Below are 52,851 nucleotides of genomic sequence, written 5' to 3' on the forward strand. Positions count from 1 at the left end.
ACAAGCATGCAGATCATCGGACATGTGCATACGGATTTCCCGACCAAGTTTGGTTTGCCCAGACAGAGCGGTCTGATAGAGGAACTGGTCGGGCGCATCGAATTGAAGCCGGAATTTCGCCGTGCTGAAGCCTTCCGCGGCATTGAGGAATTTTCCCATCTTTGGATCCTATGGCAGTTTTCTCTCAGTCAAAAAGAGCATTGGTCGGCGACGGTAAAACCGCCACGTCTGGGAGGAAAAAAGCGTATGGGAGTCTTTGCCACGCGCTCACCCTTTCGCCCCAATCCCATTGGACTGTCCTGTGTCAGGTTATTAGACGTCGACTATGCTTGTGCCAAGGCACCGGTACTTTATGTGGCAGGGGTAGATATGGTGGATGGCACGCCCATTTATGATATCAAGCCTTATCTGCCTTATGCGGATGCAAGGGCAGATGCCAAAGGGGGATTTGCCGATACGGTCTTTTCCCATGCACTAAAGGTGGACTTTCCACAGGAATTGCTGGACAAACTTCCAAAGGAAAAGCAAAAGGCGGCGATCGCCTTTTTAAAGCAGGATCCCAGACCGCCTTATCACAATCGTGCCGATCAGGTCTATAAGATCGCTTTTGACCGCTGGGACATCCACTTTACCGTGGAGGGGGACAGAGCCAGTGTTTGCGCTGTGCATTGCATCCGGGGCGCAGAAAGGTGAAAAAGGAGAAAGAATATAAGATGACACAGTCGAATACAGACAATCGCATAAAATTTGGCTTGGATAAGGCAGTCCTTGGTATACTGCTGACCCTGGCATGGCCAACGATCCTGGAAAATCTCTTGGAGACCATCCTACAATATGTTGATACTGCCATGGTAGGGCATCTGGGGGCGCAGGCAACGGCAACGGTTTCTCTGACCTCTACCTATACATGGCTGATCCAGAGTGTGATCGGTGCTCTTGGCGTGGGATTTCTTTCCTATATTGCAAGGGCAGTGGGAGAAAAAGATCAAAGTAAGATCCGCAAGGCATCCAGACTCGCCATGATCGTGGCACTGCTTGCCGGGGGCATCCTTATGGCGATCACCCTTTGGATGGCACCCCATGTGCCGGTCTGGATGGGGGCAGAAAAGGCGATTCATGCAGATGCCACACGCTATTTTATCTATATCAATCTGCCTATGATCTTTCGTGCGGCGACCATTATACTTGCTTCTGCCATCCGGGCAACGGGCGATACCAAGACACCTATGATCGTCAATGTCTGGGTCAATGTTATCAATATCGGGCTCAACTATGTCTTTATCTATCTTTTGGGACAGGGGGCTGTGGGAGCCGGCATGGCGACCATGGTATCTTATACGATCGGGGGTCTTTTGATGACGGTTGTATTCCTACGCAATCCGAGTCTGGATGTGCTGGGAAAGGGGGGATCCCCGGCGCAGGGGAAAGAAGGTAAGCCGCTTGTAGCAGAAAAAGCGCAAGACATTTTGCCGGTTACGACCCGACAGGTTCTGACAGCTGTCCTTGCCATTAGCCTTCCGGTTGTCCTAACACGCCTGGCATCCTGCCTGGGACATGTGGTCTTTACCAGTTTTGTCTCCTCTATGGATACGATCACCTATGCGGCACATGCCATTGCCATTACGGCGGAGGAGATCTTTTATATTCCGGGCTATGGCATGATGGCGGCGACTTCTACCTTGATCGGCCACGCCATCGGTGAGAAGAATAAAAAGAAAGAAAAGGATGTTAAGATCGTGTCGATCGCTCTGATCTTTGGACTCATGTGCATCACAGGTATTCTGCTCTTTGTCGGCGCCCATGCCATGATGTCTATTTTTACAAAAGATCCGCAGGTGATCGCTATCGGGACGCGTCTGCTTCGGATGGTGGCCTTTACGGAACCGGTCTTTGGCACATCGGCAGTCATGGAAGGTATTTATAATGGTATGGGACGCACCCGCTATCCTCTGGTGGTGGAACTGATCAGTATGTGGGGTGTGCGCGTGGTCGGCACGTATCTTTGCGTGCGTGTCTTTGGACTGGGAATCATGGCTGTCTGGATCATGATGATCTGTAACAACATCTTAAAAGCCATCCTGCTTGCCTTAGGCTTGCTCGCCATGGGGAGAAAAAATGCACAAAAGTAGGCTAAGGGGTTTATTTTGCGAAAATTCCTCCGATATAGAAGATAAGAAACGTTGAAAAGGATTTCGACATTGCATTATTGATCAAGGAGGACAAGATTATGAGTATGAATCCGGTAGGAACGACTACGACCGATAGCGTTTACAACCGCTACGGAAAGACTTCTTCTGCCAAGACTTCCAAAGAGGCTGAAAAGACAAGTGCCACTGAGGAAAAAGAGGCGGTTTATGAGAAGGGAACAACAGAAAAGAAAGCAACTTATTCCATCAACAAGATGAGTTCATCCGATCGTGCAGCACTGGTGCAGCAGTTGAAGCAGGATCAGGAGAACAGGCAGCAGAGTTTGATCTCACTGGTACAGGATATGATGAACGGACAGGCAAAGTCCTACAGTCAGGCAACCGGTGATGATTCTATCTGGAAATTCTTAGCCAGCGGCAACTTTACTGTGGATGCAGCAACCAAGGCACAGGCGCAGGCAGATATCGCGGATGACGGATACTGGGGTGTTTCCCAGACCTCACAGCGCTTGTTTGATTTTGCAAGTGCACTTGCAGGAGATGATGTAGAAAAGATGCAGAAGATGCAGGAAGCCATGCAAAAAGGTTTCAAGCAGGCGACAGCAGCATGGGGCAAATCGCTTCCAAGCATCAGCCAGCAGACTATGGATGCAGCCAACAAATTGTTTGATGATTATTACAAATCCAAAGGCGTAGAAGCCTAGAAATACGAAGCCACAGAAGCCACAGGGACGTTCCTTTTGCCACAAGGAACGTCCCTGTGGCTATATCTAAATCGCTGTGTGTGTAGCAAACTTCTTTTGCAGTTTTTTATGCACATGGAAGAAGGCCGGGATGAGGAATACATCCGCCATGATCCAGGCAAAGGGACTGGCAAAGCAGGCACCCAGAAAGCCAATCGCCGGTACCAGGGAAAAGGCAACAATGCTTCGCGCCAGCATTTCCATAACGCCTGCAAGAATGGCAAAGATGGAAAAGCCCATGCCCTGAATGAGAAAACGTACGATGTTGACCAGAGCCAGCGGAAAATAAAAGCAGGACTGGATCAGCAGGAAAGTCCGTGCATCTGCGATGATGGCTGTCTCATTTGCGGACAGGAACAAAAGCAGGAGATATTTTCCGGCAAAGAGCAGGACAAAAAAGGCGATGATCGCATAGCAAAGACCAAGGATGGTCGCAGATTTTAAGCCTTCTTTGACACGCCCCAGTTCCATGGCACCGACATTTTGTCCGCCGTAAGTTGCCATGGTAGAACCCAAGGCATCAAACGGACATACGATGAACATGGAGATACGGTTGGCTGCGGTGATGGAGGCAACGGCATTGGACCCTAAGTTGTTGACGGCAGCCTGCAAGATGACAGAGCCGATCGCTGTGATAGAATACTGTAAGCCCATAGGTACGCCCATATGACAGAGAGTAGCAACACAGTGTCCGCTCCAAGCCCATTCGCCCGGCTGCATTTTTAAGATCGGGAACTTTGCCTTCATATAGATGAGGCAGGCGATCCCGGAGATAAACTGGGAGATCACGGTGGCATAACCGGCGCCTTCGACACCCATGCCGATCTGTGTGATAAAGATCAGATCCAGTACGATGTTGATCCCGGATGCCAGCAAAAGGAAATAGACCGGAGTCTTGGAGTCACCGAGAGACCGCATGATACCGGAAGTGATATTATATAGGTAAGTAACCGGAATACCCACAAAAATGATAAAGATATAGGAGTATGCCTGATCTATGATATTGGACGGTGTCTGCATGAGTTCCAGGATCTGCCGGCAAAAGACGGAGACGATCAGAGTCATGACAGCAGAAAAAATGAGGCAGAGCCAGACACTGTTGGCAACGTATTTGCGCAGGCTTTCATAATCACCGGCACCAAAACGCTGGGCAACCGGGATGGCAAAGCCACTGCACACGCCCATGCAGAAACCGATGATGAGAAAGTTGATGGCTCCGGTGGAACCGACGGCGGCGAGGGCATCCACACCCAGAAACTTTCCAACGATGATGGTATCTACCAGACTGTAGAACTGCTGAAAGAGCATACCCACCAAAAGAGGCAGGGAGAAACCAAGGATCAGTGACATAGGTTTTCCTGTCGTTAATCTTTTTGTTGTATCTTTTGCCATAATTGCATTCCTTTCCTTATATATCAAAATTCGCTTTAGATATAATAGCACGAAAAATTTTTTTAACAATACTTTCCTAATAAACTTTCTTATTGTATAATGTATTTATCTTCATACACAGGGCAGTTGAGGGGAAAACTGTACACTTGTATAGTAAACGAGGGGGATAAGACGATGGACTATAATGACGTCATTCGTAACAAAAACAGAATATTAGCGATCACACTCTTGATCTGTATTGTGCTTCGCTGTATCGTAAATACATTTTTTACCGGGATCGTACAGGTCATCCCGATGGGGATCGGAGGACTGATCTTTACAGCGCTCCTGTTACTCTTGAACAAAAAGGTACATCCGGTGGTCATGATGTATGCTATGGTGGTACTCATGTCGGCGATCAGTATCATTCTGATGATAGCCTTTCCTTGCACGACCAATTATCTGATGTTTTTCTTGTCGATCTTTTTTGTTGTGATCTATGAGGACATCCGACCGATCATCATGCAGTCGGCGATCAGTGCGGCTGCTATGGTATATTTCTATTTCCGCTATACACAGGAATTGCGAGATTCCTGGTCGACGGATGCCATGGCAATGTGCGTTGTTTATATTGTCAGTGGCATGCTGGTATATATTTCTCTTTGCCGCCTGACCAAAGAACAGTTCCACCAACTGCGCAAGACCCACAAGGCAAGCGAAAAGGAGCGTAAAAAGGCAGAACAACTCCTAGCAGAGATCGGTAAGTCTGTTGGTGTCTTAGATACGACCAGTGGCAAGTTAAATGACAATATTACTATGACCGGCACGATCTCTGATCAGATCGCAGAGGCTACCGAGGACATTGCGCGCAGGACAGTGGCAGAGGTCGGAGATATTGAGCAGATCAAGGGCATGGTACAAAACGGGGTTTCCCAGATCAAGGATATCGCGGACAGCAGTACCCGCATGGCGGGGGCTTCCAACGAGACCAACACCCAGGTACAGACAGGCGGTCAGTTGGTAGGAGACCTGTCTTCCCAGATGCAGGATCTCAACAAGCGCATGGAAACGGTTGCTTCCTCCATCCAGTCCTTATCCGAGGAAAATGCCAAGATTATCGAGATCTTAGCGACCCTGGATCAGATCACATCCCAGACCAATCTTCTGTCTTTGAATGCTTCCATCGAGCTGCCAGAGCCGGAGAGCATGGCAAGGGCTTTGCTGTTGTTGCAACGGAGATCCGTCAGTTATCTGATGACTCCGCCAAGTTCACAGAGCAGATCCATGGCATCTTAAACGGTGTCGAGGAGCAGACCGCACAGGTACAAAAGGAGATCTTAACAGGACAGAAGTCTGTGGAGACCTGTACGCAGAATGCCAATGATGTCAACTACTCATTCCAGGAGATCGCCGAGAATACTTCCCAGGTATTGCACCGTGCCAATGTGATCGAGAAGCAGGCACAGGAACTGGAAAGCCTGATGAACACGACTTTGGAGAATGTCAACAATATCAACGACAATATCGAGTCAACATCCGCAGCCATGGAGGAGATCTCCGCAAGTATCAACAATCTCCACAGTAACATCGGCAATGTGGTAGACGGTTATCATGACATCAATGAGATCACCGAGGCTTTGGTACAGGCATCCGAGCCGGAAGCAGAGGAGGAAGATGACGATTTGCCAAAGAAGAAATTGAAAAAAGTCAAGATTGATTTATCTTAAAATCGTATAGACAGGATAGAAAAAGATACATACTAAGAGGTAGAAAAGAGATAGGAGATACCACTTAGTATGTATTTTTTATTGGAAAAAAAGGATGGCTGCGGTTATATCCATCCTTATACATGGGAGGAGGAAAAAGAGGATCTGATCGATCCTGAGGCCATTCACTCCTGTCTGGTAGAAAAGAAAGATCACGACCTCTTGGTACAGATGCAGGTGCCCTTGCAGGAGGAGAAAAAAGTAGAGGGGAAAAAGCAGACTGTGCCGCTGTTGGGACAGGGACATGCTTTTTCCAAGTTTGCCTTTGTCATATGGGAGGACGGGATCTGTTTTGCGGATTTTGACGGCTATCTACAGGGGATCATGGACCGTCTGCGTAAGGAAAATGGGAAAAAGACACCGGAAGCCATGCTCTACCGGCTGTTTCAGATCCTTGTTGAAAATGATATTCATGTGCTGGATGTCATATACAAACAACTGGCAACTTTGGAAGAAGAGATTCCCAAGGATAATGCCCGCTTTTTTCTGCAAAAAATGTATACTATGAAACACAGCATTTATCAGTTGTTCCGTTACTATCAGCAACTGACGGAACTGGCGGATGATCTGATGGAGTGGGAGGGCGGCTTTTTAGATCCGGGAGAAATGGAGTGCTTTTCACGCTTCATCACAAGGACAAAACGGCTGGCAGATGATATGGAGATCATGCGGGAGTATGCCATGGAGATCTGGGAGATCTACCAGTCGCAGATCTCTATCCGACAGAATGATATTATGAAGATCCTGACAATTGTAACAACTATTTTTTTGCCGCTCAGCCTTTTGGCAGGCTGGTATGGCATGAATTTTGAATATATGCCGGAACTGCACTGGCGTTATGGTTATGTGGGGGTTCTGGTGGCAGCAGTCCTGATCGTGACCTTTTCTATGATCCTCTTTCGTAGAAAACGCTATTGGTAGATTGACTTTGAGGGGCTGACGGTGTTATATTATACAATATATATGTATATTTATAAATTTTAGGCGAAAGCGAAGACGGAAGAAAGGAAGAAAATTATGAAGTTAAAAAGAGGTTTAGCAGCCGTTCTGGTGGCTGCCCTTGCGGTAGGTATGATGACAGGCTGTGGAAGCAAGAGCAGTGACAAGCAGGCTGCAAGTGATAAAAAGGAAACTTTGGTCATGGCGACCAATGCGACTTTCCCACCATATGAATATGTGGACGGACAGGATTATGCAGGAATCGACGTGGAAGTGGCACAGGCGATCGCAGATGAACTTGGCATGGAATTACAGATCCAGGACGTAGAGTTCGGTTCTATCATTTCCGGTGTGCAGAGCGGTAAGTTTGATATCGGTATGGCTGGTATCACTGTTACAGAGGACAGAAAAAAGAGCGTTAATTTCACCAACACTTATGCGACAGCAAAGCAGGTCATCATTGTAAAAGATGGCAGTGCCATCCAGACAGTAGACGATCTGTCTTCCGATACCAAGATCGGTGTGCAGCAGGATACCACAGGTGATATCTACACTACAGATGATTACGGCGAAGATGCGGTGACCCGATACAACAAGGGCGCAGATGCGGTACAGGCACTGCTGACCGGCAAGGTTGACTGCGTTGTCATCGACAGCGAGCCGGCAAAGGAATTTGTTGCGGCAAATGACGGACTCAAGATCTTAGACACAGAGTACGTGGAAGAAGAATATGCTATCTGTGTAGCAAAGGACAATGATGAACTTTTGAATCAGATCAACGATGTACTTGACAAGTTGAAGAGTAATGGTAAAATTGACGAGATCGTAAATAAATATATTTCAGCAGAATAAAAGCCAGAGCAAAAAGGGTCAGACCCAGGTGTCTGACCCTTTTTCAGGCTATGGGTATAGTAGAAAGGAAGAAGACAAATGAGTAATGGATGGAATACTTTTGTGACAGATTTCCGGTTTGTCTTTATACAGGACGACAGATGGAAATCCCTGTTTCAAGGTTTAGGGAATACGCTTGTGATCACATTTTTTGCGGTCATGATCGGTATTGTCTTAGGGGCGATCGTTGCAACCGTGCGCACGACTTATGACAAGAACAACGGAGATATGAAAAAGAGAAATCCGGTCGGATTTTACATATTGAGCATTGCTAATGTCATCTGTAAGTTATATCTGACAGTGATCCGTGGAACGCCGGTGGTTGTGCAGCTTATGATCGCATACTTTATCATATTTGCCACTTCCAACAATTCTACGGCTGTGGCTGTCTTTGCTTTCGGTATCAATTCCGGTGCTTACGTGGCAGAGATCATCCGTGGCGGTATCATGTCGATCGACGAGGGACAGTTCGAGGCAGGACGTTCCCTTGGCTTTAATTACGGACAGACCATGATCTATATCATCATCCCGCAGGTATTCAAGGTGGTACTTCCTACCTTATGTAATGAGTTTATCGTACTTTTGAAAGAGACTTCGGTTGCAGGTTATGTGGGTATCATGGACCTGACCAAGGCGGGCGACATCATCCGCGGCAGAACTTTCTCCGCATTTTTGCCATTGCTGGGCGTGGCAGCGATCTATCTTGTTATGGTCGTTATTTTGACTGCCTTAGTGGGATGTCTGGAAAGGAGTTTGCGTAAGAATGAGCGATAAGAATGTATTGATCCAGGTCACAGACTTAAAAAAACATTATAACAAAGGGGAGATCAAGGCACTCGACGGTGTATCTTTAGAGATTGACCAGGGCGAGGTTGTTGTCATCATAGGTCCCAGCGGAAGCGGAAAATCTACCTTGCTTAGATCCTTAAACCTTTTGGAGGAACCAACCAGCGGACAGATCCTTGTGGATGGCGTGGATATCACCGATCCAAAGGTAGACATCAATGTGCACAGACAGAAGATGGGCATGGTCTTCCAGCATTTTAATCTTTTTCCCAATATGACGGTGCTTCGCAATATGACCATCGCACCGATGAAACTTTTGCACAAGTCAAAGGGTGAGATTGAGGCAAAGGCGATGGAACTGCTTCGTATGGTAGGCTTAGAAGATCGTGCCGATGCCTATCCGAGCCAGTTGTCCGGCGGACAGAAACAGCGTATTGCTATTGTGCGTGCTCTTTGCATGGAACCGGAGATCCTTTTGTTTGACGAGCCGACTTCTGCCTTAGACCCGGAAATGGTCGGAGAAGTCTTGGATGTTATGAAAAATCTGGCAAAGGAAGGCATGACCATGGCGGTCGTTACCCATGAGATGGGATTTGCCAGAGAAGTGGCAAGCCGCGTAGTCTTTATGGATGCGGGAACCATTGTGGAACAGAATACACCGCAGGAGATCTTTGAACATCCGCAGAGTGAACGTTTACAGAACTTCCTGGCAAAGGTTCTCTAAAAATAAAAAAAGTATAAACGAATTCGAAAATTATCGTAAAAGGCACCCGGGTAGTATTGCTTTTGCCATTTAGGTCAAATATAATGGATGAGGTAATACCTACGCGAGTGGAGGATAAAATGAACGAAAACAACAATGGTTCACAGCAGGGTGGACCGAATAACAATAATAACAACAAAAAACGACAGCCGATCATGCTCTTTGTGCTCTTTGCACTGATCGCCATGTTTATCACCAGCCTTCTATATAGCAGTGCAGGCTCCAGTACGACAGAGGCGATCACCTATTCCAAGTTCCTGGATCTGGTAGAGAAGGATCAGGTCAAGTCGGTTGTCTTTGACGGCGATCAGATCAACATCAAACTGGTAGATGGTGCCAAGGTGGGATCAGACTCTCAGACCGCGTCCATCCAGGCACAGTTATATAAGGAGAGTACAGGGCAGGATCTGACGATCACCTATTACACCGCTTATATCTCTGATGCAGACCTCCTTCCTTTATTAAAGGAACATGATGTGGAGATCGACGGAGAGATCTCAGACTCTACGGCAGTGATCATTTACAATGTCCTGAGTTTTGTTATCCCGATCGTACTCTTATGGATACTCATGTCCTTCCTTATGAAGCGCATGGGCGGCGGAGCCATGGGCGTTGGCAAGTCCAATGCCAAGGTCTATGTGGAGAAGTCTACCAGTGTGACCTTCAAGGATGTTGCCGGACAGGATGAGGCAAAGGAATCCTTGCAGGAAGTAGTAGATTTCCTGCACAATCCTCAGAAATATACCTCGATCGGTGCCAAATTGCCAAAGGGCGCACTTTTGGTCGGACCTCCCGGAACCGGTAAGACTTTGCTTGCTAAGGCAGTAGCCGGAGAAGCGGGCGTGCCGTTCTTCTCTCTGGCAGGATCCGATTTCGTGGAAATGTTCGTCGGTGTCGGTGCTTCCCGTGTCCGTGATCTTTTTAAAGAGGCACAGAAGGCTGCACCGTGTATCATCTTTATCGATGAGATCGATGCCATCGGTAAGAGCCGTGATTCCCGCTATGGCGGTGGCAATGACGAGCGTGAGCAGACTCTGAATCAGTTATTAGCAGAAATGGATGGATTTGATACTTCTAAGGGACTTTTGATCTTAGCGGCTACCAACCGTCCGGAAGTTCTGGATAAGGCATTGCTTCGTCCGGGACGTTTTGACCGACGCATCATCGTAGACCGTCCGGATCAAAAAGGACGTCTGGAGACCTTAAAGGTACATGCCAAGGATGTGGATATGGATGAGACGGTAGATCTGGATGCATTGGCACTGGCATCTGCCGGACTGGTAGGATCCGATCTTGCCAATATCATCAATGAGGCTGCCATCATCGCCGTAAAGCATGACCGTAAGTTTGTCAACCAGAGCGACTTGTTTGAGGCATTTGAATTAGTTGCTGTCGGCGGTAAAGAGAAAAAAGACCGTGTCATGAGTGACAAGGAGCGCAAGATCGTTTCTTATCATGAAGTAGGGCATGCGCTTGTTTCCGCTTTGCAGAAGAACACCGAGCCGGTACAAAAGATCACGATCGTACCGCGTACCATGGGTGCTTTGGGCTATACCTTACAGACTCCGGAGGAGGAGAAGTTCTTAGAGACCAAGGATGAACTGCTTGCCAAGATCACGACCTTTATGGGTGGGCGTGCAGCAGAACAACTCGTATTTGAGTCTCCGACCAGTGGTGCTTCCAACGATATTGAGAATGCGACCAGCATTGCCAGAAACATGGTGACACGTTTTGGTATGTCTGATAAGTTTGGCATGATGGGATTGGCAACGGTGGAGAACCAGTATCTGGAAGGCAGAGCCTCCATGACTTGTGGCGAGCGTACCGCGGCAGAGGTGGATCAGGAAGTCCTTCGTATCGTGACCGAGTGTTACGACAAGGCGACCGGTCTTTTGGAAGAAAACCGCGAGATCTTAGATAAGATCTCAGACTATCTCTACGAGCATGAGACCATCACCGGTAAGGAATTTATGAAGATCTTCCGTGACCTGAAGGGACTGGATGACCCGGAGGAAAAGAAAGAGGATACTTCTGCTGAGACAGTAGAAGAGATCGACGACAAAGATTTATTTGTGGAAGAGTAAAGAATATGGATTTTTCGATTGAAGAAGAATTAGCAAAACTCCCGGATTCTCCGGGAGTTTATATTATGCATGATGCCAAAGAAGCCATCATCTATATTGGCAAGGCAAAGTCTCTGCGCCATCGCGTGCACCAGTATTTCCAGCCCAGCCATGATGAGGGTATCAAGAAACAGCGCATGGTGCAGCAGATAGCCTATTTTGAATATATTGTGACGGATTCGGAATTGGAGGCACTGGTCTTAGAGTGCAATCTGATCAAGGAGCATCGCCCAAAGTATAATACTATGCTTCGTGACGATAAGACCTATCCGTATATCAAAGTGACGCTGGGAGAAGCTTACCCCAGAGTCCTTTTTTCGCGTCAACTGAAAAAGGACAAGGCAAAATATTTCGGACCTTTTACCAGCGCGGCGGCTGTCAAGGATACCATTGATCTGGTGCAGAAGATCTACCATCTGCGCACCTGCAACCAAAAGTTCCCGGATAATTTCGGTAAGCGCAGACCTTGTCTGAATTACCATATGAAGCAGTGCCCGGGTGTCTGTACCGGCAAGGTTTCGGAGGAGGAATATCAAAAAAGCGTCCAGGGAGCCATTGACTTTTTGAATGGCTCCTATGGCGAGGTTGAGAAGATGCTGACCGAGAAGATGCAAAAAGCGGCAGCAGATATGGAATTTGAAAAGGCGGCAGAATACCGTGATCTGCTGGGGAGTGTCCGTGCCTGCGTGCAGAAGCAGAAGATTACCAATGCAAGTGAGATGGATGACAAGGACATCGTTGCACTGGCAAAGCAGGGGGAGGATGCCGTCGTACAGGTATTCTTTGTGCGGTCGGGCAAACTGATCGGACGCGAGCATTTCTTTATGAATGTGCGCATGGATGAAGCAGACGGGGAAGTTGTAACACGTTTCATCCAACAATTTTATGCCGGTACGCCGATCATTCCACGCGAGATCTTTTTACAGGAAGAGATCGAGGATGCCCGGGTGATCGAGCAATGGCTGACGGAGAAAAAAGGACAGCGTGTCTACTTGCGTGTACCGCAAAAGGGCATGAAGAATAAGATGGTGGAACTGGCAGAAAAGAATGCTGCCATGGTCTTAGCCCAGGATCGGGAGCGGATCAAGAAAGAGGAAGGTCGTACCATCGGTGCCTTAAAAGAGATCGCGGGACTGCTTGGCATGGAGCATCTAACGCATGGAAGCCTACGATATTTCCAATATCAACGGCTTTCAGACGGTTGGCTCCATGGTGGTTTTCGAAAAGGGAAAACCTCTGCGCAGTGATTATCGAAAGTTCAAACTCAAGACTATCACGGGACCGGATGACTATGGCTCCATGCGGGAAGTTCTGACCAGACGTTTTTCTCACGGTCTACAGGAACGGGAAGAACTGCGTGCCAAGGGAGCGGATGAATCGCTGGGCAGTTTTACGCGTTTCCCAGATGTTATCATGATGGATGGCGGACGCGGTCAGGTCAATATCTGTGAGGAGGTCCTGGCAGACCTGCATCTGTCCATACCGGTCTGCGGTATGGTAAAGGATGACCACCACAGGACCAGAGGTTTATATTTCCATAATGAGCTTATCCCAATCGACCGGACATCGGAGGGCTTTCATCTGATCACGCGATTGCAGGACGAAGCCCATCGTTTTGCTATCGAGTATCACCGGTCTTTGCGCAGCACGTCACAGGTGCACAGTTTCCTGGATGATGTGGAGGGCATCGGACCGGCAAGGCGCAAGGCTCTGATGAAACGCTATGCCAGTGCGGATGAGATGCGAAATGCCAGTATTGAGGAACTTGCCGATACCCCATCCATGGATATGCGTGCAGCAGAAAAACTCTACCGGTATTTTCACGGAAGTGAGGCTGACCCTACTGTACAAAAATGAAAAAGTTGGTTACAATAACAGGAGTGGTTATATTGTGATTTGACGATAAAGGAGAAGGACTATGGAACCAATACAGGCAAAACTTTCCATCGTTGCAGACAAACTGCATTTAAAGAATTTTACAGAAGACCTCAATCTGGAGGAACATTTCGTATGTGTTGCGGATGTCAACCGTCCGGCATTACAGTTGAATGGATTTTATGAGCACTTCGAGGCAGACCGGATCCAGATGATCGGTATGGTAGAGCATGCATATATGAATAATAAGACCGCAGAGGAACGTGCGGAGATCTACCGCAAACTGCTTTCCTACGACATACCGTGTGTGATCTTTTGCCGTGGTTTCGTACCGGAGCAGTCTTTGATGGATATTGCACATGAGCGCAAGATCCCGATCCTGGGAACCGAGCGCGGGACATCCGAGTTCATGTCCGAGTTGATCTTTGAACTCAATGTACTTTTGGCACCGTGCACGACCATTCATGGTGTATTGGTCGATGTCTATGGTGAAGGACTTCTGATCACAGGAGAAAGCGGTATCGGAAAGAGCGAGGCTGCTCTGGAGTTGATCCGCAGAGGACATCGTCTGGTGGCAGATGACGTGGTCGAGATCCGAAAGACTAACGCCCACACTCTTCTGGGACGTGCCCCGAAGATCACCAAGCATCTGATCGAACTGCGTGGTATCGGTATCATCGATGTTAAGAGTCTTTTTGGTGTTGAGAGTATCAAGGAGAGCCAGAAGATCGATTTTGTCATCAAATTGGAAGACTGGAAAAAGGAGAACGATTATGACCGCCTGGGTCTTGAGGATGAGCATATGAACATCTTGGGTATTGATGTGGTATGTCATTCCCTGCCGATCCGTCCGGGACGTAATCTTGCCGTGATCTGTGAGACGGCAGCCGTCAACCATCGTCAAAAGAAGATGGGCTACAATGCCGCACAAGAACTCTACCGTCGTGTCCAGGACAATATCAGTCAGGGACAGGAGTAGTTTTTCATTAGGCATGAAGCCTTAGATTTTGCATATATTATAAAAGATAGGAGTGTTTTATTTTGGAAAGAGCAAATGCATGGAAAAAGTATCAGGAAGAGGACAAGCGTCAGGCTGTCTATGATTTTGCAGACGGCTATCGCAAGTTCTTGTCAGAACACAAGACTGAAAGAGAGTGCGCAGCATTCTTTGAGGCAGAAGCAAAGCAGGCAGGCTTTGAAAATCTGGATGAGATCATCGCTTCCGGCAAGACCTTAAAGGCAGGAGATAAGGTCTATGCCATCAACAAGAAAAAGATGGTGGCTGCTTTTGTGATCGGCAAGCGTCCGCTTTCCGATGGTATGCGTATTTTAGGAGCACATATTGATTCTCCGCGTCTGGATCTCAAACAGAATCCATTATACGAAGATACCGATATGGCACTTTTAGATACCCATTATTACGGTGGCGTCAAGAAATATCAGTGGGTGACCCTGCCACTGGCTTTACATGGTGTGATCGTCAAAAAAGACGGCAGTGTCATCAATGTATGTATCGGTGAAAAGGACGAAGAACCGGTATTCGGAGTCAGCGATCTTTTGATCCATCTCTCTGCAGAGCAGATGGAGAAAAAGGCATCCAAGGTGATCGAGGGAGAAGACCTCAATGTGCTGGTGGGAAGTATCCCGGTAGAGAGCAAAGAAGAAAAAGAATGTGTCAAGGCAAATGTCCTTCGTATTTTAACAGAGCAGTACGACATTGAGGAAGAAGATTTCTTATCCGCTGAGATTGAAGTGGTTCCGGCAGGAAAGGCTAGAGACTATGGCTTTGATCGTTCTATGATCATGGGTTATGGTCATGACGACAGAGTCTGCGCTTACCCATCTTTTAAGGCAATCGCAGAGGTGATGGACGTAGAGTACACCAGCGTCTGTCTTTTGGTAGACAAGGAAGAGATCGGATCTGTCGGTGCAACCGGTATGGAATCACGCTTTTTTGAAAATACGGTTGCAGAGGTCATGGCACTGACCGGTCAGACTTCTGAGTTGTTGCTACGCCGTGCACTGCGCAATTCCAAGGTATTATCTTCCGATGTCAGCGCAGCCTACGATCCAAACTATCCGTCTGTTATGGAAAAGAAAAATGCGGCTTACTTCGGCAGAGGTCTTGTCTTTAATAAGTATACAGGTTCACGCGGCAAGTCCGGTTCCAACGATGCAAGCGCAGAATATATGGCTGAAATGCGCAAAGTCATGGATGACGCAGATGTGTCCTTCCAGACCGCAGAACTCGGTAAGGTAGATGCAGGTGGCGGCGGAACAATCGCTTACATCCTGGGCAATCTGGATATGCAGGTCATCGACAGTGGTGTGGCAGTGCTCAACATGCATGCACCATGGGAAATCATCAGCAAGGTGGATCTCTACGAAGCATACAAGGGATATGTAGCATTTTTACACAACTAATATCTGACGGTTTATTATTTGACCATGGAGGAAAATAAACAATGGAAATCAAAAAGGAATTTCCACATATCAACTTTTTAGAAAAAGAGCCTATGAGCCGCCATACCACTTTTCGGATTGGCGGCCCAGCAGGGCTTTTTGCGTCTGTACAGGTTGCGGATGTGGCACCATTGGTATCGTATTGCAAGACCCATGACATCCCAGTCACCATCTTAGGCAATGGCAGCAATGTCTTAGTGGGAGATCAGGGGATCGAGGGACTGGTCTTATCCTTTGGCAAAGAGGCGTCTGCTATCACGGTCGAGGGCAATCAGATTCGGGCAGAAGCGGGAGCGCTCCTGTCCCAGGTGGCTAATGCGGCACTGGAGCACGGATTGGGTGGACTGGCTTTTGCTGCAGGGATCCCTGGCACGATCGGCGGAGCCGTATGCATGAATGCCGGCGCTTATGGCGGAGAAATGAAGGATGTCCTGCAAGAGGTCAGAGTCCTGCGCGCAGACGGCAGGATCGAGAACTGGCATGCAGAAGATCTGGATCTTTCTTACCGGCACAGCCGTATGATGGAAGAAGGTGCCATCGTATTGTCTGCTACCATGAAACTGCACCCGCAGGAGACAGGGCAGATCAAGGCAGAGATGGATGATTACCGAATTAGACGACAGGCAAAGCAGCCGCTGGAATACCCAAGCGCAGGGTCTACCTTTAAGCGCCCGGAGGGCTATTTCGCAGGCAAACTCATCATGGATGCAGGACTGGCGGGCTACCGTGTCGGTGATGCCGCAGTTTCTGACAAGCATTGTGGATTTGTAGTCAATCTGGGAAAGGCGACGGCAACAGATGTGCGGGGGCTTATGCATGACGTATCAGACCGGGTCTATGCACAATTTGGCGTTCACTTAGAGCCGGAAGTACGATTTGTGGGTAACTTTTAAGAATCGCATGCAGGAGGCGATAAAGTATGAAATTATTGATATTAACGGGGATGTCCGGGGCGGGAAAGTCAACGGCATTCAAGATGTTGGAGGATCTGGCTACTACTGTGTAGATAACCTGCCGATCCCGCTTCTTAAGAGTTTTATCGATCTGTCGGAGCAGCCTTCCGCCAAGGAGCAGAAACTGGTCGTCGGCATCGATATCCGAAGCGGCGAGTCCTTACATCTTTTACAGTCGGTCTTATCCGAACTGCGGCAGGATGGCAAGAAATACAGCATTCTCTTTTTGGATGCTGAGGATGAGGTACTGGTCAAACGTTATAAGGAGACCAGACGGAATCACCCACTGTCCGGGACGGAGCGTATTCAGGCAGGCATCATCAAGGAGCGGGCAGCAATCGGATTTTTGAAAGAGGAAGCAGACTATATCATTGATACCTCACACCTTCTGACGCGCGAGTTAAAGGAGGAACTGCAAAAGATCTTTGTGCAGGAAGAAGACTTCCGCAGCCTCTTTGTGACGGTCATGTCCTTTGGCTTTAAGTACGGCATACCGGCGGACGCAGACCTGGTTTTTGATGTGCGTTTTCTGCCAAATCCATACTATATCGCGGAACTCAGACCCAAGACCGGCAATGACATTGAGATCCAGAAGTTTGTGATGGGCTACGAGGAGTCCCATATCTTTTTGGACAAACTGGTAGACATGATCGAGTTTCTGATCCCGAATTACATAAAAGAGGGCAAGAACCAACTGGTGATCGCGATCGGCTGTACCGGTGGCAAGCACCGTTCGGTCACACTGGCAAACAAATTGCACGAGCGCTTACTGGATGAAGATGCGATCGGAGTCAAGATCGAGCACCGCGACATCGGTAAAGATGCCTTGCGCGGAAAGTAGGAGGTTCCAATGTCCTTTTCAGCAGAAGTAAAAAAGGAATTGAGCCAGCATATCGACGGACGCAGGCATTGCAGACTGGCGGAATTGGCGGCAATTCTCAGTCATGAAGGAAAACTTTTGACCCAGGGGAAAAAGACGATCCTTTCCATGGAATCGGAAAACCCGCTGGTGCAAAAAAAGTACTTTACTTTATTAGATAAAACAACTAATATATCTGAATATGGGGCTCATTTGGATGAGCAGGATGCAAAAGATGTCCTGACCATGGTAAAGATGTATAAAGAGAGGGAGGATGGCGTATCCATCCGCATGGACGTGGTAGATGGGCTGTTGTTACAGCAGACCTGTTGTCGTCGCGCCTTTATACGCGGTGCCTTTCTGGCAGCCGGATCCATCAGCGACCCCAACAAGAATTACCACTTTGAAATCGTTTGTAAGACAAGCCCACAGGCACTGCAACTGCAGGAGATTATGAAGGGTTTTGCAGTGGATGCAAAGATAGTAGAGCGAAAGAGACATTACGTAGTTTACTTGAAAGAAGGCGCTCAGATTGTTGACATGTTAAATGTCATGGGAGCCCATGTGGCTTTGATGGATCTGGAAAATGTCCGGATCCTGAAAGAAATGAGAAATTCTGTTAATCGAAAGGTGAATTGCGAGACGGCGAATATCACAAAGACAGTCAGTGCGGCTGTCAGACAGGTGGAAGATATCCAGTGGATCGAACAGACCAGAGGACTTGGTTCTTTGCCGGACAGTCTCAGAGAGATCGCAGAGGTACGTTTGGAACATCCGGATATGCCGCTCAAGGATCTGGGGCAGTTGCTGGATCCGCCACTGGGAAAGTCGGGCGTCAATCACCGCCTGCGACGCATTAGCGAGATCGCAGACAGGCATAGGGGATAGGAGGAACAATCGTGAGAAAAAACGTAACAATCAATATGACAGACAGTATGGAGTCCACACCGATCGCTCATCTGGTACAGTTGGCAAACCAGTTTTCCAGCAGTATCTATTTTGAGATGGACACGAAAAAGGTCAATGCCAAGAGTATTATGGGTATGATGAGTTTAGTCCTTACTGCGGGCGATGTCGTTACGATCGACGCTGAGGGCGAGGATGATGCAAAGGCAGTCGATGAGATCGAGAAGTTTTTGACAAAGTAGGATTTTTAGCATGAGCAAACGAGTTTTATTTTTGTTTAACCCGCGTTCCGGCAAAGGGAAGATAAAAGAGAATCTCGCAGACATCATTGATGTGATGGTCAAAGCCGGATATGAAGTGACGGTCTATACAACACAGTCTGCAGGCGATGCCGTGCAAAAAGCGCGCACGGAGGCAGGCAACTATGACAGGATCATCTGTAGTGGCGGAGACGGCACACTGGATGAGGTTGTCACCGGTGTTATGGCATCTGGCATTTCGGTGCCGATCGGTTATATTCCTGCCGGAAGTACCAATGATTTTGGTAATTCACTGGGGATCGGATCAGATATGGTACAGGCAGCGCATATTGCTGCGGAGGGAAAGCCTTTCCCTTGTGATGTAGGTAAATTTAATGAAGATTATTTTGTCTACGTCGCAGCCTTCGGTATCTTTACCGAGGTGAGTTACCAGACCAGTCAGGATCTGAAGAATATGTTGGGGCATGCTGCCTATATCTTAGAGGGAGCCAAGCAGATCTGGGATATCCCGTCTTACCGTATGCAGGTAGAGTATGACGGCAATGTCTTATATGATGAGTTTATCTATGGCATGGTGACAAATTCCATGTCCGTAGGTGGTTTTAAGGGCATTATCCCGGGCAATATCGCTCTGGATGATGGTGTGTTTGAAGTGACTTTAATCAAGACCCCGAAAAACCCGATCGAACTCAATGATATCGTTTGCTTTTTGACAGGAATTTCCAAGGATTCCAATCAGGTCTACTCTTTCCAGACCAACTTCTTAAAACTGACCAGCAGTGAAGATGTGTCATGGACTTTGGACGGTGAGTACGGTGGGAATCATCATCTTGTTGCCATCAGCAACTGTAAACAGGAAATGGAAATTATTGTTGAATAGATTTATAAATTGAGCTATAATGACTCATGGAGTGAAATTATATAGAAGAATGGAGGAACCGCTATGTTGGTATCTGCAAAAGAAATGTTGGACAAGGCTAAGGCTGGACATTACGCAGTAGGTCAGTTCAATATCAATAACTTAGAATGGACAAAGGCTGTATTGTTGACTGCTCAGGAGTTGAACTCTCCTGTCATCTTAGGTGTGTCTGAAGGTGCCGGAAAGTACATGACCGGATACAAGACAGTTGCAGCAATGGTAAAGGCAATGATCGAGGAATTGAATATCACAGTCCCGGTTGCATTGCATTTGGATCATGGTAGTTATGAAGGATGTTTGAAGTGTGTTGAGGCAGGCTTCTCATCTATTATGTTTGATGGTTCTCATTATGCAATCGATGAGAATGTTGCAAAGACAACAGAGTTGGTTGCTCTTGCACATAGCAAGGGAATGTCTATCGAAGCCGAAGTAGGATCTATCGGTGGAGAGGAAGACGGCGTTATCGGCATGGGAGAATGTGCTGATCCTAAGGAATGTAAAGCGATCGCTGATCTTGGCGTTGATATGCTTGCAGCAGGTATCGGTAATATCCATGGTAAGTACCCTGCAAACTGGGCTGGTCTTAGTTTTGAGACTTTGGATGCTATCCAGCAGTTGACAGGAGATATGCCACTGGTTCTTCATGGTGGTACAGGTATTCCGGATGACATGATCAAGAAGGCAATCTCGCTTGGTGTTGCCAAGATCAATGTAAACACAGAGTGTCAGTTATCTTTTGCAGCAGCAACAAGAGAATATATCGAGGCTGGCAAGGATCTGGAAGGCAAGGGCTTTGATCCTAGAAAACTTCTCTTACCTGGAACAGAAGCAATCAAGGCAACGGTGAAAGAGAAGATGGAACTGTTTGGTTCTGTAAATAGAGCTTAATATTTTTGATGGTACAAAGGTGTTCCGTATGTGTTTTTCATAGCGGGGCACCTTTTTGCTTATAAATAGTATGATTTATCAGATTTTTATGATATATTTGATAGAGTTGTGCTACAAGTGAAAGAAACGAGGAAGGAAAAGTATTATGAAAGAACAGGAATATTTCAACGTTGCTGATATCTTTGGCGAGAATGTCTTTAATGATTCTGTGATGCGTGAGCGTTTGCCAAAGAAAACCTATCAGAAGATGAAAGAGGTCATCAGTCAGGGCAGAGAACTGGACCCGGAAACAGCAGATGTTGTTGCTCATGAAATGAAGGAATGGGCGATCGAAAAGGGAGCAACCCACTATACACATTGGTTCCAGCCGCTTACCGGTGTGACGGCAGAAAAGCATGATTCTTTTATCACTGCGCCGATGTCCAATGGTAAGGTACTTATGAGTTTTTCCGGCAAGGAACTCATCAAGGGCGAACCGGATGCTTCTTCATTCCCGTCCGGCGGTCTGCGTGCAACGTTTGAGGCGCGTGGCTATACAGCATGGGATTGTACTTCTCCGGCTTTTGTCAGACAGGATGCCGCAGGTGCAACACTTTGCATCCCGACTGCATTTTGTTCTTATACAGGTGAGGCATTGGATCAGAAGACACCGCTTCTGCGTTCCATGGAAGCCGTCTCCAAGCAGTCTGTCCGCCTGCTCCGTTTATTTGGCAATACCACTTCACAGAGAGTTATGCCATCAGTCGGTGCAGAGCAGGAATACTTTATCGTAGACCGTGCCAAGTACTTACAGCGTAAGGATCTGGTCTACACCGGACGTACTCTTTTTGGTGCTATGCCGCCAAAGGGACAGGAAATGGATGACCATTATTTTGGCGCAATCCGTGAGAGGATTGCAGCATATATGCGCGATGTCAATATTGAGTTGTGGAAACTGGGCGTATCTTCCAAGACACAGCACAATGAGGTGGCACCGGCTCAGCATGAACTGGCACCGATCTATGCAGAGGCAAATGTGGCAGTTGACCACAACCAGTTGATTATGGAGACTTTGAAAAAGGTAGCCGGACGTAACGGTTTGCAGTGTCTGCTCCATGAGAAGCCATTTGCGGGCGTCAATGGTTCCGGTAAGCACAATAACTGGTCACTGGTTACCGATGATGGTATCAACCTTTTGGAACCGGGCAAGACACCACATGACAATATCCAGTTCTTACTGGTTCTGGCATGTATCCTGCGCGCGGTAGACGAACATGCAGACCTTTTGCGCGAGTCAGCAGCAGATGTGGGAAATGATCACAGATTGGGCGCAAACGAGGCACCTCCTGCTATTATCTCTGTATATCTGGGCGAGCAGTTGCAGGACGTATTGACACAACTCATTGATACCGGAGCAGCGACACATTCGATCTCCGGTGTCAAGTTGGAGACCGGCGTTAAGACTTTGCCGGATTTCATGAAAGATGCTACGGATCGTAACCGTACATCACCGTTTGCCTTCACAGGAAATAAATTTGAGTTCCGTATGGTTGGTTCTCAGGATTCTGTCGGCGAGCCGAATATCGTACTGAATACCATCGTTGCAGAGGCATTTGCGGATGTCTGCGATATCTTAGAGAAGGCGGAGGATTTTGATTTGGCAGTGCATGATCTGATCAAGCAGTTGGTGACAGACCATCAGCGCATCGTCTTTAACGGCAATGGTTATTCTGACGCATGGGTAGAGGAAGCCGAAAGACGTGGACTTCCGAATATCAAGTCTATGGTGGAGGCAATCCCTGCACTTACCACAGACAAGTCCATTGCCTTGTTTGAGCGTTTTGGCGTATTTACTAAGGCAGAATTGGAATCCCGTGCAGAAGTTGAGTACGAACTTTATGCAAAGGAGATCAATATCGAGGCTAAGACCATGATCGATATTGCCGGCAAGCAGATCATTCCGGCAGTCATCAAGTATGCGACAGAACTCGGTACTTCGATCAACACGATCAAGGCTGCCTGCGATGCAGATGTCAGCGTGCAGACCGAACTTCTGGTAGAGGTATCTGACTTATTGGCTGATACAAAGGTAGCACTTGCTAAGTTGCAGGAAGTGGTTGCAGAGGGGCTTACCATGGAAGAGAACGAGTCCAGAGCCAAATTCTATCACGATGAAGTATTTAAGGCAATGGAAGAGTTGCGTGCTCCGGTCGATACATTGGAAATGCTGGTAGACAAGGAAGCATGGCCAATGCCTTCCTATGGAGATCTGATCTTTGAGGTATAAATGATCTTATAGAAAAAGAAAGACGGACAGAGAGGAATATGGTTATTCCAATCTGAGCCGTCTTTTTCATTGCACATTTAAAAAATGGAAATAAAAAAAGAACTTCATAAAGAAGTTCTTGAAACTGGCCCACAAGGATTCGAACCTTGAAATGACGGAGTCAGAGTCCGTTGCCTTACCATTTGGCGATGGGCCATTATGCCTTGTGTGAGCGACTTGTCTAACAGCAACTCAACAATGAACATTATATAGAAGGCGAAAAGAAAAATCAAGTCTTTTTTTCAAAAATTATAATTTTTTCTGCATCGTAGCCGTAGCGCACGTAATCACCCCAGGAAAGCAGGGCATTTCCGCTGGTTACGTTGGCAATCTCGGTCGGCAGACTGTCGTAAAGATCGGCATCGATGACGACATCCAGACGGACATCAGCGCCAAATTCACTTGCCGAAACGGGCACGGCATGTTCGCGTAGCAGATAGTCGATCTTGCCATAGGCATTGTAGTCACTGGTGATGGTGAGTTCCCGACCAAGACGCTGCTCAACCAGGACACTGGCATCCAGTCCTGCCTTGGTTGCTCCCTGATAGGCGCGTACCAAGCCTCCGGTACCAAGTAAGACGCCGCCGAAATATCGGGTCACAATGACAACGATATTGTAGACGGAAGCGGACAGGAGGACATCGAGCATAGGCCGTCCTGCGGTCTGCGCCGGTTCGCCGTCATCGGAGCAACGCATAATTTCCTGTTTGCTGCCAATGATATAAGCATAGCAGTTATGCCGCGCATCCCAGTATTCCTTTTTCTTGGCTGCGATGAAGTCCAGTGCCTCCTGTTCTGTTGCAACAGGTGCGACACTGGCGATAAAGCGGGATTTCTTTTCGATGATCTCGCCCACGCCGCCTGATATAGTATTTTCGTGCATTCTGCCATGCCTGTCTCTCCCACACATTTTTCTTTATTATATATGAAGTTTTTGGTATAATAAAGTAGATTTGTTTAAATTCTGACCAATACCCATGCCTGTATATCTTTTGGACAGGCATGGTAAGTAAAGGAGAACGATATGAACTACGGTAAAAAAAGTGCACAAAAGCAAAGTGCTAAACTTTCGAGCAAACGTGCCAAAAATAAAAAGAGATTCGGCATTACCTTTATTAAGACCATTTTGGTATGCATTCTCTGCATCATCGCTGTCGGACTTGTGGCAGGCGGTCTGTATGCAGTCAAGTTGATCAAAGAGTGCCCGGATATTTCAGAGGTCAATATTTCCCCGAATGGATTTTCCACGACAGTCTTGGATTCAGCGGGAAATGAGATCGAGACGCTGGCAGCCTCCGGCTCCAACCGTACTTATGTGACAATCGATGAGATCCCCAAGGACTTGCAGCATGCCTTTGTAGCGATCGAGGACGAGCGATTTTACAAGCACAATGGTATTGATCTGCGTGGTATTATCCGTGCAGGCTTTACCGGTATCATCAGTGGCGGTGAGAAGATGCAGGGTGCATCGACCATCACCCAGCAATTGCTGAAAAACAACTATTTTACAACGTGGACAAAGGAAGCCACACTCTTAGACAGTGTCAACCGTAAGATCCAGGAGCAGTATCTGGCAGTCCAGTTGGAAAAGGTAGAAGATAAGGATACGATCCTGGAAAATTATCTGAATACGATCAACTTAGGACAGAATACCCTTGGAGTTGAGGCAGCATCGGAGCGTTATTTCAATAAGTCTGTCTCCGAACTGACCTTGTCCGAGGATGCGGCGATCGCAGCAATCACGCAGAATCCGTCCAAGTACAATCCAATCACCAACCCGAAGGACAATGCGTCCAGACGTAAAAAAGTCCTCAAAAAGATGTTGGATCTGGGCTATATCAACCAGTCGGAATATGATGAAGCCTTAGAGGACAACCTTTACGATCGTATCCAGATCGTGAATGCGCAGAATGAATCCAGTGCAAGCACTTCTTATTTTGTAGATGCGCTGACGGATGAAGTGGTAAATGATCTGGTAGACCAAAAAGGCTATACAGAGGCGCAGGCTTATCAGATGCTTTATAGTGGCGGTCTGACCATCAACTCTACGCAGGATAGCAATATCCAGACCATCTGTGAGGAGGAAGTCAACAACAATGCAAACTATTCAGATCATGTGCTTTATTCTTTCTCTTACCGTTTGACGGTGACGAAGAAGGACGGCACTTATCAGAATTACAGTGAGCAGACCATGCTGACCTACTATCAGGCGCAGAATCCGAATTATGATATTAACTTCTCTTCACAGGAAGAATGTGATCAGGCGATTGAACAGTATAAGTCTGAGATCATGGAAGAAGGCGATACGATCGCCGAGGGTGGCGAGACGATCACTTATACTTTACAGCCACAGGCTGCCATTTCCGTGATCGACCAGGCAACCGGACATGTGGTTGCTTTAGTAGGCGGTCGTGGCGACAAGACAGCCAGCAAGACGCTGAACCGTGCAACCAACATTACACGTCAGCCGGGATCCTGCTTCAAGATCATCGGTTGTTATGCGGCAGCATTGGATGCCGGCGGATTGACCCTTGCCAGCGTGCAGGATGATGCACCGACCAGTTATGCAAATGGTACGCCGCTTCACAACTACGACAATCGCTATCGTGGCTTTACCACGATCCGTGATGCAATCATATCTTCCATGAATGTCGTGACGGTCAAGAACCTGACCCAGATCGGTACCGGACTTGGCTTTGAATATGCAGAAGCCCTTGGTATTTCTACTTTGGAACCGGGAGACAACAACCAGACCTTATGTCTGGGCGGTCTGACCCATGGTGTTACGGATCTGGAACTTACGGCATCTTATGCAACGATCGCAAATGGCGGAGACTACAACAAGCCGGTATTCTATACACAGGTTTTGGATCATAACGGCAATGTGATCCTGGACAATACACAAAATACTTCCAAGGAAGTGTTAAAGGATACGACGGCGTGGCTTTTGACCAATGCCATGCAGGATGTTATCACATCCGGTACAGGTTCCGGTGCGGGACTTTCCAATATGCCGACGGCGGCAAAGACCGGTACGACGACCAAGAACCGTGATACGGTATTTGCAGGCTACACGCCATATTATACAGCGGCAGTCTGGGGCGGCTATGATGACAATACGGAGCAGACTTATACCGCATATGCCAAACTGATCTGGCATTCAGTCATGCAGCGTATCCATGAGAACCTGCCTCGTAAGGAGTTTACACAGCCATCCGGTATTGTGACGGCGCAGGTATGTAAGAAGTCAGGTAAACTGGCGATCGAGGGTGTCTGCGATGCGGATCCGAGAGGCTCTATGGTTTATACCGAGTATTTCGATAAGGATTCTGTACCGAAAGAGACTTGTGACCATCATGTCAAGTTAGACATCTGCTCTGCCTCCGGTCAGATCGCCGGAGAGTATTGCCCAGCTGAAAATCGTGTGCCGACGGTATTCATCATCGGTGGTACGGCGGAGACAGAAGACGGACCATATCTGATCACGGAAGAAGCATTGAATACAGTATGCAGCGTGCATACATCTTCCGGCAGCACAAGCGATGGTTCCACAAGTGATGGAAGCGTCAAGCCGACGGTTGAGGGAACCATTACTGACAATAAATCACAGACTGACACTTCGGGAGGGGACAACAGCTCCGGCAGCAGTTCGGGCGGTTCCTCCGGTGGCTCGTCAGGTGACGGTAGCACAACGCCGAGTACAACACCATAAAAAAGAAAGAACGCCAGCAGCGGTATAGCGAATATGCCGTTTCTGGCGCTTTTTGTGGGTGATTGTCCGTGGCTCAAAACAGATACATTTACCTTATCTCTATTTTGTGTTATTTTATAATGGACTAGAAAAATGATGAGAGGGCGAAAACAATGTATGCATTACATAGCCGTGTAAGATATAGTGAGGCAGATGAAAAAGGCAGATTGTCTGTATCGGGCATTATGAATTACTTGCAGGATTGCTGTACCATGCAGGCGGAAGATCTGGGCGTGGGCTTATCCTATCTGGCAGAGCATCATATTGGCTGGTTTGTGACATCCTATCAGATCAAATTATTAAAGGAAATGCCGATGGTGGGTGAGTCGATCGTGGTCAAGACTTGGCCGTATCGTTTTCGCGGTATGCTGGGATATCGTAATTTTACGATCGAGGATCAGGCGGGACGGGTCTATGTCCAAGCCGATTCCTTGTGGATTTTGATGGATCTGGATAAATTGTCGCCGGTACGTCTGCCACAGGAAATGCTGGATGCCTATACGATTGATCCGCAGTTAGAGGGTGAATGGAACCTGCGCAAGCGTAAATTGCCGGATACTATGACCAGAGTCTATGACTTTACTGTGACCAAGTTGCATCTGGATACCAACCATCATATGAACAATGCCCATTATGTTGAGGCGGCGAGAGAGTGCCTGCCGAGAGGACAAAAGATAAGCCAGATTTATGTGGAGTTTCGCAAATCAGCAGTCTTATCAGATCAGGTTATCTGCTACAGTGTGCAAGAGGAAAATCAGCGTGTGGTTGCTTTAGAAAACGAGGAAAAAGAATTGTTTGCGGTTGTTGAATTTACAATCAACAACAAATAAGAAAGGAAATACAATGAAATTAGGATGTATGCAGACCTTACGGGTCATAAAAAAAGTAGATTTTGGTGTCTATCTGGCAGATAAGGATCAGGCGAAGGCAGAGGAGAGAGTCCTACTTCCCAAGAAGCAGGTTCCGGACCAGACCATAGTCGGTGACGAGATCGAGGTCTTTCTTTACCGGGATTCCAAAGATCGTATGATCGCGACAACGACGCATCCATTTATCACCTTAAATGAGATCGCGGTTCTTACAGTGAAAGAAGTGGGACGTATCGGTGCTTTTTTGGATTGGGGCTTGGAAAAAGACTTACTGCTTCCGTATAAGGAGCAGACCAGAAAGGTGCATGAGGGTGACGAGATCTTGGTACGCCTTTATATTGATAAGAGCAATCGTTTATGCGCCAGCACGCGCGGTATCTATGAAGGCCTGTCCACCAATCCACCGTATCAGATCGGTGATGAAGTGGAGGGACGTGTTTATGAGTTCGGTCATGATTTTGGTACATTTTTGGCAATCGATGACAAATATTCAGCCATGATCCCGAAACATGAAGACACATCACATCTGCAATTAGGAGATGTGATCACGGTGGAGGTGACCGGCATCAAGGAAGACGGCAAACTGGATGTATCTATGCGTAAGAAAGCCTATATGCAGATGGATGATGATGCGGAAAGGATCATGGATCTGATCGAGTCCTATGCAGGCGTTCTGCCGTTTACGGAAAAGGCAACACCGGAAATCATTTTCCGTGAGACAGGACTTAGCAAGGCTGCATTCAAACGCGCGGTAGGACGCTTATATAAGGAAAGAAGAATTCAGATCACGGACGGTAAGATCCGTAAAGCGGACTAAGTTTTTCTATACCATAGGATAGGAGTATGCTATAATAGCAAAAGACGTAAAAAAGGAGAACCTGCACCTGACAGGTAGTCCATTAGAAATAGAAAGGAAGTAGTGCATTATGAAAAAAGTAATCGCAACAGATAAGGCACCGGCAGCAATCGGACCATATTCACAGGCAATCGAAGTAAACGGTATGGTTTATACATCAGGTATCATCCCGGTAGATCCTGCTACAGGCAATATCCCGGAGGGATCTGTAGCACAGGCAGAGCAGGCATTCTTAAATATGAAAAATCTGCTGGAGGCAGCCGGTACAGACATCAGCCAGGTAGTAAAGACAACCGTATTCATTAAGGAAATGAATGATTTTGGAGCGATCAACGAAGTTTATGCAAAATACTTCACAGAGCCATATCCAAGCCGCAGTTGTGTAGAAGTGGCAAGACTGCCAAAGGATGTTATGCTTGAAATCGAAGCCATTGCTTTGAAATAAGAGAAGTTTATAATTGCAGAAGGAAAAAAGAAAAGAACCCTTAGCGGTTCTTTTCTTACACTTGTTATAGAATTGTAAGGATCCGATCAGACGCGCAGATCGATGTTCTGACCGATACCATTTATAGAAGCCTCTGAAACAGGGGTTGGCATAGAAGACAGAGAAGCGGCAAGAAGATCACCGGTAGATGTGGCAGTATCCAGTTGCTTGCTTAACATGGCAATGCCGATCTGTTGTAAGGCGCCGGTATCTGATATCATACCGGAAGAAACAGGTGTAATATTCATGACAATTCCTCCTTTCTATGCGATAGACCATGTATATCTATGGAATATTCTGTCATACTTAATTGTAGTATGACACATCAGGAAGAAAATGACAAGAGGAGATAAAAGGAGAAGAAAAATGTATGACGTAATTATAATAGGAAGTGGTCCGGCGGGACTGGCAGCGGCTATTTATGCAAAACGTGCGGCACTCGAGACTTTGGTTCTGGAAAAGACACCTCTGAGCGGAGGACAGATCATCAATACCTATGAGGTTGATAATTACCCGGGACTACCGGGGATCAGTGGCATGGAATTGGGACAAAAGATGCGTGGACATGTCGATGCGGAAGAAGCAGAGGTCAAGACGGCGACGGTGACTGCCATTGAGGACAAGCAGGATCATAAAGTTGTCCATACCAATCAAGGAGACTTTGAGACAAGGACGGTCGTGCTTGCCATGGGAGCATCCCATAGACAGTTGGGAGTTCCCGGAGAGGAAGATCTTTGCGGTATGGGCGTATCTTACTGTGCAACCTGCGATGGGGCTTTCTTTAAGAACCGGGATGTAGCTGTGGTCGGTGGCGGCGATGTGGCACTCGAGGATGCACTTTTTCTGGCAAGGGGCTGTCGCAAGGTATACTTAATCCACAGACGCGATGCTTTTCGTGGGGCAAAAGTCTTGCAGCAGCAGGTGCAGGCGAAGGAAAATATTGTCTGCCTGATGGATTCGGTTGTGGATCAGATCCTTGGTCAGGATATGGTGGAAAAACTGCATATTTCCAATACCAAGACAAAGGAGGCGACAGATCTGCCGGTGCAGGGCATTTTCATTGCTGTTGGCATCAAGCCGAATACAGATACCATACAGGGGCTGCCAAAGCGTGATGAGGCAGGTTATATCCTTGCAGCCGAAGATGGCGTGACGGATATACCGGGTATTTTTGTTGCAGGGGATTGCAGGACAAAACAACTGCGTCAGGTGATCACGGCGGCGGCAGACGGTGCCAATGCGATCACATCCGTGGAACATTATTTGTGCGAGACACACTAATGTCGCAATTTAGTAAGGGCGTGGACTTGACAGGTTGCGAACCCTTTGCTATAATGGCAAAAGTGATGTAACAATTTCGTAACAAATGTTTCACATGGAGGTTTACGATAACATGAGAAAAGATGGAAAGATCAAGATTTCATATGCGGTGGCAGCAGGTGTGCTTTTAGGCAGTGTGTCTATGACATCTCTTGCTTCTCCGGTTGCCGGTGTTGTAGGTATGGCATCTACAGACAGCGCAACGGTCGCATCTAATTCATATTCTACCTTGTCAGGTGTATCATTGACTTTGGCGAACATTTTATCCGATGCTTCAGCAGCAGCCAATAACACCAGTGATGTGGCAAGTAATGACACAACTACAGTTGAGCAGACACAGCAGTCTGAATATGCCAATGTAGCCATTGCACAGGTAGACAATTACGTTAATATCCGTAGCACCCCAAGCGAGGATGGCGATGTTGTCGGCAAGTTATACAACAAGTCAGCCGCTACCGTACTTGCTACTGAGGGAGACTGGTATCAGATCACATCCGGCAACTGTACCGGATATGTTAAGTGTGAGTTCGTTGTTGTCGGTGATGAGGAACTGGCAAAATCCGTTTCTACCAGACTTGCAACGGTTACCACACAGACTTTATATGTCAGAGAACAGCCGACAACGGAGTCTTCTGTTGAGGGTATGGTTCCGGAAGGAGACGACTTGGTTGTAACAGATGAGTCTATGGCTGATACAGGTTGGGTAAAGGTATCCTTATTAGATTATGAAGGCTATGTATCCTTAGAGTTTGTAACTTTGTCAACTGACTATGTAACAGCAGAGTCCAAGGAAGAAGAAGAAGCAAGACTTGCTAAGGAAGAGGCAGAGCGTAAGGCAGCCGCAGCCGCAGCCGCTGCATCTTCAAGAAAATCATCCGGTGGATCTTACTACACAGGTGGATCATCTTCCTATGCATCCCCAAGTGGTTCCGGCGGATCAGCAGTTGTAGGTTATGCATCCCAGTTCGTTGGCAATCCGTATGTTTATGGTGGATCTAGTCTGACAAACGGAACAGACTGCTCTGGTTTTGTTATGAGTGTATATTCTGCTTTTGGTGTAGGACTTCCTCATTCTTCCAGTGCTATGCGTAGCGTTGGTTATGGTGTAGATGTGAATTCTATGCAGGCTGGTGATATCGTATGTTACAGTGGACATGTTGGAATTTACACAGGTAATGGTACGATCGTAAATGCTTTGAATAGCAGTTCCGGTATCACATACACCAATGTAAACTACAGCCCGATCCTTGCAGTTCGTAGAATTTACTAATTTGCATATTAAGTTGGATTTAAGCCTCAGGCAAATGCCTGGGGCTTTTTATTGTCGTGTATGCCGAGCAAAATGTTCAGTATATATGGAGGGGGATAGGACTTACCGTGGATGGGGCGCTGGAGTGTGTGATAGGGGCGGGGAGGCGGACACATCCTGCCGACTGTCGAAGCTGTGCAAGAGACAGTTCATCCCCAGCAAATTGCCCTCATAAGAAATTGTCCCAACCTGTTCCAATGTATTCTCTCGTAGTCCGCCTCCCCGCCCCTATCACACACTCCAGCGCCCCATCCACGGTAAGTCCTATCTCCTCCCCCAAAAAGTATTCAGACAATAATTTTGTCAAGGTAAAAAGTGTTTTTTGGAAAAACTGCACAAAAATCCAAATTTTGGTAAGAAACAAAAAAATCCGGGTGGAAGACCGCAAAAACTTATCCACAATTTTTGCAACGAAAAAGTGGGAAAAATGGACTTATACACGGAATTATTAACTTTATCCACAATTTTGGGGATAAAAACGCGGAATCTGTAGATGGCAAAAAGAACAAGCGTTTTGTAAGTTTCTGATAAAATTTGTCGAAAAAGGAAAAAAGCATTGACTTTTAAAATGTAAAAAAATGTCAAAATGTGGAGATATTGACAGAATATTTGCAGCAAAAGGGATTTTGCATAAAAAAGTGGCGCTTGCCTCTTTCTTTTTTTGGCAGATTATATTAAAATAGCAAATAAGTATGTGAAAAACTTCAAAAAACCACAGGGTCAAATTGTGGAAATTGCATAGATAAGGGAGGAAAGGATATGATTTCGAATCAGACGCTACAGAATACCATCGACGGTCTGCACCAGATCACCAAGGTTGATTTCGCTGTTGTGGATAGCGAGGGTGGTGTCTTGGCATCTACACTTACGAATCCGGGCCAGTATCGCGAATCAGCAGTTACATTTGCAATCTCTGAAGCAGAGAGTCAGGTAGTGTCCGGCTGCCAGTTCTTTAAGGTGTATGACGAGCAGCAGTTAGAGTTCATTGTTCTTGCAAAAGGTACGGATGAGGAAGAAGCCTTATTGGTAGGCAAGATCGCCACATTCCAGATTCAGGAATTGATGGTGGCATACAGGGAACGCTTTGACAAGGATAACTTCATCAAGAACCTTTTGCTGGATAACTTATTGCTGGTTGACATTTACAACCGTTCCAAGAAGTTACATGTAGATATCAATGCCAGACGTGTTGTTATGATCGTAGAGACAGGTGAGCACAAGGATGGAGATTCCATTGACCGGGTGCGCAGCCTCTTTAGCGGAAAGACAAAGGACTTTGTGACCGCCGTAGATGAGCACAATATCATCGTTGTCAAAGAACTCACAGAGCAGGAGACCTATGACGATATCCGAAAGACCGCGGCAGTGATCATTGATGCCTTAAAGGACCGTGATGATGCGATCCGCGTTTCTTACGGTACGATTGTCGGAGAGATCAAGGAGGTATCTCGCTCCTATAAAGAAGCAGGCATGGCTCTGGATGTAGGCAAGATCTTCTTTGCCGACAAGCGCATCATCGCATATTCAGCACTGGGCATCGGACGCCTGATCTATCAACTGCCGATTCCGCTTTGCAAAATGTTTATCAAGGAGATCTTTGACGGCAAGGATCTGGATGATTTTGATGAGGAGACACTTTCCACCATCAACAAATTCTTTGAAAACAGTTTGAATGTTTCTGAGACATCCAGACAACTCTATATACATAGAAATACACTGGTCTATCGTCTGGATAAGTTGCAAAAGAGCACTGGACTGGATCTGCGCGTCTTTGAAGATGCGATCACCTTCAAGATTGCACTCATGGTCGTGAAGTATATGAAGTATATGGAAAATCAGGATTTTTAATTTACAGCATTTAGGAGATAGAAGAAACAATGATTCGACTAGAACACGTTAGTAAGACATACCAGCAGGGTGTGCCGGCGCTCAATGATGTCAATATTGACATTGAGCAGGGGGAGTTCGTTTTTATCATGGGTAAGAGCGGTTCGGGTAAATCGACCCTGATCAAACTTTTGCTCAAGGAACTGGAACCGACAGAGGGCGAGATTTACATCAATGAGCAGAAGTTGTCTTCGGTCACCCACAAAAAGACTCCATATTTCCGCAGAAATATCGGTGTTGTATTCCAGAATTTCCGTCTTTTACAGGATCGCAACGTCTATGAAAATGTGGCATTTGCCATGAAAGTCGTTGAGTCCTCAACACGTGAGATCAAGCGCAAGGTGCCGCTCATGCTGTCTTTGGTCGGACTGGCTGCAAAGTACAAGTCGCTGCCACGCCAGTTGTCTGGTGGTGAGCAGCAGCGCGTTGCCATTGCAAGAGCACTGGTTAATGAGCCAAAGATCCTTCTGGCAGATGAGCCGACAGGAAACCTGGACAATACCAATGCATGGGAGATCATGCATTTATTGGAGGAGATCAATGAGCGTGGAACGACCGTTGTGGTGGTAACACATAATAGCGAAATTGTCAAAAAGATGAATAAGCGTGTCATCACGATCAAAAAAGGCGTCGTTGTCAGTGACGGGAAATGGGGTGATACACATGAAGTTTAGTACATTTTGGTATAACGTAGGACAGGGACTGAAAAATATCTGGCGTAACAAGTTATTCTCCCTGGCATCCATTGCGACCATGTCTGCCTGCATTTTTTTGTTTGGTGTCTTTTATTCCATAGGTGTGAATTTTACCTCAATGGTACATTCTGCCGAGGAAGGCGTGACGATTATTGTTTACTTTGATCAGGGAGTCAGCCAGGAACAGATCGACAAGGTAGGCGAGGAGATCGGCAAGCGTGCTGAGGTTGCAAAATATGATTTTGTGACCGCAGATGAGGCTTGGGCATCTTATAAAGACAAGTATTTTGAGGGCAATGAGGCAGCCGCAGAGGGCTTTGCCGAGGATAATCCGCTTGCTAATTCCGAACACTATGAGATCTATCTGAATGATGTATCCATGCAGCAGACCTTAGTAGACTATCTGCAAGGTTTGGATGGTGTCAGAAAGGTAAGTTATTCCGAGGTTGCAGCACAGACCTTATCAGATTTTAACAGTCTGATCGGTTATATTTTTGTTGGCGTGATCATCATTCTGGTGGCAGTTGCCGTCTTTTTGATCAATAACACGGTTACTGTTGGTATTTCCGTGCGTAAAGAGGAGATCGCCATCATGAAACTGATCGGTGCCAAGGACAAGTTTGTCCGTGCGCCGTTTGTCGTAGAGGGTGTATTTATCGGTCTGATCGGTTCAATCATTCCGCTGGTGCTTTTATTCTTCCTCTATCAGGGCATTGTAAGTTATGTATCGGAGCGCTTCAAGTTTATTGGCGATCTGGTTTCTTTCGTGCCGGTAGGAACCGTATTTACCATCTTGGTTCCGGTATCGCTGGTACTGGGTATTGGTATCGGTTACATTGGCAGCCGAATGACCCTGCACAAACATTTGCAGGTCTAACCGCATAGGATATGTGATCTTGCAATATATTGGAAAAAAGTCATATAAGAAGGATAGGAAGATGGAAGAAATAAAAGAGCAACCGGAAGTGACAAAAAAGGAAAAAAAGCCAAAGACATTTCGTCGTGGTGTCCTGACCGGCGTTTTGTGCAGCCTGCTTGTCATGGCGCTGATTCTTGGCGGGCTGGTATTTGCCTTGCGGGGCAGTCTTGGCACGCTGGCAGATTTAAACCTTTCCAAGTTGCAATACATTTCTACACTGGTACATCATTACTATTATGAAGATGTGGATGAAGAGGCACTGGCAGAAGGCATTTACAAGGGCTATATGGAAGGATTGGATGATCCGTATTCGGTTTATTATACGGCGCAGGAATATGAGGATATGATGATCGATACGACAGGCAATTATGCCGGTATCGGCGCTGTGCTTACAAAGGATACGACGACCGGGCAGGTGCGTATCGTCAATGTATATGATGATTCCCCGGCAGCAAAGGCAGGGCTTCAGGCGGATGATATCATCGTATCTGTGGACGGACACAAGGGACAATCAGAAGACCTGGATCAATTCGTGCATTATGTGCGTGGCGAAGAAGGCACCAAGATCACGGTGCAATATGAGCGTGACGGCAAGACAGATGTCGTGGAAGTAACGCGTGCACAGGTGGAGGTACCGAGTGTCAAATACAAGATGCTGGATGACGCTGTCGGTTATATTTATCTGTCAGAGTTTTCCGATAATACCAAAGATCAGTTTGAAGCAGCAATGGCAGACTTGGAGTCCCAGGGCATGAAAGCCGTGATCTACGATCTGCGCTTTAATGGTGGCGGCTGGTAGATTCCGTGACCGGGATCCTGGATGACATCTTACCGGCGGGTACGACCGTTTATATGGAAGACAAAAACGGCGAGCGCACGACTTATACATCGGATGATGAAAAGCAGATCAATATGCCGATGGTCGTACTGACATCCGGCAATACAGCCAGCGCGGCAGAGATCTTTGCCGGAGCCATCCGCGATTTTGACTATGGTACCCTAATCGGTACCAAGACTTTTGGAAAGGGGATCGTGCAGACGACGGTGCCGCTTTCCGACGGAAGTGCGATCAAGGTCACGATGGCGACCTACTATACGCCGAGTGGTGAGTGTATCCACAAGACAGGCATCACACCGGATATCGAACTGGAATACCAGTTCTTAGGCGGTGATGACGAGACTTATGATGAGTCGCTCGACAACCAGATCCAGAAGGGGCTTGAAGTCCTCCACGAGGAACTGGACAAATAAAAAATGAAAGAGGTGAATACTGTGGTAGAACTTGACGCTTATAAACAGCAGTTGCAAGCATACGAATCTCCACTACAGGAAGTGAGGGATTCACTTTGACCTGGCTAACAAGTCAAAGCGTATCGAAGAATTAGAAAGAGAAATGGAGGCAGCGGACTTTTGGAATGATGCAGCACAGTCTACTGCCAAAATGAAGGAACTGAAAAGTTTAAAAGATGATGTCAGTATCTTTTCCCATTTACAGGAACTATATGAGGAGATCGACACCTATATCACATTGGGATATGAGGAGAATGACCCGGATCTTTTGCCGGAGATCGAATCTCTTTTACAGGAGTTTGATGGGGAACTGGAAGAACTGCGCATGAAGACTTTGCTCTCAGATGAGTATGATGACAGAAATGCCATCGTATCGCTCCATGCCGGAGCCGGTGGTACGGAGAGTTGCGATTGGGTATCCATGCTGTACCGTATGTATACCAGATGGGCAGTGAGTCGTGGCTATGAGGTAGAGGTACTGGATTATCTGGACGGTGAGGAAGCGGGCATCAAGTCTGTGACCTTCCAGGTCAATGGGGCAAATGCCTATGGTTATCTGAAATCTGAAAAGGGTGTCCACCGTCTGGTACGTATCTCGCCTTTTAATGCAGCAGGCAAAAGGCAGACTTCCTTTGCATCCTGCGACGTCATGCCGGAGTTGGATGATAATGTCGAGGTGGAGATCAATGATGACGATATCCGTATCGATACCTATAGGTCCAGCGGTGCTGGTGGCCAGCACATCAACAAGACATCATCTGCCATCCGTATCACGCACTTCCCGACTGGGATCGTGGTACAATGCCAGAATGAGCGTTCCCAGCATATGAACAAAGATAAGGCTATGCAGATGTTAAAGGCAAAGTTGTATCTTTTGCAAAAAGAGGAGCAGGAGCGCGAAGCGCAGGGCATCCGTGGAGAGGTGACCGAGATCGGCTGGGGCAACCAGATCCGTTCTTATGTCTTACAGCCTTACACCATGGTAAAAGATCTGCGGACCGGCGAGGAAACCGGAAATGTGGATGCCGTTTTAGACGGTGCCATCACCCCGTTTATGAATGCCTATCTGAGATGGTGTTCTCTGGGACGACCGGATCGTCATACGCAGGAATCATAAAAGGCTTGATTTAGGTAGTCTTCTTGTGGTATTATCTTTCGAGTGAGAACATTTGTGTTTGTGTCAAAGACACTCGGGAGGGAATATGTCAGAGAAGACTACCTATTTTGTGTTAAAGGAAAAGGCAGTGCCGGAAGTGCTCCGCAAGGTAGTGGAGGCAAAGCGCCTGATCGAATCCGGTCGTTGTATCTCCGTGCAGGAGGCGACAGATCGCGTGGGGATCAGCCGGAGTTCTTTCTATAAGTACAAAGAGGATATTTTTCCCTTTCATGACAACGTCAAAGGAAAGACGATCACTATGGTGATCCAGTTGGAGGACGAGCCCGGCATTCTGTCAGAGATCTTACAGACAGTCGCCCGGTATCATGCCAACATACTGACGATCCACCAGAGTATTCCGGTCAATGGGATCGCGTCACTGACCTTATCGGTCGATGTGCTGCCGGAGACAGGCGATGTCTCGGAGATGGTGGAAGTCATGGAAAAAACACAGGGAATACAATACGTAAAAATATTAGCTAGGGAGTGATCAGATGAAAGTAGCAATTATGGGATACGGAACTATCGGTTCCGGTGTAGCAGAGATTTTAGAGGTAAACAGAGATGTTGTGGCAAAGCGTTGTGGCGAGCCATTAGAATTAAAATATGTTTTGGATCTGCGTGATTTTGAGGGAGACCCGATCGCGGACAAGATCGTCCATGACTACAAGACGATCGTAGAAGATCCGGAAGTTGCCATTGTTGTGGAGACCATGGGTGGCGTGGAGCCGGCATATACCTTTGTTAAGGCAATGCTTGAGGCAGGAAAGCATGTTACGACCTCCAACAAGGCACTTGTGGCAGACAAGGGTGCAGAATTGATCGAGATCGCCAGAAATCACAAGGTCAATTTCTTATTTGAGGCATCCGTTGGCGGCGGTATTCCGATCATCCGTCCGTTGACCTCCTGCCTGACAGGTGATGTGATCGAGGAGATCACGGGTATCGTCAATGGTACGACCAACTATATGATGTCAAAGATGACCAAAGAAGGTCTGGAATTTGATGATGTATTAAAGGATGCACAGGCAAAGGGCTATGCAGAAAAGGATCCGACAGCAGATATCGAAGGACACGATGCCTGCCGTAAGATCGCCATCCTGACATCTCTTGTCTGCGGCAGACAGGTGGATTATGAAGATATCCCGACTGAGGGAATTTCACATATCACGGCAACCGATATCAAGTATGCAAATAAAATGGGAAGAGCCATCAAGTTACTGGCTACCAGCAAAAAGGTGGGAGACTCCTATGTGGCAAGAGTAGCACCTTTCCTTTTATCACCGGAGCATCCGCTTTACAATGTGCATGATGTATTCAACGCTATTTTTGTTCATGGCAATATGCTGGGCGACGGTATGTTCTACGGAAGCGGTGCGGGCAAACTCCCGACCGCCAGTGCAGTCGTGGGTGATATGGTCGCCATTGCCAAGCATATCGACAAGAACATCTATCTGGAGTGGGAAAAGGAGAAACTTGTCCTTGCGGATCCAAACGAGCAGGTCAATCGTTTCTTTGTACGTTCCGCTGCATCAGAGGCTGAGATTGAGAATATCTTTGGTCAGGTAGAGTTCGTTGAGAGCGGTCTGGATGATGAGATCGGATTTGTCACAGAGGCCATGAAAGAGTCTGACTATGCGACAAAGGCAGCGGCACTTGGCGAAGTGCGTCAAATGATCCGTCTGGTCTAAAATGCATCATAAATAGACACATTACGACCATCCGTGGAAGAATAGAAAATCGCGGAAACTTTATTGAAAAATCATGGGGGATTTTTTATAATAGGGTCAGGATCATTAAAGATTTGATTTCAATATAAGGGGGTTTTTACTATGCAAATATATTATGGCATTGGATGCAGGGACGACAAGCAATCGCTGTATCCTGTTTGATCATGAGGGGAACATTTGTAGTATGGCACAGAAGGAGTTTCGTCAGATCTTCCCGAATCCGGGATGGGTGGAACACGATGCCAATGAGATCTGGTCTACACAGCTTGGTGTAGCCGTAGAGGCGATGTCAAAGATCGGCGCGACCGCAGACGATATTGCCGGAATTGGTATTACGAACCAGAGAGAGACTGTCATTGTGTGGGATAAACATACTGGGGAACCTGTATATCACGCGATCGTTTGGCAGTGTCGCCGTACTTCTGAGTACGCAGATGAATTAAAGGCAAGAGGCTTGGAGGACATGATCCGTTCCAAGACAGGTCTGATGATCGATGCCTATTTCTCCGCTACCAAGATTCGTTGGATTTTGGAAAATGTAGAGGGAGCAAGAGAAAAAGCGGAAGCTGGAGATCTTTTATTCGGTACGGTAGAGACATGGTTGATCTGGAAACTAACCAAGGGCGCAGTACATGTTACAGATTATTCCAACGCTTCCAGAACCATGCTTTTCAATATCAATACTCTGGAATGGGATGATGAGATCTTAAAAGAACTCGATATTCCGCGTTCCATGTTACCGGAAGCCAAGCCGTCAAGTTGTGTTTACGGTATGGCAGATCCGAGTTTCTTCGGTGCAGAGATCCCGATCGCGGGAGCAGCCGGAGATCAGCAGGCAGCCCTTTTCGGACAGACCTGTTTTACCGAGGGCGAAGCCAAGAATACATATGGTACCGGTTGTTTCCTTTTGATGAACACGGGAGAAAAGCCGGTATTCTCCAAGAACGGTCTGGTTACAACGATCGCATGGGGATTGGACGGCAAGGTCAATTACGCGCTGGAGGGATCTATCTTCGTCGCTGGTGCTGCGATCCAGTGGCTGCGTGACGGCATGAAACTGATCGATTCCGCTGAGGATTCCGAATATATGGCAAAGAAAGCCAAGGGCACCCATGGTACTTATGTCGTTCCGGCATTTACCGGACTGGGCGCACCGCATTGGGATCAGTATGCGAGAGGTACGATCGTAGGTATTACCAGAGGCACCAACAAGAACCATATCATCCGTGCGACGCTGGATCTATTGCTTATCAGGTATGCGATGTTATTGATGCTATGAAGGCAGATGCCGAGACCGATCTTCGTACCCTGAATGTAGATGGTGGTGCCAGTGCCAATGATTTTCTGATGCAGTTCCAGGCAGATATGCTGGATAAGCCGGTCAACAGACCGTCCTGCGTAGAGTCTACGGCTCTTGGTGCAGCATACCTGGCAGGTCTTGCGGTTGGTTACTGGGAGAGCAAGGAAGAAGTCATGAAGAATGTGCAGTATGACCGTGTCTTCATTCCATCCATCGACCCGGAGGAGCGCGCAGCAAAGCGTAAAGGCTGGAATAAGGCAGTCAAGTATGCTTTTGGCTGGGCACGTCAGGACGAGGACGACGAGTAAAGGTATTCTGATAAAAAAGGACACTATAAGGAGATGTCAAGGCTGGCATCTCCTTTTCTACGCCCGCTTACGGCTTTATTTTACTGGCGGGACAGAGGAAACTATGATATGATAATGAAGTAAAAAAGCGGTCGTTTTTATGAAAAGACGACGGATAGGAGAAGGTATGAATTACGATGTACTGATTATTGGCGCAGGCCCGGGAGGTATTTTTTCTGCCTATGAACTGATCCAGCAGGATCCGAATTTGCGTGTGGGCGTTTTTGAGGCAGGACACGCTCTGGGAGGCAGAAAATGCCCGATCGACGGAAATAAGATCAAGTCCTGTATCGGATGTAAGACCTGTTCGATCATGAGCGGTTTTGGCGGAGCCGGTGCTTTTTCAGATGGAAAATACAATATCACCAATGATTTTGGCGGCACTTTATATGAATATATCGGTAAAAAAGAAGCTATTGATCTGATGCGCTATGTCGATACGATCAATCTGGCATATGGCGGCGAGGGGACAAAATTATACTCTACCGCAGGCAGTCGTTTTAAAAAGCAGTGTATGCAAAATGACCTGCATTTGCTGGATGCATCTGTCCGCCATTTGGGTACGGACATCAACTATGTGGTATTGGAAAATCTCTACAAATATTTAAAGGACAAGGTAGAGTTTTATTTTGACACGCTGGTGGAGTCAGTCGAAGTCTTAGCAGATGGTGAGGAAGGCTACCGTATCCATTGCAAGGATGCAAGTTACACCTGCAAAGATTGTATTATTTCTGTCGGACGCAGCGGAAGCAAATGGATGGAAGAAGTCTGCAAGGATCTTTCTATTCCAACCAATTCCAACCGTGTGGATATCGGGGTGCGTGTGGAATTGCCGGCAGAGATCTTTTCACATCTGACGGATGAATTATACGAGAGCAAGATTGTTTACCGTACCCAGAAATACGAGGATAAGGTGCGTACCTTCTGTATGAATCCAAAGGGGGCGGTCGTAAATGAAAATACCAATGGCATCATTACGGTAAACGGACACAGTTACGAAGACCCGGAGAAACAGACGGAGAATACCAATTTCGCACTTTTGGTTTCTAAGCATTTTTCCGAGCCTTTTAAGGATTCCAACGGTTATGGCGAGTCAATCGCCAGACTTTCCAATATGCTTGGCGGTGGCGTGATGGTACAGCGTTTCGGAGACCTGATCCGTGGACAGCGTTCTACCAGGAAGCGTATCGAGGAGTCCTTTGTCACACCGACACTCAATGCTACGCCGGGAGATCTCTCCCTGGTACTGCCAAAGCGAATCTTGGACGGCATTGTAGAGATGATCTACGCACTGGATAAGATCGCACCGGGTACCGCAAATGACGATACTCTGCTTTATGGTGTCGAAGTCAAGTTCTACAATATGGAAGTGGAAGTGGACGAACATTTGCAGACCAATTATAAGGGACTTTATGTGATCGGTGATGGAAGCGGTATTACCCACTCCCTGTCACACGCTTCTGCAAGTGGTGTTTATGTAGCAAGAGAGATTGCGGGAAACCAGAACTAGAAGATCTGCAATAGGGCTACATGAAAACAGACAAGGGCAAGGTTTTTGATGACAAAATTTACTGCCAGTAAGCCCAGTGCGATCCATAGCAGACGGGCGCTGGGGTGGTACTTATGATCTAGGATCTTGCGGATACATAGATAGAGGCAGACAAAAAAGGCATAGACCACCAGCGGGTGAAAGAGAAAAGACTTGATCCAGTGTCCGGTAAGAAATAAATACAGGGCTCTGGTGCCACCGCAGCCGGGACAATAGTAGCCGGTTACTAGATGGAAAAGGCATTTGGGTGCATGGCTCATATAGTTTTGTAGTAGTCTGGCAAGTGCTTGCATATTAGGCCTCACATCTAATTGAAATAGTGATATTTAAGTACCAAATCTACTATAAAGGAATGACGGACGATTTGTAAAGAGGACGCGATCAAAGAAAGGGGGAATGGTGTATGCAGATAGGAAGTCTTGGCTCTATCCTTACAACTTCATATCAGCCGGGAACTTATGGCATGGGGACTTATGATGTCACCGCAGGCGTGACGGATCCGACTATGACCGGGGCAGGGGATACGGACGGCGTCAAGCCGGGTTATAAATCCACGCCGGCGGAATGTCAGACTTGCAAGGAGCGCAAGTATATCGATGGGTCGGATGAAAATGTTTCCTTTAAGGCGGCGGCACACATTTCACCGGAGGCAGCCGGCGGTGCCGTGCGGGCGCACGAGGGTGAACATGTCAGCAATGCCTATACCAAGGCTGCCCAAAATAACGGAACGGTGGTAAATGCCAGCGTATCCATCCACACATCGGTCTGCCCGGAATGTGGCAGGACTTATGTTTCGGGTGGCACGACCAACACAACGATCCGCTACAATGAGAGCAATCCTTACGGACAAAATCAAAAATCGCTGGATGCAGCCAGCCTGATCGGGGGCAAGGTGGATCTGAGTGCCTGATGCAGGCGGTTTTGATCGAGAAATTAGAAAAGAAATGGAGTAACATAGATGGACATCAATAGAAAACTGGCAAGTGAACTTGGCGTTCTGCCAAAACAGGTAGATGCGGCGGTAAAACTGATCGATGAGGGCAATACCATTCCCTTTATCGCAAGATATCGAAAGGAAGCAACGGGTGCACTCAGTGATGAGATTCTGCGAAACCTGTATGAACGTCTGAATTATCTGCGCAACCTGGAAGACAAGAAAGCGTCAGTTCTAGCAAGCATAGAAGAGCAGGGAAAACTGACGGAGGAACTGCGTGCGCAGATCCTGGCAGCAGAGACACAGGTCGTTGTAGATGATCTGTATCGCCCATACCGTCCAAAGCGCCGCACCCGTGCGACGATCGCCAAGGAAAAGGGCTTAGAGCCGCTGGCAGATCTGATCCTTTTGCAGGAGATTGATCAGCCGTTAGAGGAGATTGCAGTAGATTATGTAAATGCAGAGAAGGAAGTGGCTACGGCGCAGGATGCGATCGCGGGAGCCATGGATATTCTGGCAGAGACTATCGCAGACCAGGCGGATTATCGTATGCATATCCGTGGGCTGACAGAGAAAAAGGGACATATCACATCAAGCGCCAAGGATGAGACCGCGGAGTCGGTCTACGAGATGTACTATGAGTTTGACGAACCAATCGAAAAGTTGCCGGGACACCGTATTCTGGCACTCAACCGAGGAGAAAAGGAAAAGATCCTGACGGTCAAGATCTTGGCACCGACCGAGGAGATCATTCGTTATCTTTCCAAACAGGTCATTACCAAGGATAACCCTTATACGACACCGGTGCTGACGGAGACGATCGCGGATGCGTATGACCGCCTGATCGCACCGGCTATTGAGCGTGAGATCCGGTCTGCCTTGACCGAAAAGGCAGAGGACGGCGCGATCAGTGTCTTTGGTAAGAACCTACAGCAGTTGCTCATGCAGCCACCGATCGCAGGTCAGGTGGTTCTGGGCTGGGATCCGGCATTTCGTACCGGCTGTAAACTTGCCGTTGTAGATGCGACCGGAAAGGTATTGGATACGACAGTTATTTTCCCGACAGCACCGCAGAATAAGGTGGAGGAGGCAAAGGCAGTTTTAAAGAAACTCATCTCCAAATACCATGTTACCCTGATCTCCGTAGGAAATGGTACGGCATCGCGTGAATCAGAAATGATCATCGTAGATCTCTTAAAGGAGATCCCGGTTCCGGTGCAGTATGTGATCACCAACGAGGCGGGGGCATCCGTCTATTCTGCCAGCAAATTGGCGACAGAGGAATTTCCGCAGTTTGACGTAGGGCAGCGTAGTGCGACATCCATTGCCAGACGTGTACAGGACCCCTTGGCTGAACTGGTAAAGATCGATCCAAAGTCGATCGGTGTAGGACAGTATCAGCATGATATGAACCAGAAAAAGTTGGACGAAGCCTTATCCGGTGTTGTTGAGGCGTGCGTCAACAATGTGGGCGTTGACCTGAACACGGCTTCAGCATCCTTGCTGGAACACATTTCAGGCATCAATAAGACCATTGCTAAGAATATCGTGGCATATCGTGAGGAGAACGGACAGTTCACTTCAAGAAAACAATTATTAAAGGTACCAAAATTAGGACCAAAGGCATACGAACAGTGTGCAGGCTTCCTGCGGATCCGCGGGGGCAAGAATCCTTTAGACGCGACCAGCGTACACCCGGAGCCTACGAAGTGACGGAAAAGCTTCTTGCCGAATTAGGACATGATCTGACGGAGATCACCAGTGGCGGTATCGGGCAGATCGGAAAGGAAGTAGGCGATCTGGATCGACTGGCAGAAGAACTTGGTATCGGTGCCATGACTTTGGAGGATATTGTAAAAGAACTCCAAAAGCCGGGGCGTGATCCAAGAGAGGATATGCCAAAGCCAATTCTTCGCAGTGATGTCCTGAGCATGGAAGATTTAAAACCGGGCATGGTCTTGAAAGGCACTGTCCGCAATGTCATTGATTTTGGTGCTTTCGTGGATATCGGCGTGCACCAGGACGGACTTGTCCATATTTCTGAGATCTGCGACCGCTTCATCAGGCATCCGCTGGAGGCTGTATCGATCGGCGATATTGTGGATGTGCAGGTCTTGAGCGTGGATTTCAAAAAGCAAAGGATCCAGTTGACCATGAAACTGGGCGATCGACAGGACAAAAAAGAGGCTGCGAAAGACCAGCCTGCGGCAAGATCCAAAAAGCCTGCCAATAAGCAGAATTTCAAGAAAAAACAGGAGCACAGGAAGCCGGTCAAAAAAGGCAATAACTTTTTTGACAATATTATTATCGAATAGTGGTTGACAGATAGGCTCTATATGCATATACTGATGCTTGTAAATAGGAATCTTCGGGGCAGGGTGATATGAGAGATCATAGATTCCCGACCGACGGTGATGTTGCTACGGCAACGAGTCCGTGACCTGCATTTGCAGTTGAATCGGTGTGAATCCGATACCGACAGTATAGTCTGGATGAGAGAAGATAAGTTGATTTTTGCGTGCAATGTATTGCCCCGAACGCTGGAATTAGTGTTCGGGGCTTTTTGCGTACAAGGCTGACTTACCAGAGACCGATTTTCCTAAATAAAAAGGAAAAAGGAGTGTTACAAAATGAGTGAGGTAACAACAAAAAGAGCAAACGTAAACAATGGAACAAAGAGTGCAGCAGCATCTAAGATGAATGTGCGCTATCTGACGGTGACGGCAATGTTATCGGCGATCGCATTTATCCTGATGTTTCTTGATTTTTCTGTTCCGGTCATGCCAAATTTCATCCGCATGGATCTGTCAGAATTACCGGCCTTGATCGGTGCTTTTGCCATGGGACCGGCATGTGGCGTATGGGTATGCTTAGTTAAAAATCTCTTGCATCTGTTTATGACATCCACAGGTGGCGTCGGAGAATTGAGCAACTTTGTTCTTGGCGTAGCCTTCGTACTTCCGGCAGGACTGATCTACAAGCACAAAAAGAATAAGAAGTCAGCCATCACAGGCGCTCTGATCGGAGCACTTTGCATGGCACTCTTCAGTTTCCCATCCAACTATTTCGTGGTTTATCCGATCTACACCAAGATGATGCCAATGGATGTGATCATCGGTGCTTATCAGGCAATCGTGCCATCCGTAAAAGAATTGTGGCAGTGCCTCTTATTCTTTAATGTGCCGTTTACCTTTGTCAAAGGTCTGTTTTCCGTACTGATCACAATGGTGGTATATAAAAAGATCTCACCGATCTTAAAAGGAAGAGTTTAAAAACAAAATAAAGAAATAGGATAAAAGCCTCAATCCGTCCGGCGTCTTGCATGTCGGTAGACGGATTGGGGCTTTTGATTTTGTATGGAATATGATAATATAACAATCAGAAGTGGGCTTATATGGAGGAAGATATATCATGACCGTCAAATTTAACGTAAAACTGAGCAGTGAGGATATGTATCGTTTCAATATGTATCACGCATATACATCCATGCAGGGCATCTTGTCGCTTGTCATGGGGATCTTTGTAATCGTGGTGATCGCGCTTTCCGAAAATCTGCACGACATCCGTCATGCCCTGCCTTATCTTTTGATCGCGTTGATCTTTCTGTTATATGTGCCTTTGACGCTGCGCATCCGCTCGAAGCGACAGATTCATATGTCAGATGCTTTGAAGGATGTCCTGCATTTTGAAATGAGAGAAGATGGCATTGCCGTCACGACAGATCACGAGACGGAGGAGGCAGTTCTGCCATGGAATATGATCTATAAAGCCGTGACAACCAAACACAATCTTCTTATATATAGTAACCGCGTCAATGCGTACATCATACCAAAGGCACAGGCGACGGAGGAACTGCCACAGATCTATGCCATGTTGCGTCAGCATTGCAAGGATTATCGCTTACATATTAAGGGAGACAAATAGATGATAAAAGAAACATTTTCACCGGAGGAAACGTTTGCCTTTGGAGAAGAATTAGGAAAAAATGCCAGACCGGGACAGGTTTACACCCTGATCGGCGATCTTGGCGTGGGAAAGACAGTTCTTACGCAGGGAATCGCAAAGGGCCTGGGAATTGATGAAGCCATCTGTAGTCCGACCTTTACCATTGTGCAGGAATATCACACCGGGCGCATGCCGTTTTACCATTTCGATGTGTATCGTATCGGCTGTGTGGAAGAAATGGATGAGATTGGTTTTGACGATTACGTTTATGGCGAAGGCCTGACTATGATTGAGTGGGCAAATTTGATCGAGGAGATTCTGCCGGACCATTTCTGGCAGATCATGATCGAAAAAGATCTGGAAAAAGGTTTTGACTATCGCATGATTACAGTTGAGGAAGTGGGTAAGGCATGAAGATATTAGGAATTGATGCATCGGGCATGGTTGCCAGCGTAGCGATTGTGGAAGATGATATTGTTGTGGGCGAATACTCTACTAATTTTAAAAAGACGCATTCACAGACATTGCTTCCAATGTTGGAAGAACTGAAAAAGATGATCACATTGGATCTGGATACGATCGATGCCATTGCGGTTGCAGCAGGACCGGGCTCTTTTACCGGACTCCGTATCGGTTCGGCGACGGCAAAGGGATTGGGACTTGCTCTGGACAAGCCGATCATATCCGTCTCAACGATTGAGGCGATGGCTTACAATCTCTGGGGAAGCGCAGATAATGTGTGTCCGATCATGGATGCAAGGCGGGGGCAGACCTATACCGGTCTTTATCACTTTACGGATACAGAGATGGAGTGCATCGTAGAACCTTGTGCTGTTGACATCACAGAGATCATAGAAAAGATCAATGCTATGGGCGGGGCCGTGACTTTCTTAGGCGATGGCGTGCCGGTCTTTCAAGAGGCAATCGCAGATAAATGCAAGGTTCCTTACCATTTCGCACCGGCTCATATGAACCGCCAGCGTGCCGCATCTTTATGTGCAAGGGCAGAGGCTTATTATCTTGCGGGAAAAGTGCAGACGGCAGCCGAGCACAGACCGGAATATCTGCGTCTGTCACAGGCGGAAAGAGAACGCATGGAAGCGCAAAAGAGCGGTCAGGCATAATGGATATCCGGATCAGACCCTGCAGGGTGGAAGATATCGACAGGATCGCAGCGATGGAAGCGGCGATCTTTAGCGAGCCATGGACAAAGACCGGATTTTTGGAGACGCTTTCCGAGACAGAACATGTCTTTTTAGTGGCAGAAGATCAAGAAAACCTGTGTGCCTATGGCATCTTATATTGCAACAGTGATGAAGGGGAGATCCCAACGATCGCAGTTTCAGAAGAAGCGCGCGGCAGAGGTCTGGGAAAGAGGCTTTTATCCCGGATGATGGAGGAAGCGGAAAAAAGGGGCGTAGCCCATGTTTATCTGGAAGTGCGAAAGAGCAACCTGCCGGCACAAAGATTATACCAGGCATGTGGATTTTCTCTTGTAGGACAAAGAAAGGGCTTTTACCACAAGCCGGACGAGGATGCTTTCGTCATGGCTTTTCATAAGGAGGATATATGTTAGATATTTGCTTGCTGGGAACAGCAGGGATGATGCCGCAGCCACACCGCTGGCTTACGGCAATGATGGCTCGTTTTAATGGCAGCAGTCTATTGATCGACTGTGGCGAGGGAACCCAGATTGCGATGAAGGAGGCGGGGCTCAGCCCAAATCCGATCGATACCATCTGCTTTACCCATTATCACGCGGACCATATCAGTGGCTTGCCTGGACTGCTTTTGTCCATGGGCAACTCAGACCGCACGGAACCGGTGACTATGATCGGACCAAAAGGTCTGGAACGCGTAGTTAATTCTTTGCGTGTGATCGCACCGGAACTACCGTTTGACATTCATTTTATAGAACTTACCGAGGCAGAGCAGGATCTGGTCTTGCATGGCTATCATATCCGGGCATACCGTGTCCAGCATAATGTGCCTTGCTACGGCTATTGCATCGAGATCCCGCGCAGTGGCAGATTTGATGCCGCAGCAGCAAGTGCTCTGGGACTCCCGGTACAGACCTGGAACCGCCTGCAAAAAGGCGAGACCATCCTGTGGGAGGATAAGGAATACGCGCCGGACATGGTGATGGGACCGCCTCGCAAAGGGATCAAGGTGGCATACTGCACGGATACCAGACCGATCGACCGCATTGCGGACAACGCCAAGGGGGCAGATCTATTTATCTGTGAGGGCATGTATGCGGAGCCGGACAAACTTGCTAAGGCAAAACAGTACAAGCATATGACTTTTTATGAAGCGGCAGAGCTGGCAAAGAAGGCAGAGGTCAAGCAGATGTGGCTGACCCATTTCAGCCCGTCTTTGGTAGGTGCAAAAGGATACATGAAGGATGTGAAGCGGATTTTCGCGGAATCATATCTGGGAGAAGACGGCAAGATGCTGGAGTTGGACTTTTTGGAGGAATAAGCGATGAAGAAGGCATTTCGTATAGGAATATCGATCGTGATCTGTGTGGGGCTGGTGTGCGGCTACTATTATTATCTGTCGCACAAGAATGCAAAAAGTGCAGAAGATGCACAAGACAAGACGACAGAAGTGGAAAAGATCATCGAAAGGGACTTTGATAAAAAGTATCCTAAAACACCACGCGAGGTCGTGAAGTGGTACAACCGGATCATCACGGCTTTTTACGGCGAGGAATATACGGACGAGGAACTGGAGAAAATGGCAGATCAGGCGAGAAGCCTGATGGATGATGAACTCCTGTCCTACAATCCGAGAGATACCTATCTGAAGAGCCTCAAGGCAGACATTGAGGACTATAAGACCAGGGATAAGATCATTGTGCAGTCCTCGGTCAGTGACAGCAATGATATTACCTATGCTACGGTAGACGGAGATTACTGCGCCTATGTGGATGCCTATTATTTTTCCAGAGAGGCAAGTGACTATAGCAGGACTTACGAGGAGTTTGTGCTGCGCAGGGATGATGAGGGGCACTGGAAGATCCTGAGTTTTCGTTTGACAGAAGGAGACAATGATGAGTGATAAAGAAATATGCATATTAGCGATAGAGAGTTCGTGTGACGAGACGGCGGCGGCGGTCGTGGTAAACGGCAGACAGGTCTTGAGCAATGTCATTTCCACACAGATACCGATCCATACCTTATATGGCGGTGTCGTGCCGGAGATCGCATCCAGAAAACATATTGAACGTATCAATCAGGTGATTGAGGAAGCACTGAAAGAAGCTCATACATCACTTGATGAGATTGATGCGATCGGTGTTACCTATGGACCGGGTCTTGTTGGAGCCCTGCTCGTAGGACTTTCTGAGGCAAAGGCGATCAGTTTTGCAAAAGATATTCCGTTGGTAGGTGTGCATCACATCGAGGGACATATCTGCGCTAATTATATAGAAGATAAAACTTTGGAACCGCCATTCCTTTGCCTGGTGGTATCGGGAGGACATACCCATCTGGTCCGCGTCAAAGATTATGGGCAGTATGAGATCTTAGGGCGTACCAGAGACGATGCGGCAGGAGAGGCTTTTGATAAAGTGGCAAGAGCCATTGGTCTGGGCTATCCGGGTGGTCCTAAGATCGAGCAAAAGGCAAAAGAGGGAGACCCGCATGCCATACCTTTCCCGGTGGCAAAGGTCAATGACAGTGCTTACGACTTTAGTTTCAGCGGCTTAAAGTCCGCAGTCTTAAATTATATCAACGGCGCCAAGATGAAGGGCGAAACAATCAACGAGGCAGATATCGCTGCATCCTTCCAGCAGGCGGTCATAGATGCTCTGGTGGGACATGCCATGCATGCGCTGGATGAATTCGGCGGGGACAAGTTTGCCATTGCCGGAGGCGTTGCGTCCAATGGTACTCTGCGTGCAGCCATGCAGGAAGCCTGCGAGAGGCGTGGTGTCAGATTTTACCATCCGTCACCGATCCTTTGTACGGATAATGCCGCCATGATCGGTGCGGCAGCCTATTATGAGTATATGTCGGGACGCAGAGATTCTATGTCTTTGAATGCTGTGCCGAATCTGGCATTGGGACAGCGCGTGGAATCGTGATCAAAGGCATGCGGTAGTGACAGAAGATCTTGAGCAGGAGAATGGGATGGAAAGAATAGGAGCAGTCGTATTGGCAGCAGGTTCCGGAAAGCGTATGGGAGCAGATATTCCAAAACAATATCTTGCCCTGTGCGGCAAACCGGTCATGGTATATTGTCTGGAGGCATTTGAAAGGAGCCGGGTGGATGAGATAGTTCTGGTAGTGGCACCGGGAGACCGGGCATATTGCCGGAAAGAGATCGTAGAAAAATATCATATTACAAAGGTAAGTGCCATTGTAGACGGAGGAGCAGAACGCTATGACTCTGTCTATGAGGGGTTAAAAGTCATCCACTGCGACTATGTCTTGATCCACGATTGTGCCAGAGCCTTTGTGACGGAAGATATCATAGAAAGATCCATTAGAGGTGCAAAGGGATACGGTGCCTGTGTTGTCGGGATGCCTGTCAAGGATACGATCAAGATCGCGGATGAGAGCGGCTGGGTAGAGGCGACCCCAAGGCGTGATCTGGTCTGGAGTGTGCAGACACCCCAGAGTTTTTCCTATCCATTAGTGTATGAAGCCTATACCAGATTGCAGGCATGCGATAAGACCGGGGTGACCGATGATGCCATGGTCGTAGAAAAAACCATGCAGGCGCGTGTGAAATTGATCGAGGGCAGTTACGAGAATATCAAGGTGACGACCCCGGAAGATCTGCTCATGGGGGAGCGTATTTTGCAGTTCCGAAAAAAGTGAAGAAATTTGAAAAAAAGAATTGACACGCAGATGCAAGAATGATATTATCTTATTCGTGCTGAAAAACACATAAACATATATGGCTTGGAGAGGTATCGAAGTGGTCATAACGAGGCGGTCTTGAAAACCGTTTGTCCGCAAGGGCGCGTGGGTTCGAATCCCACCCTCTCCGTTATATGCTTGTCATCGCATGGTGGTGAGCATATTTTATGTCAGTCTTTATTCGACACACTTGGAGAAGTACCCAAGCTGGCCGAAGGGACACCCCTGGAAAGGGTGCAGGTCGTTAATAGCGGCGCGAGGGTTCAAATCCCTCCTTCTCCGTTAGATTATAGGAAAAGACCATGAGAAAACGGCTTTTCACTTTTTGGAAAAAAGATGTAAAAAGTTGTTGACAAGAAAAGGCCGAAATGATAATATAATCTAGCTGACGCAAAACGGCAGCAAACAACAACGAAAAAGAGATTTGAAATCTTGAAAAAAGTTGTTGACAAACTTCGAATCATTTGATATGATAATGAAGTTGTTCGGGTCACAAACGACTCGAAAATAAATAAAAAAGTTGTTGACAAACGACTTGATACATGATAAGATATCAGAGTTGCTGTTAGCAACCAACCTTGATAACTGAACAGTGAAACAACCTTGAAAGATTCTAAGAGAATAATTCAAGTCGATCAGAAATGATCGCAAACGAACAGCTTTTTAAAAAGCAACCTTAAAA

General features: G+C 47.3%; 48 protein-coding genes, 3 tRNA genes, 3 pseudogenes and 1 riboswitch (1 of these 55 cut by a window edge). Of the genes and pseudogenes, 49 read left to right on the top strand and 5 right to left on the bottom strand.

Annotated features, from left to right (window positions below):
- From tsaA to DW996_RS11180, 3 genes are all read left to right on the top strand, one after another.
- Window positions 1-693 carry the 3' portion of a tRNA (N6-threonylcarbamoyladenosine(37)-N6)-methyltransferase TrmO gene (tsaA, locus tag DW996_RS11170; RefSeq protein WP_243098766.1) on the top strand. The gene continues 9 nt to the left of window position 1, outside the view, so the window shows 693 of its 702 coding nt (coding positions 10-702); its start codon lies off the left edge, out of view; the stop codon is at window positions 691-693.
- 20 nt (window positions 694-713) lie between these two features.
- Window positions 714-2,129, top strand: a complete 1,416-nt coding sequence (locus DW996_RS11175) for an MATE family efflux transporter (RefSeq protein WP_147403555.1) — start codon at window positions 714-716, stop codon at window positions 2,127-2,129.
- 98 nt (window positions 2,130-2,227) lie between these two features.
- Window positions 2,228-2,851, top strand: a complete 624-nt coding sequence (locus DW996_RS11180) for a hypothetical protein (RefSeq protein ID WP_118535793.1) — start codon at window positions 2,228-2,230, stop codon at window positions 2,849-2,851.
- A gap of 66 nt (window positions 2,852-2,917) precedes the next feature.
- Here DW996_RS11180 and DW996_RS11185 read toward each other — a convergent pair whose 3' ends face one another.
- Window positions 2,918-4,282, bottom strand: a complete 1,365-nt coding sequence (locus DW996_RS11185) for an MATE family efflux transporter (RefSeq protein ID WP_118535795.1) — start codon at window positions 4,280-4,282, stop codon at window positions 2,918-2,920.
- Between the two features lie 174 nt (window positions 4,283-4,456).
- Here DW996_RS11185 and DW996_RS13480 point away from each other — a divergent pair, with 174 nt between their 5' ends.
- From DW996_RS13480 to DW996_RS11270, 17 genes and pseudogenes are all read left to right on the top strand, one after another.
- Complete coding sequence (locus DW996_RS13480) at window positions 4,457-5,557, top strand: methyl-accepting chemotaxis protein (protein WP_243098767.1); 1,101 nt, start codon at window positions 4,457-4,459, stop codon at window positions 5,555-5,557.
- A complete protein-coding gene (locus DW996_RS11195; RefSeq protein ID WP_243098770.1) occupies window positions 5,500-5,988 on the top strand; it encodes a hypothetical protein in 489 nt (162 codons plus the stop codon). The genes DW996_RS13480 and DW996_RS11195 overlap by 58 nt, the downstream gene beginning before the upstream one ends.
- 69 nt (window positions 5,989-6,057) lie before the next feature.
- The gene (locus tag DW996_RS11200; RefSeq protein ID WP_118535801.1) at window positions 6,058-6,948 is read left to right on the top strand and encodes a magnesium transporter CorA family protein; all 891 of its coding nucleotides are present in this window, start codon (window positions 6,058-6,060) and stop codon (window positions 6,946-6,948) included.
- A 96-nt stretch (window positions 6,949-7,044) separates the two neighbouring features.
- Window positions 7,045-7,818, top strand: coding sequence for a transporter substrate-binding domain-containing protein (locus tag DW996_RS11205; protein ID WP_118280061.1), 774 nt, complete (start codon window positions 7,045-7,047; stop codon window positions 7,816-7,818).
- 78 nt (window positions 7,819-7,896) lie between these two features.
- Window positions 7,897-8,631: an amino acid ABC transporter permease gene (locus DW996_RS11210; RefSeq protein WP_118280058.1), complete on the top strand. Its 735-nt coding sequence runs from the start codon at window positions 7,897-7,899 to the stop codon at window positions 8,629-8,631.
- A complete protein-coding gene (locus DW996_RS11215; protein WP_118280055.1) occupies window positions 8,621-9,367 on the top strand; it encodes an amino acid ABC transporter ATP-binding protein in 747 nt (248 codons plus the stop codon). The genes DW996_RS11210 and DW996_RS11215 overlap by 11 nt, the downstream gene beginning before the upstream one ends.
- Window positions 9,368-9,486: 119 nt before the next feature.
- Window positions 9,487-11,490 (top strand): ATP-dependent zinc metalloprotease FtsH, encoded by a 2,004-nt coding sequence (gene ftsH, locus DW996_RS11220; RefSeq protein ID WP_118535803.1) that lies wholly within the window; start codon window positions 9,487-9,489, stop codon window positions 11,488-11,490.
- A 5-nt stretch (window positions 11,491-11,495) separates the two neighbouring features.
- Window positions 11,496-13,386 (top strand): annotated as a pseudogene (gene uvrC / locus DW996_RS11225) (excinuclease ABC subunit UvrC).
- Window positions 13,387-13,447: 61 nt separating this feature from the next.
- Window positions 13,448-14,383, top strand: coding sequence for an HPr(Ser) kinase/phosphatase (gene hprK / locus DW996_RS11230; protein ID WP_118280047.1), 936 nt, complete (start codon window positions 13,448-13,450; stop codon window positions 14,381-14,383).
- A gap of 62 nt (window positions 14,384-14,445) precedes the next feature.
- Window positions 14,446-15,828 carry an aminopeptidase gene (locus tag DW996_RS11235; protein WP_118535805.1) on the top strand — a complete coding sequence of 461 codons (1,383 nt, stop codon included), beginning with the start codon at window positions 14,446-14,448 and terminating at the stop codon, window positions 15,826-15,828.
- A 41-nt stretch (window positions 15,829-15,869) separates the two neighbouring features.
- The gene (murB, locus tag DW996_RS11240) at window positions 15,870-16,760 is read left to right on the top strand and encodes a UDP-N-acetylmuramate dehydrogenase (protein WP_118280041.1); all 891 of its coding nucleotides are present in this window, start codon (window positions 15,870-15,872) and stop codon (window positions 16,758-16,760) included.
- On the top strand, window positions 16,744-17,661 hold the full coding sequence (gene rapZ / locus DW996_RS11245) for an RNase adapter RapZ (RefSeq protein WP_330428938.1): 918 nt from the start codon (window positions 16,744-16,746) through the stop codon (window positions 17,659-17,661). The genes murB and rapZ overlap by 17 nt, the downstream gene beginning before the upstream one ends.
- Window positions 17,662-17,670: 9 nt before the next feature.
- Complete coding sequence (whiA, locus tag DW996_RS11250; RefSeq protein ID WP_118535807.1) at window positions 17,671-18,567, top strand: DNA-binding protein WhiA; 897 nt, start codon at window positions 17,671-17,673, stop codon at window positions 18,565-18,567.
- Window positions 18,568-18,578: 11 nt separating this feature from the next.
- On the top strand, window positions 18,579-18,827 hold the full coding sequence (locus DW996_RS11255) for an HPr family phosphocarrier protein (protein WP_186853969.1): 249 nt from the start codon (window positions 18,579-18,581) through the stop codon (window positions 18,825-18,827).
- Window positions 18,828-18,837: 10 nt separating this feature from the next.
- Complete coding sequence (locus tag DW996_RS11260) at window positions 18,838-19,725, top strand: diacylglycerol/lipid kinase family protein (protein WP_118535809.1); 888 nt, start codon at window positions 18,838-18,840, stop codon at window positions 19,723-19,725.
- Between the two features lie 63 nt (window positions 19,726-19,788).
- Window positions 19,789-20,652: a class II fructose-1,6-bisphosphate aldolase gene (fba, locus tag DW996_RS11265; RefSeq protein WP_118280029.1), complete on the top strand. Its 864-nt coding sequence runs from the start codon at window positions 19,789-19,791 to the stop codon at window positions 20,650-20,652.
- Between the two features lie 145 nt (window positions 20,653-20,797).
- Window positions 20,798-22,918 carry a glutamine synthetase III family protein gene (locus DW996_RS11270; RefSeq protein WP_118535811.1) on the top strand — a complete coding sequence of 707 codons (2,121 nt, stop codon included), beginning with the start codon at window positions 20,798-20,800 and terminating at the stop codon, window positions 22,916-22,918.
- Window positions 22,919-23,042: 124 nt separating this feature from the next.
- On the opposite strand, the gene DW996_RS11275 is transcribed toward DW996_RS11270, so the two are convergent.
- Window positions 23,043-23,114: transfer RNA gene (locus DW996_RS11275), tRNA-Gln, on the bottom strand.
- A 72-nt stretch (window positions 23,115-23,186) separates the two neighbouring features.
- On the bottom strand, window positions 23,187-23,840 hold the full coding sequence (locus DW996_RS11280; protein WP_118535813.1) for a YigZ family protein: 654 nt from the start codon (window positions 23,838-23,840) through the stop codon (window positions 23,187-23,189).
- 141 nt (window positions 23,841-23,981) lie between these two features.
- Here DW996_RS11280 and DW996_RS11285 point away from each other — a divergent pair, with 141 nt between their 5' ends.
- From DW996_RS11285 to DW996_RS11300, 4 genes are all read left to right on the top strand, one after another.
- Complete coding sequence (locus DW996_RS11285; protein ID WP_118535815.1) at window positions 23,982-26,669, top strand: transglycosylase domain-containing protein; 2,688 nt, start codon at window positions 23,982-23,984, stop codon at window positions 26,667-26,669.
- A gap of 152 nt (window positions 26,670-26,821) precedes the next feature.
- Window positions 26,822-27,538, top strand: a complete 717-nt coding sequence (locus DW996_RS11290; protein ID WP_118535817.1) for an acyl-[acyl-carrier-protein] thioesterase — start codon at window positions 26,822-26,824, stop codon at window positions 27,536-27,538.
- 13 nt (window positions 27,539-27,551) lie between these two features.
- Window positions 27,552-28,394 carry a CvfB family protein gene (locus DW996_RS11295; protein WP_118535819.1) on the top strand — a complete coding sequence of 281 codons (843 nt, stop codon included), beginning with the start codon at window positions 27,552-27,554 and terminating at the stop codon, window positions 28,392-28,394.
- A 109-nt stretch (window positions 28,395-28,503) separates the two neighbouring features.
- A complete protein-coding gene (locus tag DW996_RS11300) occupies window positions 28,504-28,878 on the top strand; it encodes a RidA family protein (RefSeq protein ID WP_118280015.1) in 375 nt (124 codons plus the stop codon).
- An 86-nt stretch (window positions 28,879-28,964) separates the two neighbouring features.
- Here the strand turns inward: DW996_RS11300 and DW996_RS11305 are convergent, their stop codons facing one another.
- Window positions 28,965-29,165, bottom strand: coding sequence for a putative motility protein (locus DW996_RS11305; RefSeq protein ID WP_118535821.1), 201 nt, complete (start codon window positions 29,163-29,165; stop codon window positions 28,965-28,967).
- A gap of 118 nt (window positions 29,166-29,283) precedes the next feature.
- Here DW996_RS11305 and trxB point away from each other — a divergent pair, with 118 nt between their 5' ends.
- The 12 genes and pseudogenes from trxB to DW996_RS11365 all read left to right on the top strand — a co-directional run bounded on the left by trxB (window position 29,284) and on the right by DW996_RS11365 (window position 42,380).
- A complete protein-coding gene (trxB, locus tag DW996_RS11310) occupies window positions 29,284-30,198 on the top strand; it encodes a thioredoxin-disulfide reductase (protein ID WP_243098768.1) in 915 nt (304 codons plus the stop codon).
- Window positions 30,199-30,310: 112 nt separating this feature from the next.
- Complete coding sequence (locus DW996_RS11315) at window positions 30,311-31,507, top strand: C40 family peptidase (protein ID WP_178011024.1); 1,197 nt, start codon at window positions 30,311-30,313, stop codon at window positions 31,505-31,507.
- Between the two features lie 798 nt (window positions 31,508-32,305).
- On the top strand, window positions 32,306-33,394 hold the full coding sequence (locus tag DW996_RS11320; RefSeq protein ID WP_118280009.1) for a PucR family transcriptional regulator: 1,089 nt from the start codon (window positions 32,306-32,308) through the stop codon (window positions 33,392-33,394).
- Window positions 33,395-33,423: 29 nt separating this feature from the next.
- Window positions 33,424-34,107 (top strand): cell division ATP-binding protein FtsE, encoded by a 684-nt coding sequence (ftsE, locus tag DW996_RS11325; RefSeq protein WP_118280006.1) that lies wholly within the window; start codon window positions 33,424-33,426, stop codon window positions 34,105-34,107.
- Window positions 34,097-35,005, top strand: coding sequence for a permease-like cell division protein FtsX (gene ftsX / locus DW996_RS11330; RefSeq protein ID WP_118535825.1), 909 nt, complete (start codon window positions 34,097-34,099; stop codon window positions 35,003-35,005). Before ftsE ends, ftsX begins: the two co-directional genes overlap by 11 nt.
- 61 nt (window positions 35,006-35,066) lie before the next feature.
- The gene (locus DW996_RS13665; protein WP_118535827.1) at window positions 35,067-35,846 is read left to right on the top strand and encodes a S41 family peptidase; all 780 of its coding nucleotides are present in this window, start codon (window positions 35,067-35,069) and stop codon (window positions 35,844-35,846) included.
- A 5-nt stretch (window positions 35,847-35,851) separates the two neighbouring features.
- Window positions 35,852-36,298 carry a S41 family peptidase gene (locus tag DW996_RS13670; RefSeq protein WP_158575324.1) on the top strand — a complete coding sequence of 149 codons (447 nt, stop codon included), beginning with the start codon at window positions 35,852-35,854 and terminating at the stop codon, window positions 36,296-36,298.
- A gap of 21 nt (window positions 36,299-36,319) precedes the next feature.
- Window positions 36,320-37,454 (top strand): peptide chain release factor 2 gene (prfB, locus tag DW996_RS11345; protein WP_118535831.1). Its coding sequence is split into 2 segments (ribosomal slippage): window positions 36,320-36,394 and window positions 36,396-37,454, totalling 1,134 coding nucleotides; the frame shifts between segments, so codons are not numbered across the junction.
- Between the two features lie 85 nt (window positions 37,455-37,539).
- Complete coding sequence (locus tag DW996_RS11350) at window positions 37,540-37,983, top strand: ACT domain-containing protein (RefSeq protein ID WP_118279999.1); 444 nt, start codon at window positions 37,540-37,542, stop codon at window positions 37,981-37,983.
- 4 nt (window positions 37,984-37,987) lie between these two features.
- Window positions 37,988-39,184, top strand: coding sequence for a homoserine dehydrogenase (locus tag DW996_RS11355; protein ID WP_118279996.1), 1,197 nt, complete (start codon window positions 37,988-37,990; stop codon window positions 39,182-39,184).
- Between the two features lie 154 nt (window positions 39,185-39,338).
- A pseudogene (gene glpK, locus DW996_RS11360) lies at window positions 39,339-40,831 on the top strand (glycerol kinase GlpK).
- A gap of 166 nt (window positions 40,832-40,997) precedes the next feature.
- On the top strand, window positions 40,998-42,380 hold the full coding sequence (locus tag DW996_RS11365) for an NAD(P)/FAD-dependent oxidoreductase (protein ID WP_118535833.1): 1,383 nt from the start codon (window positions 40,998-41,000) through the stop codon (window positions 42,378-42,380).
- Here DW996_RS11365 and DW996_RS11370 read toward each other — a convergent pair.
- Window positions 42,377-42,712, bottom strand: a complete 336-nt coding sequence (locus tag DW996_RS11370) for a DUF2752 domain-containing protein (protein ID WP_118535835.1) — start codon at window positions 42,710-42,712, stop codon at window positions 42,377-42,379. The two genes, DW996_RS11365 and DW996_RS11370, sit on opposite strands and share 4 nt — an antisense overlap.
- Window positions 42,713-42,822: 110 nt before the next feature.
- Between DW996_RS11370 and DW996_RS11375 the strand changes: the two genes are divergently transcribed.
- The 13 genes and pseudogenes from DW996_RS11375 (at window position 42,823) to DW996_RS11435 (ending at window position 52,451) form a co-directional block, all read left to right on the top strand.
- Complete coding sequence (locus DW996_RS11375) at window positions 42,823-43,329, top strand: hypothetical protein (protein WP_243069472.1); 507 nt, start codon at window positions 42,823-42,825, stop codon at window positions 43,327-43,329.
- Between the two features lie 48 nt (window positions 43,330-43,377).
- A pseudogene (locus DW996_RS11380) lies at window positions 43,378-45,668 on the top strand (Tex family protein).
- A 45-nt stretch (window positions 45,669-45,713) separates the two neighbouring features.
- Window positions 45,714-45,861, top strand: a riboswitch (FMN riboswitch).
- A gap of 122 nt (window positions 45,862-45,983) precedes the next feature.
- Window positions 45,984-46,625 (top strand): ECF transporter S component, encoded by a 642-nt coding sequence (locus tag DW996_RS11385; protein WP_118279985.1) that lies wholly within the window; start codon window positions 45,984-45,986, stop codon window positions 46,623-46,625.
- Window positions 46,626-46,764: 139 nt separating this feature from the next.
- The gene (locus DW996_RS11390; protein WP_118535837.1) at window positions 46,765-47,277 is read left to right on the top strand and encodes a YcxB family protein; all 513 of its coding nucleotides are present in this window, start codon (window positions 46,765-46,767) and stop codon (window positions 47,275-47,277) included.
- Entirely contained in the window at window positions 47,278-47,712 is a 435-nt protein-coding gene (gene tsaE / locus DW996_RS11395) for a tRNA (adenosine(37)-N6)-threonylcarbamoyltransferase complex ATPase subunit type 1 TsaE (protein ID WP_118535839.1), read from the top strand.
- Window positions 47,709-48,422, top strand: a complete 714-nt coding sequence (gene tsaB, locus DW996_RS11400) for a tRNA (adenosine(37)-N6)-threonylcarbamoyltransferase complex dimerization subunit type 1 TsaB (protein WP_118535841.1) — start codon at window positions 47,709-47,711, stop codon at window positions 48,420-48,422. The genes tsaE and tsaB overlap by 4 nt, the downstream gene beginning before the upstream one ends.
- The gene (rimI, locus tag DW996_RS11405) at window positions 48,422-48,874 is read left to right on the top strand and encodes a ribosomal protein S18-alanine N-acetyltransferase (protein ID WP_118279974.1); all 453 of its coding nucleotides are present in this window, start codon (window positions 48,422-48,424) and stop codon (window positions 48,872-48,874) included. The genes tsaB and rimI overlap by 1 nt, the downstream gene beginning before the upstream one ends.
- A complete protein-coding gene (locus DW996_RS11410) occupies window positions 48,868-49,779 on the top strand; it encodes a ribonuclease Z (protein WP_118279971.1) in 912 nt (303 codons plus the stop codon). The genes rimI and DW996_RS11410 overlap by 7 nt, the downstream gene beginning before the upstream one ends.
- Before the next feature lie 3 nt (window positions 49,780-49,782).
- Window positions 49,783-50,361: a DUF6715 family protein gene (locus DW996_RS11415; RefSeq protein WP_118279969.1), complete on the top strand. Its 579-nt coding sequence runs from the start codon at window positions 49,783-49,785 to the stop codon at window positions 50,359-50,361.
- Window positions 50,354-51,388 (top strand): tRNA (adenosine(37)-N6)-threonylcarbamoyltransferase complex transferase subunit TsaD, encoded by a 1,035-nt coding sequence (gene tsaD / locus DW996_RS11420; protein ID WP_118279966.1) that lies wholly within the window; start codon window positions 50,354-50,356, stop codon window positions 51,386-51,388. Before DW996_RS11415 ends, tsaD begins: the two co-directional genes overlap by 8 nt.
- 46 nt (window positions 51,389-51,434) lie before the next feature.
- Window positions 51,435-52,127 carry a 2-C-methyl-D-erythritol 4-phosphate cytidylyltransferase gene (ispD, locus tag DW996_RS11425; protein WP_118535843.1) on the top strand — a complete coding sequence of 231 codons (693 nt, stop codon included), beginning with the start codon at window positions 51,435-51,437 and terminating at the stop codon, window positions 52,125-52,127.
- Window positions 52,128-52,213: 86 nt separating this feature from the next.
- Window positions 52,214-52,299 (top strand) — tRNA-Ser (locus DW996_RS11430).
- Window positions 52,300-52,361: 62 nt separating this feature from the next.
- Window positions 52,362-52,451 (top strand) — tRNA-Ser (locus DW996_RS11435).
- Window positions 52,452-52,851 lie beyond the last annotated feature (400 nt).

Source organism: Roseburia sp. AM51-8, from assembly GCF_003478275.1.
GTDB classification, from domain to species: Bacteria; Bacillota; Clostridia; order Lachnospirales; family Lachnospiraceae; genus Pararoseburia; species Pararoseburia lenta.

Bases quoted from the DNA above. Each gene is read 5' to 3' on its own strand.
- DW996_RS11175 (WP_147403555.1), top strand. From the start codon at position 714: ATGACACAGTCGAATACAGACAATCGCATAAAATTTGGCTTGGATAAG.
- DW996_RS11180 (WP_118535793.1), top strand. From the start codon at position 2,228: ATGAGTATGAATCCGGTAGGAACGACTACGACCGATAGCGTTTACAAC.
- DW996_RS11185 (WP_118535795.1), bottom strand. From the start codon at position 4,282: ATGGCAAAAGATACAACAAAAAGATTAACGACAGGAAAACCTATGTCA.
- DW996_RS13480 (WP_243098767.1), top strand. From the start codon at position 4,457: ATGGACTATAATGACGTCATTCGTAACAAAAACAGAATATTAGCGATC.
- DW996_RS11200 (WP_118535801.1), top strand. From the start codon at position 6,058: ATGTATTTTTTATTGGAAAAAAAGGATGGCTGCGGTTATATCCATCCT.
- DW996_RS11205 (WP_118280061.1), top strand. From the start codon at position 7,045: ATGAAGTTAAAAAGAGGTTTAGCAGCCGTTCTGGTGGCTGCCCTTGCG.
- DW996_RS11210 (WP_118280058.1), top strand. From the start codon at position 7,897: ATGAGTAATGGATGGAATACTTTTGTGACAGATTTCCGGTTTGTCTTT.
- DW996_RS11215 (WP_118280055.1), top strand. From the start codon at position 8,621: ATGAGCGATAAGAATGTATTGATCCAGGTCACAGACTTAAAAAAACAT.
- ftsH (WP_118535803.1), top strand. From the start codon at position 9,487: ATGAACGAAAACAACAATGGTTCACAGCAGGGTGGACCGAATAACAAT.
- hprK (WP_118280047.1), top strand. From the start codon at position 13,448: ATGGAACCAATACAGGCAAAACTTTCCATCGTTGCAGACAAACTGCAT.
- murB (WP_118280041.1), top strand. From the start codon at position 15,870: ATGGAAATCAAAAAGGAATTTCCACATATCAACTTTTTAGAAAAAGAG.
- whiA (WP_118535807.1), top strand. From the start codon at position 17,671: ATGTCCTTTTCAGCAGAAGTAAAAAAGGAATTGAGCCAGCATATCGAC.
- DW996_RS11260 (WP_118535809.1), top strand. From the start codon at position 18,838: ATGAGCAAACGAGTTTTATTTTTGTTTAACCCGCGTTCCGGCAAAGGG.
- fba (WP_118280029.1), top strand. From the start codon at position 19,789: ATGTTGGTATCTGCAAAAGAAATGTTGGACAAGGCTAAGGCTGGACAT.
- DW996_RS11270 (WP_118535811.1), top strand. From the start codon at position 20,798: ATGAAAGAACAGGAATATTTCAACGTTGCTGATATCTTTGGCGAGAAT.
- DW996_RS11280 (WP_118535813.1), bottom strand. From the start codon at position 23,840: ATGCACGAAAATACTATATCAGGCGGCGTGGGCGAGATCATCGAAAAG.
- DW996_RS11285 (WP_118535815.1), top strand. From the start codon at position 23,982: ATGAACTACGGTAAAAAAAGTGCACAAAAGCAAAGTGCTAAACTTTCG.
- DW996_RS11290 (WP_118535817.1), top strand. From the start codon at position 26,822: ATGTATGCATTACATAGCCGTGTAAGATATAGTGAGGCAGATGAAAAA.
- DW996_RS11295 (WP_118535819.1), top strand. From the start codon at position 27,552: ATGAAATTAGGATGTATGCAGACCTTACGGGTCATAAAAAAAGTAGAT.
- DW996_RS11300 (WP_118280015.1), top strand. From the start codon at position 28,504: ATGAAAAAAGTAATCGCAACAGATAAGGCACCGGCAGCAATCGGACCA.
- DW996_RS11305 (WP_118535821.1), bottom strand. From the start codon at position 29,165: ATGAATATTACACCTGTTTCTTCCGGTATGATATCAGATACCGGCGCC.
- trxB (WP_243098768.1), top strand. From the start codon at position 29,284: ATGTATGACGTAATTATAATAGGAAGTGGTCCGGCGGGACTGGCAGCG.
- DW996_RS11315 (WP_178011024.1), top strand. From the start codon at position 30,311: ATGAGAAAAGATGGAAAGATCAAGATTTCATATGCGGTGGCAGCAGGT.
- DW996_RS11320 (WP_118280009.1), top strand. From the start codon at position 32,306: ATGATTTCGAATCAGACGCTACAGAATACCATCGACGGTCTGCACCAG.
- ftsE (WP_118280006.1), top strand. From the start codon at position 33,424: ATGATTCGACTAGAACACGTTAGTAAGACATACCAGCAGGGTGTGCCG.
- ftsX (WP_118535825.1), top strand. From the start codon at position 34,097: ATGAAGTTTAGTACATTTTGGTATAACGTAGGACAGGGACTGAAAAAT.
- DW996_RS13665 (WP_118535827.1), top strand. From the start codon at position 35,067: ATGGAAGAAATAAAAGAGCAACCGGAAGTGACAAAAAAGGAAAAAAAG.
- DW996_RS11350 (WP_118279999.1), top strand. From the start codon at position 37,540: ATGTCAGAGAAGACTACCTATTTTGTGTTAAAGGAAAAGGCAGTGCCG.
- DW996_RS11355 (WP_118279996.1), top strand. From the start codon at position 37,988: ATGAAAGTAGCAATTATGGGATACGGAACTATCGGTTCCGGTGTAGCA.
- DW996_RS11365 (WP_118535833.1), top strand. From the start codon at position 40,998: ATGAATTACGATGTACTGATTATTGGCGCAGGCCCGGGAGGTATTTTT.
- DW996_RS11370 (WP_118535835.1), bottom strand. From the start codon at position 42,712: ATGCAAGCACTTGCCAGACTACTACAAAACTATATGAGCCATGCACCC.
- DW996_RS11375 (WP_243069472.1), top strand. From the start codon at position 42,823: ATGCAGATAGGAAGTCTTGGCTCTATCCTTACAACTTCATATCAGCCG.
- DW996_RS11385 (WP_118279985.1), top strand. From the start codon at position 45,984: ATGAGTGAGGTAACAACAAAAAGAGCAAACGTAAACAATGGAACAAAG.
- DW996_RS11390 (WP_118535837.1), top strand. From the start codon at position 46,765: ATGACCGTCAAATTTAACGTAAAACTGAGCAGTGAGGATATGTATCGT.
- tsaE (WP_118535839.1), top strand. From the start codon at position 47,278: ATGATAAAAGAAACATTTTCACCGGAGGAAACGTTTGCCTTTGGAGAA.
- tsaB (WP_118535841.1), top strand. From the start codon at position 47,709: ATGAAGATATTAGGAATTGATGCATCGGGCATGGTTGCCAGCGTAGCG.
- rimI (WP_118279974.1), top strand. From the start codon at position 48,422: ATGGATATCCGGATCAGACCCTGCAGGGTGGAAGATATCGACAGGATC.
- DW996_RS11410 (WP_118279971.1), top strand. From the start codon at position 48,868: ATGTTAGATATTTGCTTGCTGGGAACAGCAGGGATGATGCCGCAGCCA.
- DW996_RS11415 (WP_118279969.1), top strand. From the start codon at position 49,783: ATGAAGAAGGCATTTCGTATAGGAATATCGATCGTGATCTGTGTGGGG.
- tsaD (WP_118279966.1), top strand. From the start codon at position 50,354: ATGAGTGATAAAGAAATATGCATATTAGCGATAGAGAGTTCGTGTGAC.
- ispD (WP_118535843.1), top strand. From the start codon at position 51,435: ATGGAAAGAATAGGAGCAGTCGTATTGGCAGCAGGTTCCGGAAAGCGT.